The following is a 52,074-nucleotide window of genomic DNA, read 5'->3' as shown; positions in this document are numbered from 1 at the left end:
AATCCAAGGCGCCGGCATTCGCCGGACGAGCGGTTCAGAGGAAGGATTGCGCCTCGCTCCGCCGCGGTTAACACTCCCCCGCATGGATGGGACGTCAGAGACCCACGCGCCGTTTCGCGACGCCCGCTACGCGCCCCGGGCGCTGGAGGTCGAGCGGCGCGGCGACGTCCTGATCCTGCGCAACCCCACCCCCTATTCCCGCACAGTCCAGACCGTGATCGCGCCGCTGATCCGCTGGGCGTCGCAAACCCCGCACCGTGTCTGGCTGGCTGAAAGGCCCAACGAGCCGACGGGCGAGGGCGCGGCGGGGTGGCGGACCGTGACCTACGCCGAGGCCGCCGACCAGGTGACGCGCCTGGCCGGCGGCCTGGCGGGACTGGGCCTCTCACGCGGCAAGCCCCTGCTGATCCTGGCCCGCAACGGCATCGACAACGCCCTGGTCGGCTACGCGGCCATGAGCCTGGGCGCGCCGATCGCGCCGGTCTCCCCGCAGTACGGCCTGAAGGGCGCGGACCTCGCGCGCCTGGCCTTCGCGGTCGAGCGGCTGAAGCCGGCGGCGGTCTATGTCGACGACGCCGAGGCCTTCGCCGACGCCCTGGCCGCGCCGTTCCTGGTCGGCCTGCCGGTGATCGCCAGCCGCAACGCCCGCGACAGCCACGTGGCGCTGGAAGCCCTGCTCGATTCGGAGCCGCAGCCGCCCGTCTGCCGGCCCGACGACGTCGCCAAGCTGCTGCTGACCTCGGGTTCGACGGGCCAGCCCAAGGCGGTGATCTGCACCCACGCCAACATCGCCCTGAACGCCGCCCAGATCGCCGCCTGCTACGAGGATCCCGACCCGCCGGTGCTGGTCAATTCCGCGCCCTGGAGCCACAGCCTCGGCGCCAACGCCATCCTGCACATGGTGCAGCACCGGGGCGGGAGTCTTTACATTGATGGTGGCCAGCCGCTGGCTGGCAGGTTCGACGAGACGGTGCGCAACCTGCGCGAGGTGGCCACGACCTACCACAACATGGTCCCGGCCGGCTGGGGCCTGCTGGTCGGCGAGCTGGAGCGCGACCCGGCCCTGGCGGCCAGGTTCTTCGAGAAGGTGCGGGTGCTGCAATACGGCGGGGCGTCGATGGCTCAGTCGATCCTCGACCGGGTCCAGGCCGTGGCCCTGCGGACGATCGGCCGCCGGGTGACCTTCGCGGCCGGCTACGGCGCCACCGAGACCGGCCCGACCGCCTGCAACATCCACTGGCTGAACGCCCGCGCCGGCATGGTCGGCCTGCCCACGCCGGGCACGGCGATCAAGCTGGTCCCTGTCGTCGACGGCCCACCGGACAAGTTCGAGATCCGCGTGAAGGGCCCGCAGGTCTCGCCCGGCTATCTGGACATGCCGCAGGCCTCGGCGGCGGCCTTCGACGAGGACGGCTTCTACCGCCTGGGCGACGCGGCCAGGCTGGCCGACCGGCTGGATCCTTCGGCCGGCCTGGTGTTCGACGGGCGGCTGGTCGAGAACTTCAAGCTGGCCAACGGCACCTTCGTCGTGGCCGGAGCCCTGAGGGTGGCGGCGGTCTCGGCGATCGCCGGGGCGGTGTCGGACGCGGTGGTCTGCGGCGAGGGGCGCGAGGGCGTGGGGCTGATGCTGTTCCTCGACCCCAAGGCCTGCCTGCGGATCGGCGACCCCGAGGCGGTGAAGGCGACGATCCGGGCCGGACTGGAACGCCTGAACGGCCTGGCCAAGGGCGGCGGCAAGGTGACCCGGGCGCTGATCCTGGACGGGGCGCCGGACGCGGCCTCGGGCGAGCTGACCGACAAGGGCTACATCAACCAGGCCCTGGCGCGCGAGCGGCGGCCGGCCGAACTGGCGCGCCTGTTCGCGGACGAGCCGGACGACGGGGTGATGGTGTTCGGCTGATCCAGACCCTCCCCCTGTGGGGGAGGCGGCCGAAGGCCGGTGGGGGGAGTTTTGCGAGGGGCGGTCATGGACCCGGCTGCTATCCGACCACTCCCCCCTCCGCCGGCTTCGCCGACACCTCCCCCACAGGGGGAGGATCTTTTCTTGGGCGCCCTCGAACCGCAACCAGCGTTGGCGTCGCCAACGAAATGTCAGAAGCTGGTCCGAACGGTACGGAGAAGACCATGAACGGCGCCGACGCCCTGATCACCACCCTGGCCGACAACGGCGTCACCGCCTGCTTCGCCAATCCCGGCACCAGCGAGATGCAGTTCGTCGCCGCCCTGGACCGCGAGCCGCGCATGCGCAGCGTGCTGTGCCTGTTCGAGGGCGTGGCGACGGGAGCGGCCGACGGCTACGGCCGGATGACCGGGGCGCCGGCCTGCACCCTGCTGCACCTGGGGCCCGGCTACGCCAACGGCGCGGCCAACCTGCACAACGCCCGCCGCGCCTTCACGCCGATCGTCAACATCATCGGCGACCACGCCGTCGACCATCGCCAGTACGACGCGCCGCTGAACTCCGACATCGCCGCCCTGGCCGCGCCCAATTCCGTCTGGGTCCGGTCGGCCGACAGCGCCGACACGGTCGGGCCGCTGGCCGCCGAGGCGGTGGCCGCCAGCCTCGGCGCGCCCGGCGGCGGCGCCTGCCTGATCCTGCCCGCCGACAGCGCCTGGAACGAGACCGCCATCCCGGGACCGGTGATCGCGCGGCCCCGCTTCCGCGCCCCCGACCCCGCCGTCGTCGCCGAAGTGGCCAAGGCCCTGAAGGCGGCGGCCAAGCCCGTGCTGCTGCTGGGAAGCGGCGCTTGCGGCGACGCGGCCCTCGCCGCCGCCGGGCGGATCGCGGCGAGCGGCGTGCGGGTGCTGACCGACACCTTCACCGCCCGCCAGGCGCGCGGCGAGGGCCGCTTCCGGCCCGACAAGCTGCCCTATTTCGGCGAGCAGGCCCTGAAGGACCTGGATGGCGTCGACCTGATGGTGCTGGTCGCCACCACGCAGCCCGTGGCCTTCTTCGCCTATCCCGACCGGCCCAGCGTGCTGGTCCCCGACGGCTGCGCGACCCTGGCGCTCGGCGACCGGGGGACCGATGCGGCCGCCGCGCTTGAGGCTTTGGCGGAACGGCTGGACGCCCCGGCGGCCGGGGCGGTCGAGCCCTACGCGCCGCCGCCGGCCCCGACCGGCAAGCTGGACGCCTGGGCCATGGGCGCGGCGATCGCCCGTCACATGCCGGCCGGCGCGATCATCTCCGACGACGCGGTGACCGCCGGCCTGCCGATCTTCACCCAGACCAGGAGCGCCCGCGCCCACGACTGGCTGTCCCTGACCGGCGGGGCGATCGGCCAGGGGATTCCGCTGGCCATCGGCGCGGCCGTGGCCTGTCCCGACCGCAAGGTCCTGGCCCTGTCCGGCGACGGGGCGGGGATGTACACGGTCCAGGGCCTGTGGACGATCGCCCGCGAGAAACTGGACGTGACGGTGGTGGTGTTCGCCAACCACGCCTACCGCATCCTCGGCATCGAGATGGGCCGCACTGGCGGCGGCGAGCCGGGGCCGGCGGCGTCGCGGCTGCTGGATCTGGGCGACCCCCGCATCGACTGGGTCTCGGTGGCGAGCGGGCTGGGCGTCGCGGCCGAGCGCGTTGAGACGGCGGAAGGGTTCGACGCGGCGATGGCGCGGGCGATGCGGGAGCCCGGACCGCGGTTGATCGAGGCGGCGATGCGGTAGGGTGCGGCTGGGGACATGCGGCTGGGGACAGGTACATGTACCTGTCCCCGTCCCCCGTCAGGGGCTCACCCCGGCAACCGCAGCACCGCCCTGAGCCCCCCCATCGGCGACTTCTGCAGCGTCAGCTCGCCCCCCAGGCCCCGCGCCATGTCGCGGGCGATGGCCAGGCCCAGGCCGACGCCCTTCTCGTTCTGGTTCCGCGACTCGTCCAGGCGGTTGAATGGGCGGAAGGCCTCCTCGTGGCGGTCCTCGGGAATGCCGGGGCCGTCGTCATCGACGAAGATCCACACCCCGCCGGCCGGGGCGGCGGTGGACGACACCCGCACGGTCTCGCCATGAGCGGCGGCGTTGTCGATCAGATTGGCCAGGGCGCGCTTGAAGGCGTTGGGCCGCAGGATGGCGGTCAGGTCGTCGCCGATCGACAGCTCGACCCTGGCGCCGGCCCGCTGGGCGCCGTCGCAGACGCCCTCGATCAGCGGCCGCAGCAGCACCTGGCGGCTTTCCTCGCCCCCCTCGCCGCGGGCGAAGGCCAGGTACTCGTCGATCATGTGCTCCATTTCGGACAGGTCGCGGGCCATGGCCTCCAGCTGCGGGCTGGGCTCGGCCAGGGCGATCTCCAGCTTCAGCCGGGTCAGCGGCGTGCGCAGGTCGTGGCTGACGCTGGCCAGCAGGGCGGTGCGCTGCTCGATATGACGCTGGATGCGGGCCTTCATGGCCAGGAAGGCCGTGGCCGCCTGCCGCACCTCGCGCGCGCCGTGCGGCTTGAAGGCGGCCTGGTCGATGCCGCGCCCGAAGGCGTCGGCGGCGTCGGCCAGGCGTTCGATGGCCCGCACCTGGTTGCGGATGAACAGGATCGCCACCGCCGTCAACAGCAGGGTCGCCACCACCATCCACAGGATAAAGATGTGGCCCTGGGTGGCGAAGGCCCGGTCGCGCGGGGCGATGATCCGCAGCACCCCTTCCTTGACCTGCACGCGGATGTCGACGTGGCCGGGATAGCGGGTGGTGTCGAACCAGAACGGGTCGTCCAGCCGGTCGTCCAGGGCGGTGCGCAGCGAGCGGTCCAGCGAGGCGAACAGCGACGGCCGCTGGCCGGTCGGCAGCTTGCGGCCCTTCTGCAGGGCGATCGACAGCGACATCGACTCCTCGGCCCGCTCGGCCATCTTGTCCAGCGCCTGGGGCGAGGGATCGTCCTTGTAGGTCTGCACCGCCCAGGCGACGTCGCCGGCCAGGCCCTCGGACAGGCGGCTGGTGACGGTCTCCCAGTGGGCGTCGAAGAACGCCCAGGTGACGGCGATCTGCATCACCGCCACCGGCAGGACGATGATCAGCAGGCTGCGGCCGAACAGCGAGGTCGGCAGCCACCGCTTGATCTGGCGGGGGATGAACAGGCGGGTGCGCAGGCGGATCACTAAATCCTCCCCCTGTGGGGGAGGTGGCGCGAATGCGCCGGTGGGGGGAGTGCTCCCACCTCTGAACGCATCCCCCCACCGGTCGCTTCGCGACCGCCTCCCCCACAGGGGGAGGATCTTGAAAAGCGAACCGCCATCAGTCCGGCGCCAGCCGGTAGCCGATCCCGCGCACCGTCTGCAGATACCTCGGATTCTTCGGGTCCGGCTCGATCTTGCGGCGCAGGCGGGTGACCTGGACGTCGACGGCGCGGCCGGTGGCGTCGACGGTGTCGCGGGCCAGTTCCAGGCGGTCGACCGGGGCGTGGGCGGCCCGGGCCAGGCGGCGCAGCAGGGCGACCTCGGCCTCGGTCAGGCGGATCGGCTCGCCGTTGCGGGTCAGCTCGCCGCGCTCGGGCTCGAAGGCGCAGTCGCCCAGGCTCAGCGCGCGAGGGCCGGACGGCTTGGGGGCCGACCGGCGCAGGATCGACTCGATGCGCAGCAGCAGCTCGCGCGGCTCGAACGGCTTGGCCAGGTAGTCGTCGGCGCCGTGGGTCAGGCCCTCGATCCGGTCGCGGGTCTGGTCGCGGGCGGTCAGCATCAGGATCGGCGTCTTGCCCGCTTCGCCGCCCTTGGCGCGCAGCCGCTTGGTGAACGAAAAGCCGTCCTCGCCGGGCATCATCACGTCCAGCACCAGCAGGTCGAAGTCCATCGAGCCGGTCAGCCGGTCGGCGTGGGCGGCGTCGGCCGCGGCGCTGACTCGGAAGCCGGCGCGGGTCAGGAATTCCTTGAGCAGGGTGCGGATGCGGTCGTCGTCGTCAACGACCAGCAGGTGGCGGTCCGCGCGTTCCTCTGGGGTCATAGCCCGTCCCGACGATTGAGGCCGACGCCCTGGCGCGGTCCGGCCAGGGCCGCGAGGATCCGGCGCGCCCCCGCCACCCCGTCCAGGCCGCCGGTGCGATAGGCGCGGCCCAGCAGGGCGCGCAGGCGCTCGGCCACCCGGTATTCGAAGGCGACGCCCTCGGGGGTCAGCTCGGCCGGCCGGCGGCGGGCGTCCAGGTCGCCGGCCGCCTTGCGGGCCAGGTTCAGGCGCTGCAGGTCGGCCAGGGTCTTGCTGGCCGCCTGCTTGGACAGGCTGGTCAGCCTGGAAAGGTCCTGCACCCCGATGCCCGGGCGGCGGCGCAGCAGGAAGGCGGCGCGCCAGTGCGAGCGGCCCAGGCCCGGGCCCTCGCCCTCCAGGGCCGCGTCGACCGCCGCCCACAGGCCCGCCTCGGCCAGCAGCAGCAGCTCCAGCCCGCTGTCCAGCTGCTCCTCGCCGAGGATCAGCCGCGGGTCGGTCGAACCGCCGGACATGCCCCCGATCGGGGCGCTGGGAGGTCCCGATGAAAGCGGCCCGGCCATCAGCTTGCGTCCATTTTATTTGACCTTCGCCGGCTCGGAGCGTCTAAGAGCCGGGTTCCAAATAAGGAGGTCTTGGACCGATGTCTCTCGTTCCCTTCGACGATCGCGATGGTTGGATCTGGCTGGACGGCCAGTTCGTCGCCTGGCGCGAGGCGAAGGTGCACGTATTGACCCACGGCCTTCACTACGCCTCGTCGGTGTTCGAGGGCGAGCGGATGTATGGCGGCGAGATCTTCAAGCTGACCGAGCATACCGAGCGCCTGTTCAAATCGGCTGAAATCCTCGATTTCCAGATCCCCTACACGGTGGAGCAGATCGACGAGGCGTGCAAGCAGACCGCCGCCAGGAACGGCCTGACCGACTGCTATGTCCGGCCCATCGCCTGGCGCGGCAGCGAGATGATCGGCGTCTCGGCCCAGCAGGCCAAGATCCACGTGGCCATCGCCGTGTGGGAATGGCCCAGCTATTTCGACCCGGCGACCAAGGCCAAGGGCATCCGCCTGACCTGGGCCAAGTACGACCGCCCGGCCCCGAACACGATCCCGACCGCCGCCAAGGCCGCCGGGCTCTACATGATCTGCACCATCTCCAAGCACGCCGCCGAGAAGGACGGCTATGCCGACGCGATGATGGTCGACTATCGCGGCTATGTCGCCGAGGCGACCGGCGCCAACGTGTTCTTCGTCAAGGACGGCGTGCTGCATACCCCCACGCCCGACTGCATCCTGAACGGCATCACCCGCCAGACGGTGATCCAGATCGCCAAGGAACGCGGAATCCAGGTGGTCGAGCGCCATATCGAGAAGCGCGAGCTGGCCGACTTCACCGAGTGCTTCATCGTCGGCACCGCCGCCGAGGTCACCCCGGTGTCGGAGATCGGCGAGTTCAGGTTCACGCCGGCCGCCCTGTCGCTGTCGCTGATGGACGACTATGCCCGGCTGGTGCGGCGGGAGCTGGTGGCGGCCTGACGGCGCTTCCAGTTTGAAATCAAGGATCCCGGAGCGTTTTGGGCGCTCCGGGATTTTTTGTGTCCGGACGCCCGCGTCAGACCAGCCAGGTGCGGGGCCGGGGATAGGCCTCGCCCTTCAGCAGGTAGACCAGCCCCATGATGCAGCGGACCACGAGGAACACGCCGATCGCGCCCATGATCGTCCCGCCCACGACCAGCATCGGGATGCCGATCAGCAGCACCGCCAGGGCCAGGCCGACCAGGAACAGCGCCAGGCCGATCAGGAACCACCAGATCGACAGCCAGAAGGTGCGGATCGCGAAGGTGTAGTGGCTGGCGTTGATCGGCCCGGCCGTCTCGCGGTTGAGATAGGCGACGATCAGTCCGGCCAGGAAGGTCAGGCCGTTGGTGAAGCCCAGCAGGTACAGGGCGTAGACCACGATCGGCAGGACCTTGTCCTCGTCGGCGCGGTCGGTGGGCGGGGCGGAGGCGGCTGGGGCGGCGTCGCTCATCAGATCATCCAGTTCCTGGGCGTGGGATAGGGCTGGGTCTTCAACAGCCAGGACAGGCCAAGGATGCATCGCACCGCCACCCAGACGCCGACCGCCGGCAGGATCACGAAGCCGACGCCGATCGGCGTCAGCACCAGGCCGATCAGGCTGAACAGCAGCGACAGCCAGAAGGTGCGGATCTGGAAGACGTAGTGGCTCCGCAGCCATTCGGGCGCGGCGTCCTTGCTCACATAGGCCAGGATCACCCCGACCACGGCGGTCGCGCCGGCCGAGAGCAGGGCGGCCAGGTAGAGGGCATAGACCACCACGGGCATGGTCTTGTCGTCCTGCAGGGCGGGCGGGACGGCGGGATCGGGATCGACCTGGGTCATGGGCCGATGGTCGTCAATATCGCCGGCGGATGCAAATGAAGGTCGCGTAAGGTGAGGTTTCTTCTCCTCCCCCGTGAAACGGGGGAGGAACGCTAACCGCTCGGCAGCAGGTCATCCGGCAGGGCGTGCGGATCCAGGCCCTGGCCGCGTCCGACCCACGGCAACACCGCGCCGAGCAGGATCAGCAGGAACACCATGCGGGCGGCGATCTCGATGGAGATCGCCAGCATGCCGGGACTGAAGGCGAACAGCAGCATCGCCACCGCGCCGAAGGCCAGCAGGCCCATCGTCCAGGTCAGACCCTCGCGCAGGGCCATGACGCCGGTCACCTCGAACCGCGGACTTCCCTTCCCGCTCGAGGGCGCCAAATCCGCCGCGACCGCCGCCACGGCGCGGGCGAACAGCGAGAAGCTGGCCAGCCGGTCGTCGAACCGGCCGGGACCGACATAGCTCTGCGCGGTCAGGATCGTCTTGCGGCGGCCGAACGCCAGGGTCAGCACCCGGCGGCGCCCGCCCGCGCGCGGCCTGGCCAGGCGGAAGACCGTGAGGTTGGACAGCGGGAAACGTTGTTCGCGCGGGCCGCGGCGTTCCACCAGCTCCGCGCCGTCCAGCGTCCAGACCGTCTCGGGCTGGAACGGGGAAAGGCGGGCGCGGTGCGAAAGCTCGCTCATGGCCGGCGGCTCACCCCCGGACGGCGGTGATTTCCACCCCCGCCGCGGCGGCGTGCGGGGCCAGGGCCAGGGGCTTTTCGACCCGCACCCGGGCGCGGGTCACGCGGCTGTCGGCGAAGCTGGCCTGGGCCAGGCGCTCGGCGAAGGTCTCGACCAGGTCGATATGGCCCTCGGCGGCGATGGCTTGCGCGGCCTGCAGGATGGTCTCGTAATTGACCGTATCGCCCAGCGCCTCGCAGTGGCTGGCGGCGACGTCCAGCTCGACGTCGATGACCAGGGGCTGCTGGCGGCCATGCTCGTGGTCGTAGACGCCGATCCAGGCGTCGACCTTCAGGCCGCGCACGAACACCTTGGTGACGATCACCCGGGCCGGCGTCGGCTGGGGAACTGTGTTCGGAGCGTTGGTCAGGGGTTGGGCGGCCACGGCGACTCTCAGGAACCGATGATGTCCGGCGTGCGCCAGCCCAGATGCTGACCCGCGTCGACCGCGATCATCTGGCCCGTGACCGCCCTGGCGTCAATGAGGTAGCGCAGGGCCGCGGCGATGTCGTCCGGCGAAACGGCCCGTTCCAGCGGCGTGCCGGCGGCCTCGCGCTCGAACTCGCCGGGCGCCTGGTGCGTCGAGGCCAGGGTCGGGCCGGGCCCGATGGCGTTGACGCGGATGCGCGGCGCCAGCTCCTGGGCCATGGTCTGGGTGACCCACCACAGGCCGGCCTTGGACAGGCTGTAGCTGAAGAATTGCGGGTTGGGCCGCAGCACGCGCTGGTCGACGATGTTGACGATCTGGCCCTGCCGTTCGGCCGGCAGGGCGGCGGCGAAGGCCTGGGCCAGGACGACCGGGGCCCGCAGGTTGGCGTCCAGATGGGCGTCCCAGCTGGCGCGGTCAGCGGTGGCCAGGCGGTCGTGCTCGAAGGTCGAGGCGCTGTTGACCAGCAGGGTTACCGGACCCAGGGCCAGGGCGGCGCGCCCGATCAGGCCGGCGGCCTGGTCCTCGTCCGCCAGCTCGGCGTCGAGGACGGCGGCGCGGCGGCCCAAGGCCGCGATCTCGTCGGCGACGGCCTGGGCGTCGTCCCTGGAGCTTGACCGGCCCGCGCGGTAGTGGACAGCGACGTCGAACCCGGCCCGCGCGGCCTCCAGGGCCAGGGCGCGGCCGAGCCGGCGGCCGGCGCCGGTGACCAGGGCCGCGCCGCGCGCTTCCACGGTCCTAGTCGAAACGGCCGAACTCGAACTTGTTCAGGCCGAGGATGACCACCAGGAAGATGGCGATGACGCCGATCGCGAGCATGAGCGTGGTTCCGGTTTGAGGATGGACGTGCAGCGGCTTTAGCGGGGCGGCGGGCGCGGGGCAAGGCTCGCCCGCTCGCCCGATGGAAAAGTGCTCAACCTCAGGGAGCCTTTCGCGGCGTCCGACGTTGTCTAGCTTCGTGTCGTCAGGGGAGCTTCAGCGTGATCAAGCAGAACAAGGGCAAGGCCCGGGCCGCGGCTTCGGTTTCGATCGTGGCGACGGCGGTGGCGGCGGTCCTGATCCTGGGCGGCTGCGACAAGCTTCCGGGCGGCAAGTCGGCCGACGGGATCGCGGCGACCGCCAAGAACCCGACCGACATGGCCAAGGTCAGCGCCTATACCGAAGGGTTCAACAAGCTGGTCGGAACCTACGGCCTGGTGGAAACCGCCGACGACTACGCCAAGGCCGACATCCCGCGCCAATCGGCCCAGGACCCCATCATCGTCTCGGCCGGCTGGATCGAGCAGGCGCAGGACGCCCTGAAGAGCGCCCGGGCCATGCCTGGCGGTTCCAAGGCGGTCGATCAGGCCGCCGATACCCTGATCGCCGATCTCGACAAGGTGCTGGCCCGCCTGCGCCCGTTGCAGGTCTATTATGACAGCAAGGCCTATCGCGACGACGGCCTGGCGCGCGGCAAGGCCGAAGACCCGCTGATGAAGGCCGAGCTCCAGACCGCCTTGACCGACATGGACGCCTTTTCCGAAGCGCTCAAGGCCGAGCGCGACAAGCACCTGGCCGTGGAGCTGGCGGCGCTCAAGGCGCGCGGCGACCTGCTGGCCTACAACAGCAAGCTGGCCTTGCAGCAGTCGGAGTCCCTGGTCGACCTGTTCCAGTCGCCCGAGGACCTCGGCGATCCGGCGACCCTGGCCAAGGGCGACGCGATCGTCGCCCAGCTGGAGACGACCCTGGCCGACCAGCGCAAGGCCTATGCCGAGGCCAAGGCCAAGACGGGCGGCCAGATCGGTCCGACCCGCCAGATCGCGGCCGACCAGCTGACCTCGATGATCGGCAACTATCGCGACCTCAAGCGCAGCCGCAGCGCCGACGACTTCAACATGATGCAGCGCAACTACAACTCGGCCGTGGAGCTTCTGAACCTGCCCCAGCCCATAACGCGTTAGGCAAGGTGTGAGTGGCTTGGCGCCATCGGGTCGGAAGAGCTTCAGAATTGTTTCTGCCTATTTTCTTCACCCGAGCCGGGCGCCCCTTCGCTCGAGAATGCCTTAGGTTCGGCCCATGCTCTGGCGCCGCCATGTCGAACCCTTCACCCGTCCCCTGGTCTATGCCTGGTTCCGCTGGCGGCGCGGTCTGACCCTGGGCGTGCGCGGGGTGGTCACCGACGGCGAGGGGCGGGTGCTGCTGGTGCAGCACACCTATGTCCATGGCTGGTACCTGCCGGGCGGCGGGGTCGAGCGGCGCGAGACGGCCGAGACGGCCCTGGCGCGGGAAATGCAGGAAGAGGCCGGCGTGCGCGTGCTGGGCCGACCGACCCTGGTCTCGGTGCACAGCAACGAGCCTCGCCATCCGGGCGACCACGTGCTGCTCTATCGCGTCCACGCCTGGGAGCCCTGCGCGGCCAGCGCCCAGGGCGAGATCCACGAGGTCGGCTGGTTCGCGCCCGACGCCCTGCCGGCCGACACCACCCCCAGCACCCGCCAGCGCATCGCCGAGGCGTTGCACGGGGCCGACCGCGACCTGATGTGGTGAGGAGTGAACGATCAGGCCTTCCCCAGTGATCAACGATCATTAAAATGGATGTTTGAACGAGGGCCGTCGTCCCGCCGGACGTGAACGACCCCAAACCGGAGGAGCACGGCATGCGCGACTACCTGAAGTTCTACATCGACGGTCAGTGGGTCGAGCCTAAAGTCTCCCAGACGGTGGACGTGATCAATCCGGCCACCGAGACCGTCGCCGGCCGGGTGACCCTGGGCACGGCCCAGGACGTCGACCTCGCCGTGCGCGCCGCTCGCAAGGCCTTCCCCAGCTTCTCCCGGACCAGCCGCGAGGAGCGCATCGACCTGCTCGAGCGGATCATCGCCGAATACCAGAAGCGCTTCGAGGACATGGCGAAAGCCATCACCGAGGAGATGGGCGCCCCGTCGTGGCTGGCCCAGCGCGCCCAGGCGGCCATGGGCATCGCCCACGTCCAGACCGCGCTTCAGGTGTTGAAGGACTACAAGTTCGAAGAGGATCGCGGCACGACGCGGCTGGTCAAGGAGCCGATCGGGGTCTGCGCCTTCATCACCCCGTGGAACTGGCCGATCAACCAGATCGCCTGCAAGGTCGCGCCCGCCCTGGCCACCGGCTGCACCATGGTGCTCAAGCCCTCGGAAGTGGCTCCGTTCTCGGCCTGGGTCTGGACCGAGATCCTGGCGGCCGCCGGCGTGCCGGCCGGGGTCTACAACCTGGTCAACGGCGACGGCCCGACGGTGGGGGCCGCGCTCTCCTCCCATCCCGAAGTGGACATGGTGTCGTTCACCGGCTCGACCAGGGCCGGCATCGAGGTGGCCCGCAACGCCGCGCCGACCGTCAAGCGCGTGCACCAGGAGCTGGGCGGCAAGAGCCCCAACATCATCCTCGACGACGCCGACTTCCAGAAGGCGGTCGGCGGCGGCGTGGCCTCGGTGATGATGAACTCGGGCCAGTCGTGCAACGCCCCGACCCGCATGCTGGTGCCGCAAAAGCGCATGGACGAGGTGATCGCCATCGCCAAGGCCGCCGCCGAGGCTCACACGGTGGGCGACCCGAACGGCAATTCCAAGCTGGGCCCGGTGGTGTCCGAAGTGCAGTGGAACAAGATCCAGGGCCTGATCCAGAAGGGCGTCGACGAGGGCGCGACCCTGGTGGCTGGCGGTCCGGGCAAGCCGGAGGGGCTGGAGACCGGCTACTACGTCAAGCCGACGGTGTTCGCCAATGTCACCCCGACCATGACCATCGCCAAGGAGGAGATCTTCGGCCCGGTGCTGGCCATCCTCGGCTATGACGGCGTCGACCAGGCGGTCGAGATCGGCAACGACACCGAATACGGCCTGGCGGCCTATGTGTCGGGCAATGACCAGGCCGAAGTCCGCGCCGTGGCGTCCAAGTTGCGGGCGGGCCAGGTGATCCTGAACGGCGCCGGCCCCGACCTGATGGCCCCGTTCGGCGGCTACAAGATGAGCGGCAACGGCCGCGAATGGGGCGACCACGCGTTCGGCGAATTCCTCGAGACCAAGGCCGTGCTGGGCTATTCGGCCAAGCAGGCGGCGGAGTAGGACGCCGCATCGTGATCCCGGGCCGGGGACGCGCACTTGTGCGTGTCCCCAAGCCTGGCGTGGCGCTTCGTGGATGGGGACACTTCGTGGATGGGGACACGCACAAGTGCATGTCCCCGGCCGCTACTCCGGCACCGCCTCCACATAGGCTGGCCAGGCCAGCGCGCCGCGATCCAGCACGATGGTCTTGTCCGAATAGCCGCCGCCCATCAACCCCGCCGGCTTGGCGGGAATGGCCGAGGCGCCGCGCGGCCAGCCGTCGCGGATCTCGACCACGGCCACCTCGACCTTGCCGGCCCGGCGGGCTGTGAAGCTGAGGGTGACGCCGTTGGGGTCGGGGGCGTGATAGGACAGGCTGGTCCATTGGCCGGCCTGGGTCGGCAGGGCGATCGGGCGGCCGTTCAGGCGCGGCTGGCTCAGGGCGATGCTGGGCCGCAGGCGCAGGGTCAGGACCTCGGCCCCGGCCGTGGGCACGGCGCGGACCAGCAGGCGGTCGCCGGACCGGTCGATCGACAGCACCGGCCGCTCCACCGGCAGCACGGCGGTCGGGGCCATCCATACCGGCTCGCGGTAGAGCGGCGGATAGGCCTGGCGCACCGGTTTGGCGTCGTTGTCCGACAGCACCACCCGCGACCACGGGTCCAGGCGCGGCTGGGGCGCGACCCGCCAGGCCGTGCCGGTCGACAGGTCGGCCAGGTGGCTGGCCTCGGCCAGCTGCGGCCGGGTCGGCCCGCCGTCGCCCAGGCCCGCATAGGCCAGCAGCCCGACCCCGGCCGCCACGGCGACGCCGGCGAAGACTGGAGCCCAGCGATAGGCGGCGAAGTCGAAGGCCAGGGGCAGCAGGGCCGGGGCGGCCAGGATCGCGAACGCCGCCAGCACCGCCGGCTCCTCCAGGCCCACCCCCGCGAAGGTCCAGGCCCCCCAGGCGCCCAGCTGGGCGACGACGGCGACGGCCACGACGCAGACCGCCAGGGTCAGGAGCCAGGCGACGCGGCGGTCGCGGGTCCCGCCCACGGCCATGACCAGGGCGGCCGCCAGGCTGGCGGCCAGCAGCGGCCAGGCCAGCATCACCGAGCCGCCGGGCAGCAGGGCCTGGACCGCGACCGCCAGGCCCAGCACCACCAGCAGCGCGCCCAGCCAGGCGCCGAACACGCCCACCCTCTTGCCCAGGCCCAGCCAGGCCAGGACGACCACGGCGACCCCCAGGCCCAGGCCGACCTGGTCGAACCCGCCGACCAGGCTGCAGGCGCCGCCGGCCGCCAGGCCCGCCAGGCTGATCCAGACCCGGCCCCAGACGCCGCCGGCGCCGCGCGCCTGCAGGATCAGCACGGTCAGGCACACGCCGATCAGCAGCACCCCGGCGCCGGGCAGCAGCAGGTTGAACTGGCCCAGCATCGCGTAGTAGCGCTGCTGGTCGGCGATCCCGATCAGGCGGCCGGCCAGGTGCAGGGCCAGGACCGCGCCGGCGGCCAGCAGCAGGAAGCCGGCGATGCCGCGCAGGATCTCGACGAAGGTCACGGCCTTGCCGCGCAGGGCGCGCCAGCCGGTGAACAGGATCAGCACCCCCGCCAAGCCCAGGATCGCCCAGCCCACATTGACCGGATAGGCCACCAGCCCGCGGGCCAGGACGTCGGAATAGATCAGGTCCGGCGACCTGGCCGGCAGGGCCGCGCCCATGGCCAGGGCCCGGACGGCGGGCAGGGCCTGGTCGCCCAGGTTCTGCAGGCTGCCCTGGTTCAGGTGCTCGGGGGTGGCCAGGGGCGTGTGATAGGCCAGCTGGTCGTCGATGAAGGCGAAGTTCAGGCCCGGCAGGCCCTTGCGCAGGGCGTGGGTGAAGTCGGTGTCGTTGGGCATTCGCGCATAGACGGCGGCGGCCAGCGAGTTGGCGGTCGGCTGGCGGGCGGCGCCGGCATAGAGGCGGATCAGGTCGCCGCTGTCGGGGCCGGTCTGGAACATGGCCGCGCGGCCGGCGTCGCCCCGGGCTTCCAGATTGACGACCACGCCCACATGCTCGCGCAGCGGATCGCGGCCGAAGAAGGCCTCGGCCCCCAGCAGGCCGGGCTCCTCGCCGTCGGTGAACAGGAAGATCACGTCGCGGGCCGGGGTCGGGCCGGCCTTCAGGGCGCGGGCGATCTCCAGGGCCGCGGCGACCCCGGCGGAGTCGTCGGCCGCGCCGGGCGAGTTGTGGACGGTGTCGTAGTGGCTCATCACCAGCACGGCCGGCGCGTCGCGGTCGGCGCCGGGCAGGGTGGCGACGATGTTCTGCACCGCGCCGACGGCGACCGAGCGTGGCGACCAGCTGGCCGCCTCGCGCACGCCCTCGCCGGGGCGCACCAGCACCTCCAGCCCCAGGCCGTTGATCCGGCCCAGCAGGTGGTCGCGCACCTGGACGATCTCGTTCGAGCCGATCGGATGGGGCTTGCGGCCGATGGCGCGGACGTCGGCCATGGCGCGACCGGCCGAGAACTGGTCGGCCGGGGCGTTGGCCGGCAGGGGCGGCGGCGTTCGCAAGGCCAGGTTGGCGATGGCCAGGCCCAGCAACAGACAGACCCAGACGCCGAGCAGCCGGACGGTCTTCATGCGATGCGCCTCCCGCAGCGAATCTCCAAGCCGCAGGGTGAGGCGCTTCGGGATTCGAGGAAAGCTTGGTTAAGGGCGGAAGCGGCCAAACGAAAAGGGCGACCCGGTCGCCCGGATCGCCCTCCCGTCTGGACGGCGACGGCCGTGAGGCCGCCGCCGGTCTGGTCTTGGCCTAGTACTTGGCCCGCAGGGTCAGGCCATAGGTGCGCGGCGCGCCCAGGAACGCGTTGTAGGTGATGGTGTCCCCCGCCGGGAGGTAGACCTTGTTGGCGGGGCCCAGGCCCGACGAGCCTTGCAGGGTGCCGTTGAAGGCCACCTGGGCGTACTTCTCGTTGAACAGGTTCTGGCCCCACAGCTCGACGGTCCACTTGTCGTCGGCCGCGCCCAGACCGAGGCGGGCGTTGACCACGGTGTAGGCCTTCTGGACCTTGGGCGGGAACAGGTCGGAACCGGTGTTGTACTTCGAGGAATACTTCGTGCCGATGTTGAAGCGGGCCTTCAGGTCGCCGCCGACCGGGCGCTCATAGCTGAGCGAACCCGAAGCGGACCATTTGGGAGCCAGCGACATCTGGCTGCCCGGCAGCAGGGCCAGGGCGTTGGTCGGGTCGTTGGCCACCGGCTGGTCGCCGTACTTGGTGTCGGCGTAGCTGAGGCCGCTCTGCACCGACAGGCCGTGGACCGGGGTGAACCACAGGAAGTCGACGTCGACGCCCTTGGAGGTCACTTCCTCGACCGAGCGCACCGCGAACGAGGTGCCCAGGAAGGTGTTCAGCTGGAAGTCGCTGAACTTCTGGTAGAAGCCGGTGACGTTGAACAGGATCGTGCGGTTGAACAGGGTGTTCTTCAGGCCGATTTCGTAGCTGTCGACGAATTCGGCCGGGAACGAGGTGTCCAGGATCGGCACGACGCCCAGCGCGCCCGAGGGCAGGCCGTTGGCCGACTGGGTGCGGTCCAGGTTGAAGCCGCCGCCCTTGTAGCCGCGGGCGTACGAGGCGTAGCTGAACACTTCCGGCGAGAAGCGGTACGACGCCTTGACGGTGCCGCTCCATTCCTTGTCCGAGCGCTTCTGGTTGGTGCCGCGGCCGTTGAACAGCGGGTTGGCCCAGGGCAGGCAGAGGTTGCCGATCACCGTGCCGGCGTTGGCCGCGCCGACGATGCCGGCGATGCGGGCCTGGCCGGCCGGCGAAAGGGCGGTGCCGCAGGCCACGCCGCCGTCGCTGGTGGTCTGGTAGGTGTCCAGGTCCTTCTTGTCGATCGAGTAGCGCAGGCCGGCGGTGATGTCGAAGGCGTCGGTCACGTGCCAGGTGTTGTTGGTGAAGCCGGCGACGGTGGTGGCGCGCTGCTTGTAGGTGTCGCGCAGGCCCTGGCCGCCGACGAAGCTGGTGTTGGGCGCGCGGTTCAGCAGCAGGGCGACGAAGTTGGCGATGCCGGCCGGATTGGCGGCGGAGCGCGACAGCAGGCGGCCCAGATACTGCTCGTAGTTGTTGCCGTAGAGGAAGTTGGCCTTGTTATCGAGCCGCTCGTCGGCCAGGAACGCGCCGACCAGCCAGTCGAACTTGTCGGTCTGGCCCGCCAGGCGCAGTTCCTGGCTGAAGGTGGTGAATTCGGAATAGTTGGTGCCGTCCTTGTTGCGGTAGGCCAGGTCGGCGGTGCTGAAGTCCGAGTCCTGGCCGTTGTCGGTGCGCCAGTTGCGGATGGCCGAGATCGAGGTGATCTGACCGAAGTCGGTGTCGATCACGCCTTGCAGCGACACGCCCTTGTCCTCGATCGACGACGGCGCGCCGCGGTTGGAATAGGCGACGCGGGCATAGGGATCGGCGGGGCTGGCCAGGGCCGGCCCGCCGTTCAGCAGGGCCAGGATGCCGGCGGTCGGGCCGGTGCGGATCTGCACGGCGCCGCAGCAGTTCTCGTCGCGCTTGCTGTAGTCGCCGATCAGCCGGAAGGTGGCCTTGTCGTCCGGCACGAACAGCAGTTGGGCGCGAACGGTGTAGAAGCCCTGGTCGGCGTCTTCGTCGCGGTCGCTGGGGCCCTTGCCGGTGATCACGTCGTTGTAGCCGTCGCGCTCGCGGGCGGCGACGTACAGGCGGGCGGCCAGGGTCTCGGTGCCGAACAGCGGACCGGTCACCGAGGCGGCCAGGCCGTGGGCGTTGAAGTTGCCGATCGTCGCCTCGGCCTCGGCGCCGAAGCCGAACTCAGGTTCCTTGGTGACGATGTTGATGACGCCGGCCGAGGTGCTCTTGCCGAACAGGGTGCCTTGCGGGCCCTTCAGGACCTCGATGCGCTCCATCTGGCCCAGGTCGCCGAACCCGACGCCGTTGCGCGGGCGGTAGACGCCGTCGATCACCACGCCGACCGAGCTTTCCAGGCCGGGGTTGTCGCCGACCGTGCCGACGCCGCGGATGCGGGCGGTGGTCGAGGCTTCCGACGAGGTCGAGGTCACGGTCAGGCCGGGGGTCAGGATCGTCAGGTCCTTGATGTCCTTGACGCCGGTGTCCTGCAGCAGCTTGGCGCCGACGGCGGTGACCACCACGGGCACGTCCTGCAGGTTCTGCTCGCGCTTCTGGGCGGTGACGACGATGCTGTCGACGGTGGGGATTTCGGTGTCCTGGGCGGCGGTTTGGGCCTGAGCCGCCAGAGGGGTCAGACCGGCGAGCACGACGGCGGACGCCGTGCCGCAAAGCACCTGAGTAAAGCGCATTTCCTACCTCGGTTCGTTTTATGGCCTGAGCGCTTGCACCGCCCCGGCCTTTTGATTTGGTCGTGACCCGAACGATTGTTCGAATTGACACGCAAGGGTTACGGTTCCGCTGGTGTCTCGGCAAGGAAAAACCTTATGGATTAAAGGTTCGAGAACGGCTGTTGCGCGGAAGCGACAGCGTTCCGCGAGCATCCCCAACCTTCCGCCAGCCTTCAAATGAGGTCGGAGCGCTTGCGTCGGACGGCCGGGCGGCTCATGTCCGCGCCATGCCCGTCTCCGCCGCCTATCGCCCCGATCCGGTCTTCATGCGCTTGGGGGCGGAGTTCGCCGACCCGGTGGCCCCCGCCGACTTCCCCGAAACGATCCTGCGGTTCCGCAATGACCGCGCGGCGGCCAGCGTGGGGCTGGAGGGCCTGACCGACGTCGAATGGCTGGCTCACTTCGCCCGTTTTGCCCCGCTGCCGGACAACCAGCCCGGACCGCTGGCCATGCGCTATCACGGCCATCAGTTCCGCAGCTACAACCCCGACCTGGGCGACGGGCGCGGCTTCCTGTTCGCCCAGCTGCGCGAACAGGGAAGCGGCAGGCTGCTGGACCTGGCCACCAAGGGCTCGGGCCAGACGCCGTGGTCGCGGGCCGGCGACGGGCGGCTGACCCTGAAGGGCGGGGTGCGCGAGATCCTGGCGGCCGCGATGCTGGAGGCCCTGGGCGTTCCGACCTCCCGCGCCTTCTCCCTGGTCGAGACGGGCGAGGCCCTGGTGCGCGGCGACGAGCCCAGCCCCACCCGCTCGGCCGTGCTGACCCGCCTGTCGCACAGCCACATCCGGTTCGGGACCTTCCAGCGCCAGGCCTTCCTGGAGCGGCCCGACAACATCGTCGCCCTGGTCGACCACGCGGTGGAGACCTATTTCCCCGCCGTCGCCGACCAGCCGGATCGGCCCAGGGTGCTGCTGGAGCAGGCGGTCGCCGCCAGCGCCCGGCTGCTGGCCCGCTGGATGGCCGCCGGCTTCGTGCACGGGGTGCTCAACACCGACAACATGGTGGTGACGGGCGAGAGCTTCGACTACGGGCCCTGGCGGTTCCTGCCCCATAACGACCCGAACTTCACAGCCGCCTATTTCGACCATTCGGGCCTCTACAGCTTCGGCCGCCAGCCCGAGACGGTGTTCTGGAACCTGCAGCAGCTGGCCGGCTGCCTGGCCCTGGTCACCGACGACGCCGGCCTGATCGCGGCGCTGAACACCTTCTCGGACCTCTATCGCGACGCCCTGCGCGCGGCGATGCTGGACCGCCTGGGCCTGAAGAGCCGCTCGGCCGAGGCGGACATCGCCCTGGTGCAGGCCGCCTTCGTGGCGCTGGCCGCCGGCGGCGACCCGTTGCGTTGGGAGCCTTTCTTCTTCGACTGGTTCGGCGGCGAGGCGTCGGAGGCCCGCGCCTTGGCCGGTCCACGCGCCGAGCTCTACGGCCAGGAAGCCTTCCTCGACTTCCGCCGCCTGCTGTCGGGATTCGAACCCGATCGCCCCGATCGCCTGGAAAGCCCCGTTTTCAAGGTCCTGGAGCCGGAGGAGATGCTGATCGACGAGGTCGAGGCCCTGTGGGCGCCGATCGCGCAGGCCGACGACTGGTCGCCGCTCGAAGAAAAACTGGTCCGGATTGAAGCCGCTCGTGTCGCCTATGCGTTGGGAGACTGACATACGGGTGAGACATATCTGCCGCATGCTGAGCTTTTCCGACGTGGACCCAAGGTTCGCAGGAACAAACGTCAAGCTTCAGCCTTATCTGGGTTGAAACTCGCCTTCCGAACGAACTGGCCTGTGGAGATTTTCGCATGCGTTTCTTCCAACCCGTGATGCTGGTCTGCGCTGTCGCCATGTCGTTCATCGGCGCCCTGGGCTTGCCGGGCTGCGCCCGCGCCATCGGCGAATGCCTGAGCGACAAGCACGAGATGGCCTGATCCTCCCCCTCTGGGGGAGGTGGCCCGTAGGGCCGGAGGGGGAGCCGCCGCGCTGGCCCCCTCAGTCGCTTACGCGACAGCTCCCCCAGAGGGGGAGCATCAAACCGCCCACGGCGCCTTGGCCATCCGCTTGGCCAGGAAGGCGATCAGCACCTCCACGCGCGCCGGCCGGATCGTGCTGGGCGGGGTGACCAGGTGCATGGCGATCGGCGGCGGCGCCCAGTCGGGCAGCGCCTCCTCCAGCAGGCCGCTTTTGACGTCCTCCCAGCACAGGAAGTCCGGCTGCATGGCCAGGCCCAGGCCGGCCAGCAGCGAGGGTCGCAGGATGTCGGCGTTGTTGACCCGCAGGGGCGAGGGCACGCTGACCGCATACTGTCCGTGCTCGGCGTGCTCGAACCGCCAGGCGTCGCGGGACCGGCCGCCGGTGTAGAACAGGCCGCGATGGGCGGTCAGGTCCTTGGGATGGCCGGGCCGGCCATGCTTGTCGAAATAGGCCGGTGAGCCGACCAGCATCACCCGCACCGGGCACAGGCGCCGGGCCAGCAGGCTGGAATCCTCTAGGGCCGAGATCCGCAGGGCCAGGTCAAAGCCCTCCTCGACGATGTCGACCAGCTGGTCCGACAGCGACAGCTCGACCGCCACCTCCGGATAGAGGGCGAAGAAGTCCGGCAGGGCCGGTCCCAGGTGGGCGATCCCGAACGACATCGGCGCGGCCATCCGCACCAGGCCGCGCGGCGTGGCCGACTGGGCCGAAGCCTCGGCCTCCAGCGCCTCGCCTTCCTGCAGGATATGAGCGGCGCGATGCAGCGAGGCGCGGCCGGCCTCGGTCAGGGACAGCCGCCGCGAGGTCCGGTGGAACAGCGACGCGCCCAGCCGGGTCTCCAGCCGCGAGACGGCCTTGGAGACGGTGGCCTTGGACAGGACCAACTGCTCGGCCGCCCCGACGAATGAGCCGGTCTCGGCCACCTTGGCGAACACCGCCCAGGCCTCGAAGTCGGGGAGCTTCATGGGTGTTGTCTCATCCTCTGCCTCAGCCTCCGCTCTTCCCGGCGAATGCCGGGATCCAGATGGAATGGCCGTGGGGCTGACGCCAAAAGCTCGGAGCCACTCCAATCATCCTCACCGCCACAGGATCTGGGTCCCGGCATTCGCCGGGATGAGCGGAAATTATTAGCGCGATTTTAGAAACGGTCTGTTTCGATCATTTCCATTTCGGAGCGCGGCGCAAGAGGCCATCTTCTCCTCAACAGAGACGGCCGCCCCGGCCTTCTCCTTCAAGATGCTCTCAGGAGACCGAGATGATCGACGTTCGAACCTTCGACAGCCTGGGCGGCGCCAACCATGGTTGGCTGGACGCCAAGCACCACTTCTCGTTCGCCGACTACCACGACCCGGGCCGCGTCCACCACGGCGCCCTGCGAGTGTGGAACGACGACACCATCGCGGCCGGCACGGGCTTCCCGCCCCATCCGCACGCCGACATGGAGATCATCACCTATGTCCGCGAAGGCGCGATCACCCACCAGGACAGCCTGGGCAACAAGGGCCGCACCGAGGCGGGCGACGTCCAGGTGATGAGCGCCGGCACCGGCATCCGCCACTCCGAGTACAATCTCGAGGACACCGCGACCAAGATCTTCCAGATCTGGATCGTCCCCAACAGGCGCGGCGAAGGCCCGGCCTGGGGCGCCAAGCCCTTCCCCAAGGGCGACCGCAGCGGCAAGTTCGTGGCCCTGGCCAGCGGCTTCGACGGCGACACCGACGCCCTGCCGATCCGCACCGACGCCCGGGTGCTGGGCGCGACGCTGAAGGCCGGTGAAACCACCGAGTACGCCATCGGCGCCGACCGCAAGGGCTACCTGGTGCCCTCGACCGGCAAGGTCGAGGTCAACGGCGTGGCTTTGAACGCCCGCGATGGCGCGGCCATCCAAGACGAGGCCGTCATCCGCGTGAAAGCGTTGGAGGACGCCGAGCTGGTGCTCGTCGACGCCGCCTAATCGATACCTGGACCGGGGACAGGCGCATGCGCCTGTCCCCAACCGCAACCCTTTCCCAGACCCATCAAGGAGGCCGTCATGGCCAAGGTTCTCGTGCTCTACCATTCCGCCTACGGCCACATCGAGACGATGGCCAACGCCGTCGCCGAGGGCGCCCGCGCCGCCGGCGCCACGGTCGACGTCAAGCGCGTCCCCGAAACCGTTCCCGAAGCGATCGCCAAGGCCTCCCACTTCAAGCTGGACCAGGCCGCCCCGATCGCGACGATCGGCGATCTGGAAAACTACGACGCCATCATCGTCGGCGCCGGCACCCGCTTTGGCCGCATGAACGCGCAGATGGCCAGCTTCCTCGATCAGGCCGGCGGCCTGTGGGCCCGCGGCGCCCTGAACGGCAAGGTGGGCGGCGCCTTCACCTCGTCGGCCACCCAGCACGGCGGCAACGAGACCACCCTGTTCTCGATCATCACCAACCTGCTGCACTTCGGCATGGTCATCGTCGGCCTGCCCTACAGCCACCAGGGCCAGATGACCATCGAGGAGATCACCGGCGGCGCGCCCTATGGCGCCACCACCGTCGCCGGCGCGGACGGTTCGCGCCAGCCCAGCGAACTGGAGCTGGCCGGCGCCCGCCACCAGGGCGAACTGGTGGCCAAGACCGCCGCCAAGCTGTTCGGCTAGGCGGACGCCCCCGCGGGGCGGTTCCGCCCCTCCCCGGAACCGCGCCGCCGAAGGCCGGCTGGCTCCTCCCCGCGGAGCCAGCCGGCCTTCTTCCGTTTTCGAAGCGCCGCCGCCACGCCCCTCGAATGATGTTCGAAAGCGCTACCTGAGCCGTTGTTTTTCTGCCTTCATGCGGGAGGCGACTCCGGCGCCGTTGATACGGCCGTGGCGGCGCGGGGAACGTGGACATGTCGCTGCTCGACTGGCTGCTCAATCCGACGGGGCTGACGCCTCACGGCTTCTGCCTGAGCTGGTCCCCGGGACTGGTGGCCCTGCACGCCGGATCCGACATGGTCATCGGCCTGGCCTATCTGTCGATTCCGCTGGCGATCGCCGCCTTCCTTAGGATGCGCCCGGACATCAGGTACGGCTGGGTGGCGTACCTGTTCGTGGCCTTCATCCTGGCCTGCGGCACGACCCACCTGATGGCCATCCTCACCCTGTGGGTTCCCGCCTACGGGATCGAGGGCCTGATCAAGCTGGTCACCGCCATCCTGTCGATCGCCACGGCGGCCCTGCTGTGGCCGCTGCTGCCCAAGCTCGCCGCCCTGCCATCCGCCGCCGAGTTGGAACGCCGGGTCGAGGAACGCACCGCCGAGCTGGGGCGGGTGGTCGAGGAGCAGAAGGCCACCCTGGCCCAGCGCGACCTGCTGCTGCGCGAGGTCTATCACCGGGTGAAGAACAACCTGCAGATGGTCGACGGCCTGCTGGTCATGCAGTCGCGCCAAATGACCGATCCCGACGCCCGCAAGGCGCTGCGCGGGCTGCGCGACCGGATCTTCGCCCTGGGCCTGGTGCACCAGCAGCTGATGAGCTCCAGCGACCTGAAGACCTTCGACGTCGCCCCCTTCCTGGGCGAGCTGTCCAGCAACATCGTCGACGGCGGGGCCGGCGGCGGCGTTGCCTTGTCGGTCGAGGCCATCCCGCTGGACGTGGGCCTGGACTTCGCCATTCCGCTGGGGCTGCTGGTCAACGAGCTGGTCACCAATTCGCTCAAGCACGCCTTTCCCGACGGCGGCGGCGAGATCGCGGTCAAGCTCAGCCGCGCCGGCGACGGCGAGCTGCTGCTGGTCGTGGCCGACAACGGCAAGGGCTATGAGGGCGAACCGCCCCGGCCGGATGGCTCGAACGTCGCGCTGGGCTCGTCGATCATCAAGGGGCTGGTCGCGCAGCTGCAGGGAACGATCATGGTCGAGAGCAAGCTGGGCCTCACCCGCAGCGAGATCCGCGTCGCCGCGCCCCTGGCCGGCCCGGTGGCCGCATGAACGCCTTGACGCTCAACAAGTCCACGGTGCTGGTCGTCGACGACGAGTTCCTGATCGCCGAGGGCCTGCGCCTGCAGGTCGAGGACATGGACCTGGCCGTCTGCGGCACGGCCACCAGCGCCGACGAGGCCCTGGCCCTGGCCATGATGCACCGGCCCGAGGTGGTGCTGATGGACATGCGGCTGCGCGGCGAGAAGGACGGCGTCGATGCGGCCATGGCCATCCACGCCGAGGTCGGCTCGAAGGTGATCTTCATCACCGGCTCGCGCGAACAGTCGACCATAGCCCGCATCTACGAGGACCACCCCGCCGGCGTGCTGTTCAAGCCAGTGTCGGACCACCAGCTGCGCATGGCGATCGCGAGCGCGCTGGAGACGTAGGATCTCAGGCGGCGTCCAGGCCGTGAGTCCGGGACGGCGGCTCGGGCCGTCCTCGGCCCAAGTTCCCATTGTCGCGCCGCTCGGGCCAAGGCCGGACAGCCTTCGACGACTGTTTGAGCGCGAATACACCTTAAAGATGAATAATAGCGGATATGACCTAAAGAGTGCATTTATGCACCGCCTTGCGGGTGTTTCTGGCTCACACAAGCATAAGTGGCGTACCTCAAACAACACACCGGAAAGCCGCGAAGGAGCCAAGCCTCCGGGGCGGCAAATCCACCAAATCATCAGGGAGAGTAAGCGATGGCATATGATGCCGCTGACGCCGCTGCCGTGGGCATTTCCCAGGTCTACTGGGACAAGGGCCTGAAGTATTTCACCGCGGGCGACGACGCGACCACGGCGATCCAGAACCTGTATCTGGACTGGAGGCCGCCGTTCGACCTGGGCTCGCTGGCCACTATCGTCGGCGCCCTGTACGCCGACAGCTACTGGGCCGCCCTGCCCGGCGACGGCCAGCGGATGTCGGTCACCCAACTGGCCAACGACCTGAGCGCCGCGATCGGGGTCAATCTGTCGGACGCGACCAATGCGGCCCAGTTCGCCTTCTCGCGCTGGTACGGCCTGTTCGTTCGCGGCAACATGGCCAACAGCGGCGAGATCCCCAAGCAGGGTGCGTTGACCGCCAGTCCCGACGTGCTGGTCAATGGCTCCTCGCCGATGATCCCCCGCCTGATCATCACGAACTGGAACCAGGACACCTGGGGTCCGAAGCCGACGCTGAAGAACTACGCCTACGGCCGGTCCCAGAGCCTGAACATCGGCGTGCCGATCACCCAGCCGACGGTGCGGATGTACTACACCGACGCCGGCTTCGTGCCGCCGCCCAGCAGCTGGATCCAGGTCTTCACCTTTGACGACCAGCTGGAAAGCTCGCCGCTCGTCGACATCAACGGCGGCCAGACCCTGGTCCCGGGAACCCGGTCGGCCAGCAGTCTGGCGTTCGGCGTCAACTTCCCCGGCACGGGCCACTACTGCATGATCACGGCCGCGGCGTCGGAGTATTTCTCCAACAAACCCGACGGCGGGCAGGGCAACTGGGACTCGGCGACCTGGCTGCAGTGCAATGGCGCGGCCGGCTGGCACAATCTCGACGTCTCCACCACCGGCGAGGCGTTCCTGAAGTTCTACAATCAGGACGACAGCGCCGAACGCTTCGTCTTCGAGGCCCACTGCCATCAGGTGGGCAACGGCGCCAAGGTGTCGCTGGCGGTCGACGGGCTGCTGAAAGCGACCGAGGCGGCGATCACCAACGACTACCAGGTGGTCAGCGCCGAGATCGTGGCGCCCCCGCATCACGTCGGCGAACTGGCGGTGCGGTTCGGCAAGTTGCCGCCGGGCTCGTCCGTGACCTTCTACAAGTACTGGGTGCTGCCGGTCGGCCACCCCTATCACCCCCACGCCGCCCGGCTGGTGGGCGACTTCGACGCCCTCGTCTCGGGCCAGCCGGTCCGCGTTCCGATGGGCGACTACACCTTCATCGGCCCCGAACACTAAGGCGGGGCGACGACGGCGAAAGCCTGGCAGGCGCGGCATGTCCGCGCCTGTTGCTTTTTGGGCGGGACGCCGGTTCAGCCCGTCCGGGTCATCTTGAAGATGCCCTGGGCGTTGGCGCTGTCGAAGCGCAGGTCCAGGCGCTGCACGCCGGCCTCGTCCGCATAGTGATCGCGCGAGATGAACTCGTGGAACGAGCCCGGCACGGTCAGGGTCACCTCGCCCGCGCCGTCGGCGGTGTCGACGATGAAGGTCCGCTCCACCGGCTGGGCCTTGAAGGCGGTCTGGCGCACGCGGCCGGAGGCGGAGACCTCGACGGCGTCCTTGACCGGCCGGCCCAGGGCCTTCTGGGCGTCGGCCACCGCCTCGACGTCGGGCACCCGGTCGGTGGCGTGGTTGAAGGCCTGGCCCTCGGTGGCGATCCAGGCGGCCTCGGCCGACTCGGCCAGCAGGGCCCGGTAGTGCTCCAGCCGCAAGGCGCCGTGGGTGCGCGCGAAGGCGGCGACCAGCTGGGGCAGGGCGGCGCGGGCCGCGTCCAGGTCGCAGGACCCCTCGGTGGCGAAGGCGGCCAGGGCCCGCTGGGCCTCCACGCCCAGCACGTCGGCCGTGGAGTCGAACACCGCGTGGGCGATCACCTGGAAGGCCGGCGAGAAGCGTTCGACATGCAGCTCGCTGACGAAGAACTGCGGGATCGCCTCGGGATGGTCCAGATGGGCGTAGGCCCGGCCGGTCATCTTCAGCCGGTCCAGCGGATAGAGGTCGGCGACGGCGTAGCCCAGGGGCTCCAGGATCCGCGCGAAGGCCAGGCAGCCGGCGGGCAGGGCGCCGGTCGGGCCCTCGCCGAAATCGATCGTGCGCAGGGCGCCGTGGTCGAACAGCACCTTGCGGCCCGCCGCGCGTCGCTCGGACACATAGGCCGCGCCCAAGGGCACGCGACCCATGATGTCGTGGAACAGCACCGCGTTCAGCGCCATGGCGAACACCGCGCGCGACACCGGGCCGTCCGTCTCGGCCGCCAGGGGCGGGGCGATGTCCAGCACGTCGAGGATCGCGGCGGCGGCCTTCTGGCCGACGGCCGAGGCGACGAGGGTGGAGAGATGGGGCATGGGGCGGTCCGGTTCTAAATCCAAAGGTCAAAAACGTTGTCATCCCGGAAGCCCCGCAGGGGCTGTCCGGGACCCAGGGGACTGGGCGAAGGCCCTTGCGGTTCACCTGGGTCCCGGACAAGCGCTGCGCGCTTTCCGGGATGACAACTCTGGGGAAGCAGTCGGCATTAGCGGCCCTAGACGTCGAACGTGACCCCCTGCGCCAGCGGCAGGGTGGTCCCGTAGTTCACGGTGTTGGTGGCGCGGCGCATATAGGCCCTCCAGCTGTCGGAGCCGGCTTCGCGGCCGCCGCCGGTCTCCTTCTCGCCGCCGAACGCCCCGCCGATCTCCGCGCCTGAGGGGCCGATATTGACGTTGGCGATGCCGCAGTCGCTGCCCTGGGCCGACAGGAACAGCTCGGCCTCGCGAAGGTTCAGCGTGAAGATCGACGACGACAGGCCTTGGGCAACGTCGTTCTGGGCGGCGATGGCGTCGGCCAGTTCGGTGTAGCGCATCACATAGAGGATGGGGGCGAAGGTCTCGGCCTTCACGATCTCGGCCTGGTGGTCGATCTCGACCAGGGCCGGGGCGACATAGAAGGCGTCCGGCCCGGCGATATCGACGCGCTCGCCGCCGACCACCCGGCCGCCGGCCGCGCGGGCTTGGTCGAGCGCCGACTGCATGGCGTCGAACGCGGCCTTGTCGATCAGCGGGCCGACCAGAACGCCCGCCGCGCGCGGGTCGCCGACCGGCACCGAGGGATAGGCGATCTTCAGCCGGCCGACGAAGAGGTCATAGACGCTGTCGTGCACGAACAGCCGGCGCAGGGTGGTGCAGCGCTGGCCGGCCGTGCCCATGGCCGCGAAGGCCACGCCGCGCAGGGTCAGGTCCAGGTCGGCCGACGGCGCGACGATGGCGGCGTTGTTGCCGCCCAGCTCCAGCAGGGCGCGGGCGAAGCGGGCGGCCAGCCTCGGCCCCACCGTCCGGCCCATGGCCGTCGAGCCGGTGGCCGAGACCAGCGGGACCTTCGGATGGTCGACCAGGGCCTCGCCTACTTCGCGGCCGCCGATCAGCAGGGTGGACAGGCCGGAAGGCGCGTCCGGGCCGAACTTGGCGGCGGCGCGCGCGAACAGGGCCTGGGTGGCCAGGGCGACCAGCGGGGTCTTCTCGGACGGCTTCCACACCACGCTGTCGCCGCAGACCAGGGCCAGGGCCGCGTTCCACGACCAGACGGCGACCGGGAAGTTGAAGGCGCTGATCACCCCGACCACGCCCAGCGGGCGCCAGGTCTCCATCATTCGGTGATCAGGACGTTCGCTCGCTATCGTCAGGCCGAACAGCTGGCGCGACAGGCCCACGGCGTAGTCGCAGATGTCGATCATCTCCTGCACCTCGCCCAGGCCCTCGGAGACCACCTTGCCGGCCTCCAGGGTGACCAGGGCGGCCAGGTCGGTCTTGGCGGCGCGCAGCTCCTCGCCCAGCAGGCGGACCAGCTCGCCGCGCCGCGGGGCGGGGACCTGGCGCCAGGCGAGATAGGCCTGGTGGGCGGCGTCGATGGCGGCCGCGGCCTGGACGGGGGTGTGCTCGGGGAGGCTGGCCAGGATCTCGCCGGTGACCGGCGAGCGCGCGGCCAGGGTCCCGTCGTCGAGGGCGGTGGCGACGCCCAGGCGTTGCAGGATCGCGCGGGCTTCGGCGACGGCGGAGGGGACGGTGGTCATGGGGCAGTCCTAGCAATCTGATCTTATTTTCGGTCCGCTCATCCCGGCGAATGCCGGGACCCAGATCCTGTGGCGCTGTGTCGGGCTGGATCAGCTCTGAGTTCGAGGAGCCCGCCTCAAAGCCATTCCATCTGGGTCCCGGCATTCGCCGGGATGAGCGGTGTTAGGAGGAAAGCTCATGACTTTAAACCCGGCCCCAACCGCACGCTGGCAGACCCCGTCCCGAACACCGCCGCCACCGCCGCGCTGTAGTCCTGGACGAGGCGCGGCGTGAAGCGGTCGTAGGCGTCCTGGAACGCCCGGCCCAGGCCGTGCTCGCCGCTGAAGCTGGCGCCGAAGCCGTCGATGGCCAGGGTCAGCACCGCCTCGCGCAGGGCCGCGCGGCGGGCCTTGTCGGCGGGCCCGACCAGGTTGAAGTGCACCCCGCCGTCGGCCACGTGGCCGAAGTCGCACAGGGCGTAGTCGGGAAAGTCGGCCTCCAGCATCAGCACGGCCTCGCGGCGGAAGCGGGCCAGGTCGCGGCGGCGGAAGCTGAGGTCGAAGCCGACGACCGGCCCGCTGGCCCGCAGGCCTTCCGACAGCGCATGGCGCAGGGCCCACATCTTCTCGACCGGGCCGAACAGGGCGTCGACCAGCGGCCCGTCGTCCTGTTCCAGCAGGTCGCCGGCGACCTGCTGCAGCACCTCGTCCAGCGACGCCTCGCCCTCGCGCGGGGCCCAGGTCCGGGTCAGCTCGACCAGCACGGCGTAGTCGGGAACGCCGCCGGCGAACGGGTTGCTCAGCGACGGCACGTGGTCGATGGCCCGGACCATGGCCGCCTTCGACAGGCCCTCGAACGCGGTCAGGGTCGAGCCCGCCTGGACCTCGAAGGCCTGCAGCAGCGGCAGGACCGCCTCGATGTCGCGCGGGACCAGCAGGGCGGCGGCGGTCTGGCGGGGGCGGTGGTGAACCTCGACGGTGACCCCCGTGATGATCCCGAACGCGCCGCAACCGCCGACGAACAGCTGGCGCAGGGCGACGGCGGCGTTGTCCTTGCGCAGGCCGTGCGAGAGCTGGAGCGTCGTGCCGGCCGCGTCGGCCAGCACCACTTCCAGGCCCAGGACGTGACGGCGCATGTCGCCATAGCGCAGGAACCGCGCCCCGCCGGTGTTGGTGGCGGCCATGCCGCCCAGGGTGGGGTCGGCGCCCAGGTCGATGGGCAGGAACAGGCCGTGCGGCTCCAGCGCCGCGTTCAGCGCCGACAGCCGCACGCCGGCTCCGACCGTGGCCGTGCGGTCGGCGACGTCGATCTCCAGCGGCGCGGCCAGGCGGTCCAGCGACAGCACCAGGTGCGTCCCGCTGGCGTCCGGGGTCGAGCCCTCGGCCAGGCCGGTATTGGCGCCCTGCGGGACGAACTTCAGGCCGTGGCGCACGCAGTAGCCGACCACCGCCGAGACCTGCGCCGTGGTGGCCGGGCGGACGACCGCCGCCGCCGTCCCGCCGGCGTAGCGGGCCGGGGTCTCGTAGGCGGCGCGGTCGGCCGGATCGAGGATCAGGCCGCCGGGACCGACCAGGCCGGCCAGGGCGTCTTGGTGAACTTGGTCCAGCACGAAAGCGCAAACTCCAGGGGCGGCCATCATCTCCGCCATTCCGTCGAATCCTAGTGGCGGGATCGTCGGTTTGACGGCAGGATCTCGGCGAAATGCAGTCTTCCCCCAGCATAATGACGATCGACGCCATCGACGAGAAGCTGATCGCCGCCCTGCGGGAGAACGGCCGGGCCTCGACCGCCGAGCTCGCGCGGCGGGTCGGGCGCTCGCGCACCACGGTGCAGAGCCGGATCGAGCGGCTGGAACGCAGCGGGGTGATCGCCGGCTACACGGCCCGCCTGGCGCCCGACCACGCCCATGGCGCGGTGCGGGTGCACGTGATGATCAAGATCGGTCCCAAGGAGGCGCGGGCCGTCGAGGCGGCCCTGCGCGCCATCCCGCAGGTGCGGCTGCTGCACTCGGTCAGCGGCGACTACGACATGATCGCCATCGCCGCCACCGCCACGGTCGCGCAGATGGACGAGGTGCTCGACCGGATCGGCCACGTGGCCGGGGTCGAGCGCACGACCTCGTCGATCATCCTGTCGACCAAGTTCGACCGCTGAGCGGAGGAGGCTTGCGCGAACTGATCTATTCGGACCGCAGCCGCGCGCGGACGTCCTGGTAGGCCGCGACGATCAGGGCGTTCAGCGCGGCGGCGTCCATCGGCCGGCCCCAGCGGATCTTCACGTGCCGCATGCGCTTGCCCGCGCCTTCCAGCAGGCCCGCCGGATCGTCCAGCGCCGCGCCGTGGAAGAAGCCGACGTTCACGTGGGCGCTGAACGCATCGACATAGGCGAACGCCGCGTCGCCCACGCACGCGGTGGGATGTCCGTCGTGCAGCAGTTCGCGCACGTCGGGCCCACACGCGCGCAGGCTTTCGAACCACGGTTGGGCCAGGCGCCGCAGGTCGGGCCCGGGCGTGGTGAACCAGGCGTCGACCCCGGGGTCTCTCCGCACGGCGCCGGCAAGTCGGAAGAGGTCCGTCATCGGGCCAGAATGCCAGCGCCGCCGGGGCTTGTCGAAGCCCCGGCGACGGCTCCGCTCGCCAAGCCGTCTCCGGCCCGACGAGCCAGGGCTATCGCATATGGCCAAAAGCGACTGTCATCCCGGACGAGCGCGCAGCGCGAAGATCCGGGACCGACGCGTGAACTCAGAGCTTCCGGCGGTCCCGGATCGGCGCTCGGCTTCGCCGGGCTTGTCCGGGATGACAGGTTTTTTCAGAGTAAATCCATATGCGATAGGCCCTGCCCGACGAGCGGAGATCCTCGTCGTCGTCAGGCCGGAACGACGGTCCGACGGACGATCCGTGCGGCCTCGACCATGTTGGCCAGGGCGGCCTGGGTCTCGGGCCATTTGCGGGTCTTCAGGCCGCAGTCGGGATTGACCCACAGCTGACCCGCCGACAGCCGCGCCTGGGCGGCCTTCAGCAGGTCGGTCATCTCCTCGACGGCGGGCACGCGCGGCGAATGGATGTCGTAGACGCCGGGACCGATCTCGGCCGGATAGGCGTAGGCCTCGAACGCGTCCAGCAGCTCCATCTTCGAGCGGGCGGTCTCGATGGAGATGACGTCGGCGTCCATCGCCCCGATGGCGGCGATGATGTCGTTGAACTCCGAATAGCACATGTGGGTGTGGATCTGGGTGTGGTCGGCCACGCCCGACGCCGCCAGGCGGAAGCTTTCGACCGCCCAGTCCAGATAGGCCGCCCAGTCGCCCCGGCGCAGCGGCAGGCCTTCGCGCAGGGCCGCCTCGTCGATCTGGATCACCTTGGCGCCGGCCGCCTCCAGGTCGGTCACCTCGTCGCGGATGGCCAGGGCGATCTGGCGGCAGGCCAGGGACCGGGGCAGGTCGTCGCGCACGAACGACCAGTTCAGGATGGTCACCGGCCCGGTCAGCATGCCCTTCATCGGCCGGTCGGTCAGGGACTGGGCGTAGGCCCACCAGTCCACGGTCATCGGGGCCGGACGCGAGACGTCGCCGAACAGGATCGGCGGCCGCACGCAGCGCGAGCCGTACGACTGCACCCAGCCGTGCTTGGTGAAGGCGAAGCCCGACAGCTGCTCGCCGAAATACTGCACCATGTCGTTGCGCTCGAACTCGCCGTGGACCAGCACGTCCAGCCCGATCTCCGCCTGCCAGGCCACGGTGCGGGCCGTCTCGGCGCGCAGAAAGGCGGCGTAGTCGGCGTCGCTCAGCTGGCCCTTGCCGTGGGCCGACCGCGCCTGGCGCACCGCCTCGGTCTGCGGGAACGAGCCGATGGTGGTGGTGGGGAAGGCCGGCAGGTCCAGGCGGGCGATCTGGACCGCTTGCCGACGGCCGAACGGCGAGCGGCGCCGGGCCATGTCCGGCGTGGTGGCGGCCAGGCGCGCGGCCACCGCCGCGTCGTGGATCCTGGGCGAGGCGCGCCGCGCCCGCGCCGCCGCCTGGCTGGCCGCCAGCTGGGGCGCGACGGCGTCGCGGCCCTGGTTCAGCGCCGTGGCCAGCACCACCAGCTCCTCGATCTTCTGGACGCCGAACGCCAGCCACTGGCGGACCTCCGGGTCGATCGCCGTCTCCAGGTCCAGGTCGATCGGCGCGTGCAGCAGCGAACAGGACGGCGCCAGGATCACCCGGTCGCCGCCGCGTCGCGAGACGATCGGGTCCAGGCGGTCGAGCAGGGCGGGCAGGTCGGCCCGCCAGACGTTGCGGCCGTCGATCACCCCCAGCGACAGCACCAGGCTTTCGGGCGCGAGGGCCAGGACCGCGTCCAGTTCCTCGGGCGCGCGCGCCAGGTCGACGTGGACGCCGTCGACCGGCAGGTTCACCGCCGTGGCCAGGTTGTCGCCATAGGCCCCGAAATAGCTGGTCAGCATCAGGCGCAGGCCGGGCGCGGCATGGGTCAGGGCGCCATAGGCGCGTCGCAGCTCGCCGCGCTCGAAGTCGGTCAGGTCCAGCGCCAGGCAGGGCTCGTCGATCTGCACCCAGTCGGCGCCCGCCTGCTGGAGCCGGGCCAGGATCTCGGCATAGACCGGCACCAGGGCGGGCAGCAGCGACAGCGGCGAAAAGCCCTCGTCCTTGGTCTTGGCCAGCTTGAGGAAGGTGACCGGGCCCAGCAGCACCGGGCGGGTGTGGACGCCCAGCGCCCGGGCCTCCAGGAACTCGTCGACCGGCTTGGTGGAGGTCAGGGCGAAGGCCTGGTCGCGCGACACCTCCGGGGCCAGGTAGTGATAGTTGGTGTCGAACCACTTGGTCATCTCCAGGGCCGGCAGGCCGGAACCCTGGTGATGCCCGTGGCCGTGGGCGCAGGCCGCCTCGGCCGCGCCGCCTTGCGCGCCGCGCGCCATGGCGAAATAGCCGGCGGTGTCGATCGGGCCGCCGCTCCAGCCGTAGATCGCCGGGATGGCCCCCACCATGACGCTGGTGTCGAGCACGTGGTCGTAGAGCGAAAAGTCGTTGCTGGGCACGTGGACCACGCCTAGGGCGGCCTGGCGGGTCCAGGCCGCGGCGCGCAGGGCGGCGGCCGTGGCGAGCAGCGCCTGGGCGTCGGTCTTGCCGGCCCAGTGGTTCTCGAGCGCGAACTTCAGTTCGCGGCGCGGGCCGATGCGGGGAAAGCCCAGGGTGGCGACGGTGACGGTCATTTCGAAAAGCCTCTGCCGGTGTGATGGCGGAGGCGGGTCGGGACGCGCGCGAGGGGGCGCGCACGGGCCATGGAGGTCCGGTCACGCCTTTGCATGCGACCAGACCGGACACCCCGCCGGAGGACGTTATCTGTCGGGGCAGGTCTCCTGGCTCACGGGTCAGCGCCCCTGTCCTGGCCTTCCCGACACGCCACCGATCCAGCTCGGCGCGTCAGTGACACGTATCGGACAGCGGCTCGCCGCTCACAGTTGCGGGGGCAGCGCCGGATTCGGGCTTTTGAGACCCTCACCGACTTCCCTCTTAGCTCCGGACGCGCGAACGCCCGCAGACCACGACCCGCCTAGAAGGCGCGCGTTCCGGCCTGGCGTCAAGAGGGACATAAAGATATCTTTATGTGATTTCGAGGAGTCGGCGCCGCCCTAACAAAATGTCGCACCCGTCCATCCTTAAACCTGCGGGAAACGATGCTTCGCCTAAGGCTTCCTTTTGGTGTGGGGGGCTTCCTCGCGAGGGCGGGGAAGGGGAGGGCGTCTTGCGGAAACCAACGGATCTCGGCGTCGCCGCCCAAGGCGCGCGCAAGCCCTGGCTGGGTTACGGCGATCTGCGCCTGGAAGCGGCGATCTTCCTGCTGGTCGCCGTGTCGTTCGCCGCGGTGCTGGGCAAGAGCGCCATCACCAGCCAGACCATGGTCCTGTCCTCGCAGTCGGGCCGGTTCGCGACCTACAGCTATTCCGACGCCGAGCACGGCGGGGGCAGCGTCGTCTCCCCCGATCCGCGCAAGCCCCTGTCCTGGTCCTGCGACATCCGCCAAGGCGTGACCTATCCCTATTGCGGCTACGGCCTGCAGCTGGACGTGGGGCGCCAGACCGACGGCCTGGACTTCTCGCGCTTCCAGACCATCGTCCTGCGGTTTTCCTATCAGGGGCCGGGCGACCGCCTGAGGCTGGTCTTGAAGACCTCGCCCGAGCCGGCCGTGCGGGCGAAACTGAAGGGCGAGCCGATGCCCCTGGCGATGGACATCCCCGTCGTCCAGGGCCGCAACGAAGTGCGCCTGCCGCTGAGCCAGCTGGCGCCGGAAGAGTGGTGGGTGGCTAGCCGCGGCCTTTCGGCGGCCGAGGCGGCGCCGAACCTCAAGGCGGTCCGTTCCGTGGCCGTCTCCACCAGCGACGCCAAGGTCGGCCATCTGGCGATCTCGGTCGACGACCTGACCTTCGAGGGATCGTACCTTTCGACCGAACAGTTCTACCTGGTCATCCTCGGCGCCTGGCTGGTGTTGTCGGCGGGGTTCCTGGTCTGGCGCTTCCTGCACCTGCGCGGGAACTACGAGGCGCGGCGGCGGCGCCAGGCGGAGGAGGCGCGGCGACTGGCCGACGCCCACGCCGCGGTCCAGGCCGCCAGCAGCGCCAAGTCGCGGTTCCTCGGCAATATGAGCCACGAGCTGCGCACGCCGCTCAACGCCATCATCGGCTATGCCTACTGGCTGGAGCGCACCGCGCTGGACGCCAAGCAGCGCGCCGCGGTCAAGACGGTGCAGGCCAGCGGCGAGCACCTGCTGGCCGTGATCAGCGACATCCTGGACGTGGCCAAGATCGAGGCCGGCAAGTTCGAGCTGCTGGCCGCGCCGTTCGACCTGCACGACTGCGTGGCGGGCGTGGGCGAGATGTTCCGCCTGCCCGCCCAGGACAAGGGCCTGGACTTCGCTACCCGCCTCGACCCCGACGTGCCGCGCCGCGTCGAGGCGGACGAGAAGCGGGTTCGGCAGGTCCTGATCAACCTGGTGGGCAATGCGATCAAGTTCACGGCCAGCGGTCGGGTCGGCCTGCGGGTCAGCCTGGTCGATCGCGTGGGCGAGACAGCGCGACTGCGCTTCGTCGTCGATGACACCGGCATCGGCATCCCGCTCGACCAGGTCGAGAGCATCTTCCGGCCGTTCGAGCAGGCCGGCGACGCGAACGGCCGCAACGAGGGCACGGGCCTGGGCCTGAGCATCAGCCAGCAGATCGTCGCCCTGATGCGGGGCGAGATCTCGGTCGACAGCACGCCGGGCCAGGGCAGCCGCTTCACGGTGGAGATCGCGGTTCGCGTGGTCGACGCCGGGGCGGCGGCGGACGCGCCAAGAACGCCGCGGCTGCGGCCCCTGGCGGCGTCGTAGAAGGGCTCGACTTCTCCAGCGAACGGTCTCGAGGGACGTCCGTCATGACGAACGCCGGTCGGCGACCTTGACTCGCTATCTACCTGTGTGTCACACAGTGTATGTCACACACCAGGTGGCGCACACCATGCGACGTACACCATGCCCACCGACGCCGACCTTTTTGAAACCCTGCGCCAGGAGCTTCGGCGCGGCACGCTGATCCTGGCCGTGCTGGCCCAGCTGAAGGTCGAGCGCTACGGCTACAGCCTGCGCCAGGCCCTGGCCGAGGTGGGGCTGGAGATCGACGAAGGCGCCCTCTATCCGATGCTGCGCCGGCTGGAGAGTCAGGGGCTGCTGACCAGCGAGTGGCGCGAGGAAGACAAGCGCAAGAAGCGCTTCTACCGCCTGTCGCCGCAGGGCGAGGCCGTGCTGGCCCGCCTGTCCGCCGAGTGGCGGGCGATGAACGACACCCTGCAAAACCTGATCTGACCAAGGAGGCCAGGACCATGGACCTGCTCGACCGCTACCTGGCCGCCGTCGCGGCCCTGCTGCCCAAGGCCCAGCGCGAGGACATCGTCGCCGAACTGCGCGACATCCTGCTGACCCAGATGGAGGAGAAGGAGGCTCAGGCGGGCCGGCCGCTGGACGCCAGGGAGCGCGAGGCGGTGCTCAAGGCCTTCGGCCATCCCATCGCCGTGGCTGGCCGGTTCGGGACCCCCCGGTCGCTGATCGGCCCCGAGCTCTATCCGTTCTATGTCTTCGGGGTGAAGGTTCTGCTGGTGGTGGCGGCGATCGTTTCGGCGATCCCGATCGTCATCGCGACGATCACTGATCCCGGCGGCTCCGCCGGCGCCCTGTCGCGGTTCCTGTCAAGCTTCCTGACCGCCGGCTTCACGATGATCGGGATCGCCACGGTGCTTGGGGTCGGGATCGAGCGCGGCTGGATCCCGCTGGGCGGCGCCGCCGACTGGAAGGTCGCCGACTTGCCGCGCCTGGACACCTTGGCCCCGCGCAAGAAGGGCTTTCTGCACAAGAGCCCGCTGCAAAGACGCTTCGAGGCCCTGCTGGAGATGATCCTGACGGCGCTGTTCGTCCTGTGGTGGACGGGGCTGGTCCCGGCGCCGTGGCTCCATCGCGTGGCGGACAGCGACATGGTCCTGCGGCCGGCCTCGATCTGGACGGCGCTGTACTGGCCGCTCCTGGCCTGGGCGGGGGTGCAGATGGTGTCGAGCCTCGTCGGGCTGCTTCGCCCCGGCTGGGTGCGGGCGCGGGCGGTGCTGGAGATCGTCTGTGGCCTGGCCGGCCTGGCGCTGGCTGTGGTCCTGTGGCGGGCCGGGCGGCTGGTCGTGGTGGAGCTCGACGCGGCGAGCGGTCCGAACGCCGACGGCGTCGCCGGCCTGCAGACCGCGCTGGACCTCAGCTTCCACCTCACCGCGGCCGTGATGGTCGTCGTGCTGACGATCAAGATCGCGGTCGAACTCTGGCGCCTGTTCAGGGGCGCCGGGCCGGCGCTCGCCTAGGGTCGTCAAGGGGTCGTACTTCGGCGCGCCACGTCCAGCGGAGCGCTCGCGTTGGGGACGGAAGGCGCGCCCCGAACCAGGGTTCAGCTACTTCGCGACGGTGTTGACCACGGCCCCGGCGCTGGCCCCCACCACGGCCCCGACGGGACCCGCCACCACCGCGCCGGCCAGCGCGCCGCTGGCCGCCCGCTGCTCCATGTTGTGTCCGCAGGCCGAGAGGCTTAACGCCGTCGCAACCCACAGCGGAACCCAGCGCAGAGCAGTCATTATGTCCTCCAGGACAATTACACCTATGCGCTAGAGTAACGGCGTTGCGGGCCCGGGGTTCCGTTGAGAGCGGCCCGACGCAAGTCTATCCCGGACGGTGAATATTCGTCGCGGACCAGGTTTTCGGGACTGTCGCGTTTTTTGCTTAGAATCAAACAATTAACCACTCCATCTGTCGCGCGGGCGGCCAAAATTCAGGCTGCGGCGCCGCGTGCGCTTGCGACTCGTGGCGGGATGCGTCATAAGGCGGTCATAAGCAGGACTTCGGCCACGATCGTGAACCGGCCGAACCTCCGCTTTCAGAGCTGCCCGACAGTGTTTTTTCCGGGTCTTTGAAGGCGTTTTTGTCGGGGGGCGGACCGCCCTCGCCGCGCAGGACACGAGTTTTGAATATCAAGTCGCAGACGTGCGCAGACGCGCGCGCGCTGATCGGCGCCGTATTGGTTGGGTCGGCCACGGGTCTGGCCCTCGGCGGCGTTTACCTTGCGGGGGGCATGGCCCAGGCCGCTAGTCAGCATGCTCGCGTCTCTCGCCTGGCCGACGGCGCCGAGGGGAACTTCTCCGACGCGGCGCTGTATCAGGCCGCGTCGCGGATGGACGCCGGCGCCCTCGCCATCGCCCGTCGTCACGATCCCTACACCGTCGCCGGCGGCGCCCAGCGCGATCGGCAGTCCGCCCTGCTGGTCGAGCGCCTCGAGCAGCGCCAGCAGCCCGAGTCCGAGCGCCAGCCCCTGTTGCTGCGCGCCAGCTTCGGCGGCCCGTTCAACCCGGCCGTCGCGCCGTTCCGCCTGACCAACGCCCTGGAAAGCTCGCGTGAACTCGAGTGCCTTTCCGAGGCGGTCTATTACGAGGCCCGCGGCGAGACCCCGAGCGGCCAGGCGGCCGTGGCTCAAGTGGTTCTAAACCGCGTACGCCACCCTTCGTTCCCCAAATCGATCTGCGGCGTGGTGTTCCAGGGGGCCTACACCCACACCGGCTGCCAGTTCAGCTTCGCCTGCGACGGCTCGATGCGCCGCTCGCGCGAGCCCGGCGCCTGGAGGCGTGCCCAGAAGGTCGCCACCCGCGCGCTGTCGGGCGCGGTGATGACCGAGGTCGGGGCCGCCACCCACTTCCACACCACCGGCGTCGCGCCGGGCTGGGGACCGCGCCTGCTGCGCGTCGCCCAGGTGGGCATGCACGTGTTCTACCGCTTCGGCGGTCGCTCGGGCGCGCCCGACGCCTTCAGCCGCACGCCGCGCCCGTCGACGGACGACGAGCTGCCCGTCATCACCCTGGCCAGCCTGCCGCCGCCCGCCGACGGCAAGTCCGCGCCGATCCAGCTGGCCAGCGCCGTGGTGATCTCGCCCGACAAGCCGGCCACCGTCGCCGGCGGCATGGGCGGCCCGCTGGGTCCGGTCTCCGAGCCGGCCTCCGCCCCCGCCATGCACCCGACCAAGACTTCGTCCCCGTCGGGCGACGCGGTCAAGGCTGCTGGAGGATCGGTCGCGAGCGGAGCTGCTTCCTGACCGCGCCGGGCAGGTGGCTGCTGGCGAAGCGCAGCTGCCGGGCCCGCTTGCCGACGAAATAATGCAGCGCCTTCCCGTGGACGGCGCGCCAGATCACCTCGGCGGCGTCTTCCACCGGATAGACCGGCAGGCCGTCGCCGCGCAGGGTGTCGGCCATGGTCTGGTTGCTGCCCGGCGCGCCGGTGTCGAGGATCGGCGTCTCGACGAACCACGGCATCACGCAGGCGACGCTGACGCCATGCGGCTTCCACTCGACGTCCAGGGCTTCCGACAGGCCGCGCACCGCGAACTTGGTGGCCGAATAGACCGCCAGGCCGGGCGAGCCGTAGAGGCCCGCGCACGACGAGATGTTGATCAGCCGTGAGCCGGGCGTCGCCTTCAGCCAGGGCAGGGCGGCGCGGGCCCCGCTGATCACGCCCTTGATGTTGATGTCCAGCTGCAGGTCGATGTCGGCGTCCTGATGGCTGTCGAACGGCCCGAACCGGGCCACCCCGGCATTGTTGAGCAGCACGTCCAGGCGGCCGTCGGTCAGACCGGCGAACTCGGCCAGGGCGGCGGTCCAGGCGGGGCGGTCGCGCACGTCCAGCGTGAAGGTCGCGCCGTTGTCGGGGCCGATCGCGGCCAGGGCGGCCTTCAGCCCGGTGGTGTCGATGTCGGAGAGGCCCACGAACCAGCCCTCGGCGGCGAAGCGCCTGGCGCTGGCCAGGCCGATGCCGCTGGCGGCCCCGGTGATGAAGACGGCCTTGCGGCCGTCGGCGGTGCTCATGGCGCGCCTCCCCCCTGCTCGCTCAGTGTTTGTTATCAGCGATCAGACGCCGGGGAGGGCGGCGGGGTCAAGCGGGTGGCGCGCGAAGTCCCCTCAGCCCCCTCGGTCGCTTCGCGACAGCTCCCCCAGAGGGGGAGCATCGATCCTCCCCTCTGGGGGGAGGTGGCCCGAAGGGCCGGAGGGGGCTCCGCGCGCTCGACCTCTAGTCCGTCTGGTCGTCGATCTCGGCGCCGGGGCCGTTCTTGATGATCGACTCGATCGCGTTCTTCGCCGAGGCCTTCGAGGCGTAGCCCTCGGTCCAGAAGATGGTCTCGCTGTTGTAGACGAAATAGGCGACGAACTCGCCCGCCTTGTTCTTCTTGATCTGGAACTTGTGGGCCATGGGGGACTCCCTTGAGACTCTTTGTTGTGTCGACGAGCCGACGCCGCAGCCTCGCCTCGGTGAAGCTGAGCGTCAATCGTGCAAGACTTCACAATGCATCTGGAAGACACATCTTTTTACAAACCTTCACGGACCGGCGCCCCATGACCCCCGACCAACGCCTCGACCAACTGTCGCGCGATTTGCTGGCCACGCCCTACGTGGAGCTGACGGCGGTGCAGAGGAGCGTCATCGACCTGATCGCCGCCGAGGCTCCGACCGGGCTCAACAAGGCGCTGCTGGTGGATGACCGAAGCTTCTGGGACCGGCTGGCCGACCGGGTCGCGGCGATCGGCGGCTCCTGGGCCTTCATCGGCGGCTTCTGCGCCTGCCTGGCGCTGTGGATCGCGCTGAACGTGGGCTTGAGGCCCTTCCACCTGTCGTTCGACCCCTACCCGTTCATCTTCCTGAACCTGATCCTGTCGACCGTGGCCGCCGTCCAGGCGCCGGTGATCATGATGAGCCAGAACCGCCAGGCCATCAAGGATCGGCTGAACGCCGAGCACGACTACGTCGTCAACCTGCGGGCCGAGCTGGAGATCATGCGCCTGCACGATAAGTTGGACGCCCTGCGCGAGACCGAGATGGTCGAGATCCTGCGCTGCAACACCGAGACGCTGGAGATCCTCAAGGCCCAGGTGGCCAAGATGACGGGGGAGCAGGGCTGAGGTCAGCGCGCGGTTGGGGACAGGCGCATGCGCCTGTCCCTGTCCCCACTGAATCTCAGGTTGTCGAAGTTTGATCGTTTGTTGCGAGCTATGGCGCCGATGCAACATTCGGTTGCGAGGCGCGGGCCGCGCGCCGCAGCGCCTGGGGCGGTTGCCCGAACGCCCGCAGGAAGGCGCGGCGCATGCGCTCCGGGTCGCCGAAGCCGGTCTCCAGGGCCACGTCCTCGACCTGCAGCGGCTGGCTGTCGAGCAGGGCGCGGGCGGCCTCGACGCGCAGGCGCTCGATCGCCTTGGCCGGGGTGGCGCCCGTCTCGACGGCGAACAGCCGGGCGAAGTTGCGCGGACTCATCGCCGCCCGTTCGGCCAGCTGGTCCACGGTCAGGGGCAGGGCCAGGTTCTCGCGCGCCCAGGCCAGCAGGTCGTCGAACCGCCCGCCCCGCATCTCCAGCAGGGCCGAGAACTGCGACTGGCCGCCAGGACGGCGGTGGTAGACGACCAGTTGCTGGGCGGTGCGGCGGGCGACCTCCTCGCCCAGGTCGGCGCCGATCATCGCCAGGGCCATGTCGATGCCGGCGGTGATGCCGGCCGAGCTCCATAGCGGGCCGTCCTGGACGAAGATCCTGTCCGGCTCCAGCCGCACGGCCGGATAGCGGCGCTGGAAGTCCTGCGAGCGCCGCCAGTGGGTGGTCGCCCGGCGGCCGTCCAGCAGGCCGGCGGCGGCCAGGACATAGGCTCCGGAACAGACGCTGGCGGTGCGCCGGGCCGTGCGGAAGGTCGCGCGGGCGAAGTCGAGGGTCGCCGCGCAGATCGCCGGCGACCGCGTGCCCTCGCCGCCCGAGACGATCAGGGTGTCCAGCGGCGCGGCCGCGTCGAAGGCCTGGGCGGTCATGGCCACGCCCGATGAGCTGGCCACCGCGCCGGGGGCGCGGGCCAGGACGTGCAGGCGGTAGGCGCCGGGGACCAGCCGTCCGGCGATCTCGAAGGCCGCGATCGGTCCCGCCGCGTCCAGCAGCTGGAACTGCGGAAAGATCAGGAAGCCGATGTCGCGGGTCATGCGGACGGTCCTTTTTGGCGGCGGAGATGTTGGCGGATTTCGAGGGAACTATGTCATTTCGGTCGGACGCTAGGCGGGCGATGCTGCGGCGTCAACCGGAGGTCTCCCGATGCCTAAACCGCCGCCGTTCCACATCGTGTTCGCCCTGTTTCCCGATGTCACCCATCTGGACTTCACCGGGCCGCACCAGATTCTCAGCCGCCTGCCCGGCGCCCAGGTGGTGATCGCCAGCGAGGCGGGCGGCGAGATCGAGGCCGAGGGCCTGGTGTTCGCCCGCGTGGCGCGCCTGGCCGACATCGCGCGCTGCGACCTGCTGTGCGTGCCCGGCGGCTTCGGCGTCACCCAGGCGATGGCGGACGCGGCCTATCTGGCCCAGATCCGCCGGCTGGCGGCGGGGGCGCGATACGTGACCTCGGTCTGCACCGGCTCGCTGCTGCTGGGCGCGGCCGGGCTGCTGAAGGGCAAGCGGGCGGCCTGCCACTGGGCCTGGCGCGACCAGCTGGCCCTGTTCGGCGCCACGCCCGATCCGGCGCGGGTGGCGCGCGACGGTAACGTCTTCACCGGCGGCGGGGTGACGGCGGGCATCGACTTCGCCCTGACCGTCGTGGCCGAGATCGCCGGCGACGCGACCGCCCAGGCCATCCAGCTGGCCGTGGAGTACGCCCCCGACCCGCCGTTCCACGCCGGTCGTCCCGAAACCGCCCCGCCGGAGGTGCTGGCGCGCGTCCAGGCGATCTACGGCCGCGGCATGGACGGGCGCTGGGCGGCGGCCCGCAAGGCGGGCGAGGCGCTGCTGGCCCAGGCGTAGGGCGGATCGACCTTCAAGGCGGTGCGGGGTCCTCGTCCTTCGACAAGCTCAGGATGAGGACCATCTGCAGGCCTGGCGAGTAGAAAGCCTCATCCTGAGCTTGTCGAAGGACGAGGATTTCGGCCCCCGGAGCTGAATGTGGGACCGTTGCGGGGGAAACCCTATGCGGTCATGCTTCGCCCATGGGGCAAGCGAGCGAAGAACCTCGCAGATCGCCTGCCTCTAGCGGGGCTTCGCGTCCACCTGATTAGGGTCGCCCGACTTGATCCGAACGCCAACCTGCCTCAAAACGCTTGTGTGTCGGAGACCTCGCGCATGCGTTGGATGAAGTCGTTTCTCGTCGTGTTGACCGCGATCGCCGGCCTGGCGACCGTCTCGTCGGCCTCGGCCCAGGACGTGCCGTTCACCTACGGCGTCTGGCGCAATCCCAAGAACAGCGTCCATGTCGAGATCAAGCCCTGCGGCGGCGGGCGGGCCTGCGGCTTCGTGGTCTGGGCCAATGACGACGCCAAGGCCGACGCCAAGAAGGGCGGCACCCCCGAGCTGGTCGGCCTGCAGCTGCTGCGCGATTTCCAGCTGCAGAAGAACGGCAGCTGGAAGGGCAAGGTGTTCGTGCCCGACCTCAACATGAACTTCAACGGCACGGCCGACTTCCCCGACGCCACCACCATGAAGGCCAAGGGCTGCCTGATCGGCGGCTTCCTGTGCAAGTCGCAGACCTGGCGGCGCGTGGACGTGGCGGCGCGCGGGATGCCGTCGAGCTGAGGTTCGTTCTGGTTCCTGTTGTCATCCCGGAAAGCGCGCAGCGCTTGTCCGGGATCCAGAACAACCGCACCGCATTCGCCCAGTCCCCTGGGTCCCGGACAGCCTCTGCGAGGCTTCCGGGATGACAACGAATTTGGATTCGAGCGCAGGCTGTCGGTTCAGATGATCTCGCTTGAACTGACAAGCCCTACGCCGGGTCCAGCTCCGGATAGCGCCGGAAGATCCCCTCGGTGCTGAACGGGATCCGCCGCTCCGAAGCGAGGTAGGCCGCGACGTTCGGCCGTTCCGCCACCGCGTCGCGCACGGCGATCACCCGACCCAGCTTCGGCTCCAACCGCTTCATGGCGTTCGGAAAGGCGTAGCGCAGGCCCTCCACCGCCTGGAACAGCGACAGGTCGGCATAGGTCAGGGCCTGGCCGGTCAGCCAGCCGCTTCCCCCCTTGGCTTTTGGCGGCGCCCGCTCGAGCACGGTCTCGAACCAGCCGAGGAACTTCTTCATCCGCTGGGTGCGGAACTCCTGGGCCCGCCGGGCGGCCTCGGCCTTCTGGTCCTCGTAATAGAGGCCCAGGCCCACCGGATGGTGGACGTCATGGGCCTCGGCCACCAGGTCGGCGATGGTCAGCTGCAGCTGGTTGACCCACAGCCGCCCGCCCTCGTCGCGCGGCGCCAGGCCGTGGCGCAGGCCCAGGTGCAGCAGGATGTTGGCCGTCTGGCCGATCACCAGGTCGCCGTCGACCAGATAGGGCGGGGCGAACGGCGGGCGGTCCTGGCCGGCCATGTCGGCCATCAGGGCCTGCTCGCCGCCGCCGTCTTCCTCCTCGCCACGGGCCACGTCGACATAGGCCGCGCCGGCCTCCTCCAGCGCCAGGCGCACGAACTCGCCGCGTCCCTGGATCTTGGGCCAGTAATGCAGGTGGTAGGTCATGCGGGGAGAAACAGGTGGCGGGCGGAAAGGATGCGATCGGTCAGCCGACCTTTAAAGGTCAAACACACCAACCGTTGTCATCCCGGAAAGCGCGCAGCGCTTGTCCGGGACCCAGGTGAACTGCACCGCATCAGCCCAGTCCTCTGGGTCCCGGACAGCCTCTGCGAGGCTTCCGGGATGGCAACGAGCTTTGCGTGCGCCCGTCACCCCACCCGCACGCTGGTCATCGAGATCGCCGCGAACACATCGTCCGTAAAGAACGATACCGGCTCGCCGGCCTCCTGCGCGCCCAGCACGTAAAGCAGGGGCAGGTAGTGCTCGGCGCTGTTGATCGCGGCGTCGGCGTCGGGGCCCAGGCTGCGCCAGTCGATCAGCGGATCGTGATCCCCGGCCGCGATCAGGGCCTTGGCCGTGTCGTTGAAGCGCGGGGCCCAGTCGGGAACCTCGCCGGTGCGGAAGTTCACGGCCCGCAGGTTGTGGACGATGTCGCCGCTGCCGATGATCAGCACGCCCTCGTCGCGCAGGGCGGCCAGCCGCCGGCCCGCCTCGTAGTGCCAGCGGTCGGGGCGGCCGCGGTCCAGGCTCAGCTGCACCACCGGCACGTCGGCGTCCGGATACATCGGCCGCAGCACGCCCCAGGCCCCGTGGTCCAGGCCCCGCGTCGGGTGCTGCACGACGAGGTCGGGCGACAGCAGCTCGGCCACGCGCGCCGCCAGGGCCGGATCGCCCGGCGCCCCGTAGCGCACGTCGAACAGCGCCTGGGGGAAGCCGCCGAAGTCGTGGATGGTCTCGGGACGGTCCGACGCGCTGACCGCGCTGGCCCCGCGCGTCTCCCAGTGGGCGCTGACCATCAGCACGGCCTTCGGACGCGGCAGCTCGGCCCCCAGCGCCGCCCAGGCGCGGCTCCAGGCGTTGTCCTCGATGGCGTTCATCGGCGAGCCGTGGCCGAGGAACAAGACGGGCAGGCGGGCGGTCATGGGTCTTGGTCCGATTAGATACTGTGGAAGTTACAGATAAGTCTCCATCAGCGGGATGCAATATCCGGCGTCGCGGCTGTCGCCATTCGGCGACAGTCCGGCGCTCGCGTCGTTCGGTCGCGTCGATGCGCGCCCCGCGTGCTTTCCCGTCGGGCCGGGCTTTGTTAAGGCGGAAGGATCGTGAACGCTTCCGCCCTTCCTCCCCCGTCGCCGCAAGCCGCCGAGGCCGCGCCGGTCACCGCCGCGCCAGTCGAGCCGCGTCCGGGCCGGACGGCTACGCGCGGCGGCGCGCTCGATCTGCTGCGGCTGCTCGCCTCGCTGCTGATCGTCGTCTACCATTTCGGGGCCGAGGGCCCGATGCGCATCGAGCGCTTCGGCCAGGTGTTCTCGCGCGGCTTTCTGGCCACGGACTTCTTCCTGATGCTGTCCGGCTACGTGCTGGGCCGGGCCTATGGCGCCTCGACCCTGACCGGGCGGATCAGCCACGGCCGCTTCTGGATGCGCCGGGTGGGACGGGTGTGGCCGGGGCACCTGATCGTGCTGGCCATGATGGCCGTCCTGGTGCTGGTGCTGAACACCCTGGGCACCGACGCCCACAAGCCGTCGCGCTTCGCCTGGGACCAGCTGCCGGTCCAGGCCCTGCTGGTCCACGCCTGGGGCTTCAACAGCGACGGCTGGAACCTGCCCAGCTGGTCGCTGTCGGCCCTGATCGTCTGCTACGCGGTGTTCCCCTGGCTGTGGCGGGCGGTCGACAAGGTTCGCCATCCGTGGATCTTGCCGCTGATCGGCGTCCTGGCCTTCGCGGTCTGCGAGGTGATCGCGCGGACGGTGTTCGACCACGCCCTGTCGGACCTGCAGTTCCGCTTCGGCGTCGTGCGGGCCCTGCCGCTGTTCATCCTGGGCGTCTGCCTGGCGCGGGCGGTCGAGATGGACTGGCCGTCGGAGCGGTCCGCCAAGATCCTGCTGGTCGTGGGTTGCCTGGTGCTGGCGGCCATGCAGCCGCTGGACCGCTACGCCCTGCCCGACGAGCTGATCTTCGACCTGCCCTGCCTCGCCGCCATCGCCGCCATCGTGCTGGGCGCGGGCCGGCTGCCGGTGCGCCATCCCCAGGCCTGGATCGAGGAGGGGGCCAAGCTGTCGTTCGCCCTGTTCATCACCCACATCTTCGTGGGCGTGATCTATTGGAGCGCGGTGCACAAGCTGATCGAGACCGTGCCGATCGGCATCGGCTGGCAGTGGCTGATGTGGCTGACCTCGTTCCCGATCGCCATGGGCGCGGCGTTCCTGTTCCACACCTATGTCGACCAGCCGCTGCAGGACCGCCTGGCGCCGTGGCTGCGCGGGAAGCGGTAGAGGGCGCGGCCGGGGACATGCGCTTGCGCGTGTCCCCAGGGTCTCCAAGGTTCGCTCATGAAGTGGGGACACGCACAAGTGCATGTCCCCGATCCTAAACGTCCCCGATCCTAACCCTGCGCCTTGCGCTCGGCGCGCTGCTTTTCCAGCACGCTGGCCAGGCCCTGCAGGATGGGGCCTTGGAGCGTGGGGTTGTCGGGCGCGCGGTGCAGCAGCTTGATCGAAGCCACGTGCACCTTGATCCCGGCCAGGGCCGAGGGCGTCAGGCCGTCGGCTTCGTCAAGCAGGTCGCACAACGAGCGGGCGGCGACCTGGACGGCCTTGCCGAGCTCGGCGCCGCTGAGGCTGACAATGTCGCCGGACCGGGCGTAGAGCGCCTCGATCCGGGCGGCGTCGTCGAGGTCCGCGGCCAGCAGGGCGTCCAGCGCGGCGATGTAGTCGTCGATGCCGCTCAACGACGGCTCGCGCAGGGTCTCCAGGGTGGCGTCGGCGCGCTTGAGGGCCTCGGCCACGTACATGCCGCCCTTCTGGGTCATCAGCTGACCCAGGCGGGGCTTCATGCGGCTCTTCTTGACCTCGCTCATGCGATCGACCTCATCGGCTTGATGAGGGCGTCCAGCTCATCCTGGGACATGTTGTGGCCCCCGGCCTCGCCCAGCTCAATGGACTTATCGTCGCGGCGCCGGCCGTCCGGGAACTCCACCGGCGGACCCTGGTTGCGCCAGCGGCGGTCGGGACCGGCATAGGTCTCGCATTCGATGAACAGCCGATCGCCTCTGGCCACCCAAAGAATGCGCTCGAGCATCACCGCCGGCGAGATCGGCTTGGTGACGATGAAGTTGGCCCCGCAGTCGCGGGCTTTCTCGACCAGGCTGCGGCGGGTGTGGGAGGTGACGATGATCACCGGCGTCATGCGGTTGGCCTCGTCGGCCTCGCGGCGCAGCCAGCGGGTCAGGTCGTAGCCGTCCAGTTCCGGCAGGGCGCCGTTGGCCAGGACCAGGTCATAGGCGTGGTATTTCAACTCGTCCTGGGCCTCGGGGCCGCTGGCCTTGCGCACGATGTTGCGCAGCCCGAAGCTGGTCAGCACGCCCGCCAGGATGTCCAGCGACTGGGGATTGTCGTCGACGATCAACGCCCGCGCCTTGTCGAGATTGATATACTGACTTGGCTGCAAGACCCGACACGCTCCGGCCGCCCGGCGTCGCGCCGGGACCCGTACCCTATGACTGATCAGCGTTAAGAAAGCGCTGCCGTTACAGGGACGGGACGTCTTGCCGCATCGCCCAAGCTAGGCGTGGAACAGCCCTCACACCGCGTCCAGGCCGATGTCCAGGACCAGGGCCGAGTGGGTCAGGGCGCCGACGCTGATCACGTCGACGCCGGTCTCGGCGATGGCCCGCACCGTGGTCAGGTTGACGCCGCCGGAAGCTTCCAGCACCGCCCGGCCCTTGGCCAGGGCGACGGCGGTCTTCAGATCGTCGAGGCTGAAATTGTCGAGCATGACCACGTCGGGGCCGTGCTTCAGGGCGTCCTCCAGCTGGTCCAGCCCGTCGACTTCCACCTCCACCTTGACCAGGTGGCCGGCGAAGGCGCGGGCCCGGCGCACGGCCTCGCCCACCCCGCCGCAGGCGGCGACGTGGTTGTCCTTGATCAGGATCGCGTCGTCCAGGCCGAAGCGGTGGTTGATCCCGCCGCCGCAGCGCACGGCGTACTTTTCCAGGGCCCGCAGGCCGGGGGTGGTCTTGCGGGTGTCGACGATGGTGGCGCCCGTGCCCTCGACCAGGCGGACATAGGCCCTCGTCAAGGTGGCGATTCCCGACAGCTTGCCCAGCAGGTTCAGGCCCGTGCGCTCGGCGGCCAGCACGGCGCGGGCGTCGCCCTCTGCCCGGGCCAGGATCGCGCCGGGCGCGGCGTCGGCGCCGTCCGGCGTGACGACCTCGAACCTGGCGGCGGGGTCCAGGGCGGCCAGGGCCAGGCGGGCGCAGGACAGGCCCGCGACCCGGCCGTCCTGCCGCGCGGCCCAGACCACCGACAGGCGGGCGTCCGGATCGATGCAGGCCTGGGCGGTGATGTCGCCGGCCCGGCCCAGGTCCTCGGCCAGGGCCATGTCGATGATCGGGCGGACCAGGAGGTCGGGGAGGGGGGTAATCAAAACAACTCCGTCAGCGGAATGCTGATCTGCGGGGCGAACGGGGGCGAGACGACTGCGCCTTCGCCTTCGAGGATGGTGGTCGAGGCCCAGGTTCCGTCGGGTTGCGGGTCGCGCAGGACGCTCACCTTCCGGCTTTCAGGCTCGACCACCCAGTATTCCGGGACGCCGGCTCGCGCGTAGAGGCGGCTCTTTACGGTCAGGTCGTTTCCGCGCGCCGAGATCGAGACCTCGACCACGAGCACGGCTTGTTCGGCCTGGGCATATTTGCCGTTCTCACCGGCCCGCACGACAAACACATCGGGTTGCGGCGCGTTACGCCGGCCGATCTGTAGGGTAGCGTTGGTGATCACCCTCAGCGCCGGTTGCGGCGCGAGCGCGCGCAGCGCGGTCTTGATCGCGAACACCACGTCGGCGTTGACGCCGCCATGATCCATCGAAGCCGGCGCCATGTGGATGATCTTCCCCTCGATCAGTTCGACATGGCCTTGAACACCGTCGAAGACGCCGGCCTGATCCATCCGCTCGAACTGGTCGAAGTCGAACAGGAACTCGCTGTCGCCACGTTCCTCGAAACCCGCGTTCGTCGCCGTCATGGCCGAGCCTCCGTTCCCGTTATGTGCCTCTATTCCGCCGCGTAGCGCAAGCCGGTGTTGGAGGCGTCCAGGGTGACGAAAGTTCGCTCCGGCAAGGCCGTGGCGGGGAAGTCGGCGCGGAAATGACCGCCTCGGCTTTCCTCGCGGGCCAGGGCGGCGCGGGCGATCAGCTGGGCGGCGACCAGGGTGGGCGCGGCGCCGTGGACCGCCTCCAGGGCGTCGAGGCCGGCGATCAGGCGCGAGAGGCCGTCGGCGTCGCGGATCACCCCGGCGTCGCGGCTCATCGCCTGGCGCAAGGTCTGGAGAGCGGTCTCCGGCAGGTCGGGCGTCGGCGCGGCGGGCAGGGGCGCGCCGCCGTGCGTCATCTCGCGGGCGATCCGGCCGGCTCTCGCGCCGAACACCGCCGCTTCCAGCAGGCTGTTGGAGGCCAGGCGGTTGGCGCCGTGCACCCCCGTGCTGGCGCATTCGCCGGCGGCCAGCAGGCCCGGCAGGCTGGTGCGGCCGTCCAGGTCGGTGGCCACCCCGCCCATGTGGTAGTGCACGGCCGGGGTCACCGGGATCGGTTGGACGCGCGGGTCGATCCCCGCGCTCATGCAGGCGGCGAACACGGCCGGGAACTCGTGCGGGAAGTGCTCGCCCACCGCCGCCGTGGCGTCCAGGAACGCGCCTCGGCCCGCCGCGCGCTCGGCGTGGATGGCCCGGGCCACCACGTCGCGCGGGGCCAGCTCCTTGGCCGGATGGTAGTCGGCCATGAACGCCCGGCCATCCGTATCGCGCAGGACCGCCCCTTCGCCGCGCAGGGCCTCGGTGGCCAGCGGGGCGGGGTCGCGGCCGATGTCGATGGCCGTGGGATGGAACTGCACGAACTCCGGATCGGCGATCTCGGCCCCGGCCAGGGCGGCCAGGCCCAGGCCCTCGCCGCGCACCTCGGCCGGGGTGGTGGTGACGGCGTAGAGGCCGCCCACCCCGCCGGTGGCCAGGATCACGGCCGGCGCGACGATCTCGACCAGGGCGCCGTCGATCTCGGCGATCAGGCCGACGACGCGGCCGGTCGCGTCCTGGAGCAGCCGCCGGGCCCGGGCGTTCTCGCGGATCTCGATCGAGGGCGCGGCGCGGACGGCGGCGATGACCGCGGCCATGATCGCCGCCCCGGCCCCGTCGCCGCCGACCCGGGCGACCCGGGCCTTGGCGTGGGCGGCCTCGAGGCTGAGCACGAACTGGCCATCAGGCTTGCGGTCGAACGGCGCGCCCAGGGCGGCCAGGGCGCGGACGGCGGCGGGGCCCTCGGTGGTCAGCAGTTCGACGGCGGCCGGATCGCAGAGTCCGGCGCCGGCCGCGATGGTGTCGGCGGCGTGCAGGGCCGGGGCGTCCTCGTCCGACAGGGCCGCGGCCATGCCGCCCTGGGCCCAGGCGCTGGAGCAGCCGGTGGCCAGCGGCGTCGGCGACAGCACCAGCGCCTTGCGCGGGACGCAAGCCAGGGCGGCGGTCAGGCCCGCCAGGCCCGCCCCGAGGATCACGGGGCCGTCGAA

49 protein-coding genes and 1 riboswitch (1 of these 50 cut by a window edge) are annotated in these 52,074 nt (G+C 70.2%); of the genes, 22 read left to right on the top strand and 27 right to left on the bottom strand.

Annotated features, from left to right (window positions below; genetic code table 11):
• Window positions 1-82: 82 nt before the first annotated feature.
• A complete protein-coding gene (locus ACSQ2G_RS22410) occupies window positions 83-1,900 on the top strand; it encodes a feruloyl-CoA synthase (protein WP_436034586.1) in 1,818 nt (605 codons plus the stop codon).
• A 224-nt stretch (window positions 1,901-2,124) separates the two neighbouring features.
• Window positions 2,125-3,666, top strand: coding sequence for an acetolactate synthase large subunit (locus ACSQ2G_RS22405; protein WP_436034585.1), 1,542 nt, complete (start codon window positions 2,125-2,127; stop codon window positions 3,664-3,666).
• Window positions 3,667-3,731: 65 nt separating this feature from the next.
• Here the strand turns inward: ACSQ2G_RS22405 and ACSQ2G_RS22400 are convergent, their stop codons facing one another.
• The 3 genes from ACSQ2G_RS22400 to ACSQ2G_RS22390 form a co-directional block, all read right to left on the bottom strand.
• Complete coding sequence (locus tag ACSQ2G_RS22400) at window positions 3,732-5,069, bottom strand: sensor histidine kinase (protein WP_436034591.1); 1,338 nt, start codon at window positions 5,067-5,069, stop codon at window positions 3,732-3,734.
• Between the two features lie 145 nt (window positions 5,070-5,214).
• Window positions 5,215-5,916, bottom strand: a complete 702-nt coding sequence (locus ACSQ2G_RS22395; protein ID WP_436034584.1) for a response regulator — start codon at window positions 5,914-5,916, stop codon at window positions 5,215-5,217.
• Window positions 5,913-6,407, bottom strand: a complete 495-nt coding sequence (locus ACSQ2G_RS22390; protein ID WP_436034583.1) for a MarR family winged helix-turn-helix transcriptional regulator — start codon at window positions 6,405-6,407, stop codon at window positions 5,913-5,915. The genes ACSQ2G_RS22395 and ACSQ2G_RS22390 overlap by 4 nt, the downstream gene beginning before the upstream one ends.
• 128 nt (window positions 6,408-6,535) lie before the next feature.
• On the opposite strand from ACSQ2G_RS22390, the gene ACSQ2G_RS22385 reads away from it, so the two are divergent.
• Window positions 6,536-7,423: a branched-chain amino acid aminotransferase gene (locus tag ACSQ2G_RS22385; protein ID WP_436034582.1), complete on the top strand. Its 888-nt coding sequence runs from the start codon at window positions 6,536-6,538 to the stop codon at window positions 7,421-7,423.
• 76 nt (window positions 7,424-7,499) lie between these two features.
• Here the strand turns inward: ACSQ2G_RS22385 and ACSQ2G_RS22380 are convergent, their stop codons facing one another.
• From ACSQ2G_RS22380 to ACSQ2G_RS22360, 5 genes are all read right to left on the bottom strand, one after another.
• Window positions 7,500-7,916, bottom strand: coding sequence for a DUF4870 family protein (locus tag ACSQ2G_RS22380; protein WP_436034581.1), 417 nt, complete (start codon window positions 7,914-7,916; stop codon window positions 7,500-7,502).
• Window positions 7,916-8,287, bottom strand: coding sequence for a DUF4870 family protein (locus ACSQ2G_RS22375; protein WP_436034580.1), 372 nt, complete (start codon window positions 8,285-8,287; stop codon window positions 7,916-7,918). The genes ACSQ2G_RS22380 and ACSQ2G_RS22375 overlap by 1 nt, the downstream gene beginning before the upstream one ends.
• Window positions 8,288-8,379: 92 nt before the next feature.
• On the bottom strand, window positions 8,380-8,958 hold the full coding sequence (locus ACSQ2G_RS22370; protein WP_436034579.1) for a hypothetical protein: 579 nt from the start codon (window positions 8,956-8,958) through the stop codon (window positions 8,380-8,382).
• Between the two features lie 10 nt (window positions 8,959-8,968).
• Window positions 8,969-9,367, bottom strand: coding sequence for a dihydroneopterin aldolase (gene folB, locus ACSQ2G_RS22365; RefSeq protein ID WP_155856561.1), 399 nt, complete (start codon window positions 9,365-9,367; stop codon window positions 8,969-8,971).
• Window positions 9,368-9,390: 23 nt separating this feature from the next.
• A complete protein-coding gene (locus ACSQ2G_RS22360; RefSeq protein WP_436034578.1) occupies window positions 9,391-10,158 on the bottom strand; it encodes an SDR family oxidoreductase in 768 nt (255 codons plus the stop codon).
• Between the two features lie 246 nt (window positions 10,159-10,404).
• On the opposite strand from ACSQ2G_RS22360, the gene ACSQ2G_RS22355 reads away from it, so the two are divergent.
• The 3 genes from ACSQ2G_RS22355 (at window position 10,405) to ACSQ2G_RS22345 (ending at window position 13,500) form a co-directional block, all read left to right on the top strand.
• Window positions 10,405-11,364, top strand: a complete 960-nt coding sequence (locus tag ACSQ2G_RS22355) for a DUF3829 domain-containing protein (RefSeq protein ID WP_436034577.1) — start codon at window positions 10,405-10,407, stop codon at window positions 11,362-11,364.
• 115 nt (window positions 11,365-11,479) lie between these two features.
• Complete coding sequence (locus tag ACSQ2G_RS22350; protein ID WP_436034576.1) at window positions 11,480-11,950, top strand: NUDIX domain-containing protein; 471 nt, start codon at window positions 11,480-11,482, stop codon at window positions 11,948-11,950.
• A 110-nt stretch (window positions 11,951-12,060) separates the two neighbouring features.
• Window positions 12,061-13,500: an aldehyde dehydrogenase family protein gene (locus tag ACSQ2G_RS22345; RefSeq protein WP_436034575.1), complete on the top strand. Its 1,440-nt coding sequence runs from the start codon at window positions 12,061-12,063 to the stop codon at window positions 13,498-13,500.
• A gap of 123 nt (window positions 13,501-13,623) precedes the next feature.
• On the opposite strand, the gene ACSQ2G_RS22340 is transcribed toward ACSQ2G_RS22345, so the two are convergent.
• Both ACSQ2G_RS22340 and ACSQ2G_RS22335 read right to left on the bottom strand, forming a co-directional pair.
• Entirely contained in the window at window positions 13,624-16,080 is a 2,457-nt protein-coding gene (locus ACSQ2G_RS22340; protein WP_436034574.1) for a M28 family metallopeptidase, read from the bottom strand.
• A 172-nt stretch (window positions 16,081-16,252) separates the two neighbouring features.
• On the bottom strand, window positions 16,253-18,778 hold the full coding sequence (locus ACSQ2G_RS22335; protein WP_436034573.1) for a TonB-dependent receptor: 2,526 nt from the start codon (window positions 18,776-18,778) through the stop codon (window positions 16,253-16,255).
• A 266-nt stretch (window positions 18,779-19,044) separates the two neighbouring features.
• On the opposite strand from ACSQ2G_RS22335, the gene ACSQ2G_RS22330 reads away from it, so the two are divergent.
• Window positions 19,045-20,469: a protein adenylyltransferase SelO gene (locus tag ACSQ2G_RS22330; protein WP_436034572.1), complete on the top strand. Its 1,425-nt coding sequence runs from the start codon at window positions 19,045-19,047 to the stop codon at window positions 20,467-20,469.
• A 137-nt stretch (window positions 20,470-20,606) separates the two neighbouring features.
• Entirely contained in the window at window positions 20,607-20,732 is a 126-nt protein-coding gene (locus tag ACSQ2G_RS22325; protein ID WP_007667460.1) for a hypothetical protein, read from the top strand.
• A gap of 99 nt (window positions 20,733-20,831) precedes the next feature.
• Here the strand turns inward: ACSQ2G_RS22325 and ACSQ2G_RS22320 are convergent, their stop codons facing one another.
• Window positions 20,832-21,740: a LysR substrate-binding domain-containing protein gene (locus tag ACSQ2G_RS22320; RefSeq protein ID WP_436034571.1), complete on the bottom strand. Its 909-nt coding sequence runs from the start codon at window positions 21,738-21,740 to the stop codon at window positions 20,832-20,834.
• Between the two features lie 290 nt (window positions 21,741-22,030).
• On the opposite strand from ACSQ2G_RS22320, the gene ACSQ2G_RS22315 reads away from it, so the two are divergent.
• From ACSQ2G_RS22315 to ACSQ2G_RS22295, 5 genes are all read left to right on the top strand, one after another.
• A complete protein-coding gene (locus ACSQ2G_RS22315) occupies window positions 22,031-22,729 on the top strand; it encodes a pirin family protein (protein ID WP_436034570.1) in 699 nt (232 codons plus the stop codon).
• A 78-nt stretch (window positions 22,730-22,807) separates the two neighbouring features.
• Window positions 22,808-23,407, top strand: a complete 600-nt coding sequence (gene wrbA, locus ACSQ2G_RS22310) for an NAD(P)H:quinone oxidoreductase (RefSeq protein WP_436034569.1) — start codon at window positions 22,808-22,810, stop codon at window positions 23,405-23,407.
• Window positions 23,408-23,634: 227 nt separating this feature from the next.
• Complete coding sequence (locus tag ACSQ2G_RS22305) at window positions 23,635-24,711, top strand: sensor histidine kinase (protein ID WP_436034568.1); 1,077 nt, start codon at window positions 23,635-23,637, stop codon at window positions 24,709-24,711.
• On the top strand, window positions 24,708-25,091 hold the full coding sequence (locus tag ACSQ2G_RS22300) for a response regulator (protein ID WP_436034567.1): 384 nt from the start codon (window positions 24,708-24,710) through the stop codon (window positions 25,089-25,091). The genes ACSQ2G_RS22305 and ACSQ2G_RS22300 overlap by 4 nt, the downstream gene beginning before the upstream one ends.
• Before the next feature lie 303 nt (window positions 25,092-25,394).
• Window positions 25,395-26,648, top strand: coding sequence for a hypothetical protein (locus tag ACSQ2G_RS22295; RefSeq protein ID WP_436034566.1), 1,254 nt, complete (start codon window positions 25,395-25,397; stop codon window positions 26,646-26,648).
• Window positions 26,649-26,722: 74 nt separating this feature from the next.
• Here ACSQ2G_RS22295 and ACSQ2G_RS22290 read toward each other — a convergent pair whose 3' ends face one another.
• From ACSQ2G_RS22290 to ACSQ2G_RS22280, 3 genes are all read right to left on the bottom strand, one after another.
• Window positions 26,723-27,751: a 2-oxoadipate dioxygenase/decarboxylase family protein gene (locus ACSQ2G_RS22290; protein WP_436034565.1), complete on the bottom strand. Its 1,029-nt coding sequence runs from the start codon at window positions 27,749-27,751 to the stop codon at window positions 26,723-26,725.
• A gap of 176 nt (window positions 27,752-27,927) precedes the next feature.
• A complete protein-coding gene (gene amaB / locus ACSQ2G_RS22285) occupies window positions 27,928-29,448 on the bottom strand; it encodes an L-piperidine-6-carboxylate dehydrogenase (RefSeq protein WP_436034564.1) in 1,521 nt (506 codons plus the stop codon).
• A 176-nt stretch (window positions 29,449-29,624) separates the two neighbouring features.
• Window positions 29,625-31,037, bottom strand: a complete 1,413-nt coding sequence (locus ACSQ2G_RS22280; RefSeq protein WP_436034563.1) for an FAD-binding oxidoreductase — start codon at window positions 31,035-31,037, stop codon at window positions 29,625-29,627.
• Between the two features lie 92 nt (window positions 31,038-31,129).
• Here ACSQ2G_RS22280 and ACSQ2G_RS22275 point away from each other — a divergent pair, with 92 nt between their 5' ends.
• Complete coding sequence (locus ACSQ2G_RS22275; protein ID WP_436034562.1) at window positions 31,130-31,582, top strand: Lrp/AsnC family transcriptional regulator; 453 nt, start codon at window positions 31,130-31,132, stop codon at window positions 31,580-31,582.
• A gap of 25 nt (window positions 31,583-31,607) precedes the next feature.
• Here ACSQ2G_RS22275 and ACSQ2G_RS22270 read toward each other — a convergent pair whose 3' ends face one another.
• Both ACSQ2G_RS22270 and metE read right to left on the bottom strand, forming a co-directional pair.
• A complete protein-coding gene (locus ACSQ2G_RS22270; protein ID WP_436034561.1) occupies window positions 31,608-32,006 on the bottom strand; it encodes a DUF1801 domain-containing protein in 399 nt (132 codons plus the stop codon).
• Between the two features lie 287 nt (window positions 32,007-32,293).
• Window positions 32,294-34,636 carry a 5-methyltetrahydropteroyltriglutamate--homocysteine S-methyltransferase gene (gene metE, locus ACSQ2G_RS22265; protein ID WP_436034560.1) on the bottom strand — a complete coding sequence of 781 codons (2,343 nt, stop codon included), beginning with the start codon at window positions 34,634-34,636 and terminating at the stop codon, window positions 32,294-32,296.
• 120 nt (window positions 34,637-34,756) lie between these two features.
• Window positions 34,757-34,986: riboswitch (cobalamin riboswitch) on the bottom strand.
• Between the two features lie 183 nt (window positions 34,987-35,169).
• On the opposite strand from metE, the gene ACSQ2G_RS22260 reads away from it, so the two are divergent.
• From ACSQ2G_RS22260 to ACSQ2G_RS22250, 3 genes are all read left to right on the top strand, one after another.
• A complete protein-coding gene (locus tag ACSQ2G_RS22260; protein WP_436034559.1) occupies window positions 35,170-36,789 on the top strand; it encodes a sensor histidine kinase in 1,620 nt (539 codons plus the stop codon).
• Window positions 36,790-36,930: 141 nt separating this feature from the next.
• Window positions 36,931-37,260, top strand: a complete 330-nt coding sequence (locus ACSQ2G_RS22255; protein WP_028037533.1) for a PadR family transcriptional regulator — start codon at window positions 36,931-36,933, stop codon at window positions 37,258-37,260.
• A 17-nt stretch (window positions 37,261-37,277) separates the two neighbouring features.
• Window positions 37,278-38,291 (top strand): HAAS signaling domain-containing protein, encoded by a 1,014-nt coding sequence (locus tag ACSQ2G_RS22250; RefSeq protein ID WP_436034558.1) that lies wholly within the window; start codon window positions 37,278-37,280, stop codon window positions 38,289-38,291.
• An 87-nt stretch (window positions 38,292-38,378) separates the two neighbouring features.
• Here the strand turns inward: ACSQ2G_RS22250 and ACSQ2G_RS22245 are convergent, their stop codons facing one another.
• On the bottom strand, window positions 38,379-38,558 hold the full coding sequence (locus ACSQ2G_RS22245) for a hypothetical protein (protein WP_082583486.1): 180 nt from the start codon (window positions 38,556-38,558) through the stop codon (window positions 38,379-38,381).
• 386 nt (window positions 38,559-38,944) lie between these two features.
• On the opposite strand from ACSQ2G_RS22245, the gene ACSQ2G_RS22240 reads away from it, so the two are divergent.
• Complete coding sequence (locus ACSQ2G_RS22240; protein ID WP_436034557.1) at window positions 38,945-40,063, top strand: cell wall hydrolase; 1,119 nt, start codon at window positions 38,945-38,947, stop codon at window positions 40,061-40,063.
• On the opposite strand, the gene ACSQ2G_RS22235 is transcribed toward ACSQ2G_RS22240, so the two are convergent.
• Window positions 40,020-40,829 carry an SDR family oxidoreductase gene (locus ACSQ2G_RS22235; RefSeq protein WP_436034556.1) on the bottom strand — a complete coding sequence of 270 codons (810 nt, stop codon included), beginning with the start codon at window positions 40,827-40,829 and terminating at the stop codon, window positions 40,020-40,022. The genes ACSQ2G_RS22240 and ACSQ2G_RS22235 overlap by 44 nt on opposite strands.
• A 202-nt stretch (window positions 40,830-41,031) precedes the next feature.
• Window positions 41,032-41,211, bottom strand: a complete 180-nt coding sequence (locus ACSQ2G_RS22230; protein ID WP_310085503.1) for a YegP family protein — start codon at window positions 41,209-41,211, stop codon at window positions 41,032-41,034.
• A 143-nt stretch (window positions 41,212-41,354) separates the two neighbouring features.
• On the opposite strand from ACSQ2G_RS22230, the gene ACSQ2G_RS22225 reads away from it, so the two are divergent.
• The gene (locus tag ACSQ2G_RS22225) at window positions 41,355-41,918 is read left to right on the top strand and encodes a DUF1003 domain-containing protein (protein ID WP_436034555.1); all 564 of its coding nucleotides are present in this window, start codon (window positions 41,355-41,357) and stop codon (window positions 41,916-41,918) included.
• An 88-nt stretch (window positions 41,919-42,006) separates the two neighbouring features.
• On the opposite strand, the gene ACSQ2G_RS22220 is transcribed toward ACSQ2G_RS22225, so the two are convergent.
• Window positions 42,007-42,972: a GlxA family transcriptional regulator gene (locus tag ACSQ2G_RS22220; protein ID WP_436034554.1), complete on the bottom strand. Its 966-nt coding sequence runs from the start codon at window positions 42,970-42,972 to the stop codon at window positions 42,007-42,009.
• A 109-nt stretch (window positions 42,973-43,081) separates the two neighbouring features.
• Between ACSQ2G_RS22220 and ACSQ2G_RS22215 the strand changes: the two genes are divergently transcribed.
• Window positions 43,082-43,780 (top strand): DJ-1/PfpI family protein, encoded by a 699-nt coding sequence (locus ACSQ2G_RS22215; protein ID WP_436034553.1) that lies wholly within the window; start codon window positions 43,082-43,084, stop codon window positions 43,778-43,780.
• 315 nt (window positions 43,781-44,095) lie between these two features.
• A complete protein-coding gene (locus tag ACSQ2G_RS22210; RefSeq protein WP_436034552.1) occupies window positions 44,096-44,545 on the top strand; it encodes a DUF2147 domain-containing protein in 450 nt (149 codons plus the stop codon).
• Window positions 44,546-44,732: 187 nt separating this feature from the next.
• Here ACSQ2G_RS22210 and ACSQ2G_RS22205 read toward each other — a convergent pair whose 3' ends face one another.
• Window positions 44,733-45,470 (bottom strand): glutathione S-transferase, encoded by a 738-nt coding sequence (locus ACSQ2G_RS22205; protein WP_436034551.1) that lies wholly within the window; start codon window positions 45,468-45,470, stop codon window positions 44,733-44,735.
• A gap of 203 nt (window positions 45,471-45,673) precedes the next feature.
• On the bottom strand, window positions 45,674-46,447 hold the full coding sequence (gene ygiD / locus ACSQ2G_RS22200) for a 4,5-DOPA dioxygenase extradiol (protein ID WP_436034550.1): 774 nt from the start codon (window positions 46,445-46,447) through the stop codon (window positions 45,674-45,676).
• A gap of 297 nt (window positions 46,448-46,744) precedes the next feature.
• Here ygiD and ACSQ2G_RS22195 point away from each other — a divergent pair, with 297 nt between their 5' ends.
• Complete coding sequence (locus ACSQ2G_RS22195; RefSeq protein ID WP_436034590.1) at window positions 46,745-47,800, top strand: acyltransferase family protein; 1,056 nt, start codon at window positions 46,745-46,747, stop codon at window positions 47,798-47,800.
• A 110-nt stretch (window positions 47,801-47,910) separates the two neighbouring features.
• On the opposite strand, the gene ACSQ2G_RS22190 is transcribed toward ACSQ2G_RS22195, so the two are convergent.
• From ACSQ2G_RS22190 to ACSQ2G_RS22170, 5 genes are all read right to left on the bottom strand, one after another.
• Complete coding sequence (locus tag ACSQ2G_RS22190) at window positions 47,911-48,384, bottom strand: hypothetical protein (protein WP_436034549.1); 474 nt, start codon at window positions 48,382-48,384, stop codon at window positions 47,911-47,913.
• Window positions 48,381-48,974 carry a response regulator gene (locus ACSQ2G_RS22185; protein ID WP_436034548.1) on the bottom strand — a complete coding sequence of 198 codons (594 nt, stop codon included), beginning with the start codon at window positions 48,972-48,974 and terminating at the stop codon, window positions 48,381-48,383. The genes ACSQ2G_RS22190 and ACSQ2G_RS22185 overlap by 4 nt, the downstream gene beginning before the upstream one ends.
• A 132-nt stretch (window positions 48,975-49,106) precedes the next feature.
• The gene (nadC, locus tag ACSQ2G_RS22180) at window positions 49,107-49,907 is read right to left on the bottom strand and encodes a carboxylating nicotinate-nucleotide diphosphorylase (RefSeq protein ID WP_436034589.1); all 801 of its coding nucleotides are present in this window, start codon (window positions 49,905-49,907) and stop codon (window positions 49,107-49,109) included.
• A gap of 41 nt (window positions 49,908-49,948) precedes the next feature.
• Window positions 49,949-50,545, bottom strand: coding sequence for a Uma2 family endonuclease (locus ACSQ2G_RS22175; RefSeq protein WP_436034547.1), 597 nt, complete (start codon window positions 50,543-50,545; stop codon window positions 49,949-49,951).
• A gap of 29 nt (window positions 50,546-50,574) precedes the next feature.
• Window positions 50,575-52,074 carry the 3' portion of an L-aspartate oxidase gene (locus ACSQ2G_RS22170; RefSeq protein WP_436034546.1) on the bottom strand. Its footprint extends 18 nt past the window's final position, so the window shows 1,500 of its 1,518 coding nt (coding positions 19-1,518); its start codon lies beyond the right edge, outside the window; its stop codon occupies window positions 50,575-50,577.

The organism is Caulobacter sp. LjRoot300 (assembly GCF_964253875.1).
Taxonomy (GTDB): domain Bacteria; phylum Pseudomonadota; class Alphaproteobacteria; order Caulobacterales; family Caulobacteraceae; genus Caulobacter.
Note: the sequence above shows the minus strand (reverse complement) of the source record. Positions and strands in the feature narration are given on the sequence as shown.

What these genes read in the sequence shown, in the direction of transcription:
- ACSQ2G_RS22275 (WP_436034562.1), top strand. Translation starts at nt 31,130, where the DNA reads ATGCAGTCTTCCCCCAGCATAATGACGATCGACGCCATCGACGAGAAG.
- ACSQ2G_RS22385 (WP_436034582.1), top strand. Translation starts at nt 6,536, where the DNA reads ATGTCTCTCGTTCCCTTCGACGATCGCGATGGTTGGATCTGGCTGGAC.
- ACSQ2G_RS22320 (WP_436034571.1), bottom strand. Translation starts at nt 21,740, where the DNA reads ATGAAGCTCCCCGACTTCGAGGCCTGGGCGGTGTTCGCCAAGGTGGCC.
- ACSQ2G_RS22335 (WP_436034573.1), bottom strand. Translation starts at nt 18,778, where the DNA reads ATGCGCTTTACTCAGGTGCTTTGCGGCACGGCGTCCGCCGTCGTGCTC.
- wrbA (WP_436034569.1), top strand. Translation starts at nt 22,808, where the DNA reads ATGGCCAAGGTTCTCGTGCTCTACCATTCCGCCTACGGCCACATCGAG.
- nadC (WP_436034589.1), bottom strand. Translation starts at nt 49,907, where the DNA reads ATGGCCCTGGCCGAGGACCTGGGCCGGGCCGGCGACATCACCGCCCAG.
- ACSQ2G_RS22330 (WP_436034572.1), top strand. Translation starts at nt 19,045, where the DNA reads ATGCCCGTCTCCGCCGCCTATCGCCCCGATCCGGTCTTCATGCGCTTG.
- ACSQ2G_RS22190 (WP_436034549.1), bottom strand. Translation starts at nt 48,384, where the DNA reads ATGAGCGAGGTCAAGAAGAGCCGCATGAAGCCCCGCCTGGGTCAGCTG.
- ACSQ2G_RS22245 (WP_082583486.1), bottom strand. Translation starts at nt 38,558, where the DNA reads ATGACTGCTCTGCGCTGGGTTCCGCTGTGGGTTGCGACGGCGTTAAGC.
- ACSQ2G_RS22230 (WP_310085503.1), bottom strand. Translation starts at nt 41,211, where the DNA reads ATGGCCCACAAGTTCCAGATCAAGAAGAACAAGGCGGGCGAGTTCGTC.
- ACSQ2G_RS22340 (WP_436034574.1), bottom strand. Translation starts at nt 16,080, where the DNA reads ATGAAGACCGTCCGGCTGCTCGGCGTCTGGGTCTGTCTGTTGCTGGGC.
- amaB (WP_436034564.1), bottom strand. Translation starts at nt 29,448, where the DNA reads ATGACCACCGTCCCCTCCGCCGTCGCCGAAGCCCGCGCGATCCTGCAA.
- ACSQ2G_RS22390 (WP_436034583.1), bottom strand. Translation starts at nt 6,407, where the DNA reads ATGTCCGGCGGTTCGACCGACCCGCGGCTGATCCTCGGCGAGGAGCAG.
- ygiD (WP_436034550.1), bottom strand. Translation starts at nt 46,447, where the DNA reads ATGACCGCCCGCCTGCCCGTCTTGTTCCTCGGCCACGGCTCGCCGATG.
- ACSQ2G_RS22325 (WP_007667460.1), top strand. Translation starts at nt 20,607, where the DNA reads ATGCGTTTCTTCCAACCCGTGATGCTGGTCTGCGCTGTCGCCATGTCG.
- ACSQ2G_RS22375 (WP_436034580.1), bottom strand. Translation starts at nt 8,287, where the DNA reads ATGACCCAGGTCGATCCCGATCCCGCCGTCCCGCCCGCCCTGCAGGAC.
- ACSQ2G_RS22235 (WP_436034556.1), bottom strand. Translation starts at nt 40,829, where the DNA reads ATGAGCACCGCCGACGGCCGCAAGGCCGTCTTCATCACCGGGGCCGCC.
- ACSQ2G_RS22175 (WP_436034547.1), bottom strand. Translation starts at nt 50,545, where the DNA reads ATGACGGCGACGAACGCGGGTTTCGAGGAACGTGGCGACAGCGAGTTC.
- ACSQ2G_RS22380 (WP_436034581.1), bottom strand. Translation starts at nt 7,916, where the DNA reads ATGAGCGACGCCGCCCCAGCCGCCTCCGCCCCGCCCACCGACCGCGCC.
- ACSQ2G_RS22350 (WP_436034576.1), top strand. Translation starts at nt 11,480, where the DNA reads ATGCTCTGGCGCCGCCATGTCGAACCCTTCACCCGTCCCCTGGTCTAT.
- ACSQ2G_RS22305 (WP_436034568.1), top strand. Translation starts at nt 23,635, where the DNA reads ATGTCGCTGCTCGACTGGCTGCTCAATCCGACGGGGCTGACGCCTCAC.
- metE (WP_436034560.1), bottom strand. Translation starts at nt 34,636, where the DNA reads ATGACCGTCACCGTCGCCACCCTGGGCTTTCCCCGCATCGGCCCGCGC.
- ACSQ2G_RS22405 (WP_436034585.1), top strand. Translation starts at nt 2,125, where the DNA reads ATGAACGGCGCCGACGCCCTGATCACCACCCTGGCCGACAACGGCGTC.
- ACSQ2G_RS22210 (WP_436034552.1), top strand. Translation starts at nt 44,096, where the DNA reads ATGCGTTGGATGAAGTCGTTTCTCGTCGTGTTGACCGCGATCGCCGGC.
- ACSQ2G_RS22215 (WP_436034553.1), top strand. Translation starts at nt 43,082, where the DNA reads ATGCCTAAACCGCCGCCGTTCCACATCGTGTTCGCCCTGTTTCCCGAT.
- ACSQ2G_RS22410 (WP_436034586.1), top strand. Translation starts at nt 83, where the DNA reads ATGGATGGGACGTCAGAGACCCACGCGCCGTTTCGCGACGCCCGCTAC.
- ACSQ2G_RS22225 (WP_436034555.1), top strand. Translation starts at nt 41,355, where the DNA reads ATGACCCCCGACCAACGCCTCGACCAACTGTCGCGCGATTTGCTGGCC.
- ACSQ2G_RS22250 (WP_436034558.1), top strand. Translation starts at nt 37,278, where the DNA reads ATGGACCTGCTCGACCGCTACCTGGCCGCCGTCGCGGCCCTGCTGCCC.
- ACSQ2G_RS22345 (WP_436034575.1), top strand. Translation starts at nt 12,061, where the DNA reads ATGCGCGACTACCTGAAGTTCTACATCGACGGTCAGTGGGTCGAGCCT.
- ACSQ2G_RS22290 (WP_436034565.1), bottom strand. Translation starts at nt 27,751, where the DNA reads ATGCCCCATCTCTCCACCCTCGTCGCCTCGGCCGTCGGCCAGAAGGCC.
- ACSQ2G_RS22295 (WP_436034566.1), top strand. Translation starts at nt 25,395, where the DNA reads ATGGCATATGATGCCGCTGACGCCGCTGCCGTGGGCATTTCCCAGGTC.
- ACSQ2G_RS22315 (WP_436034570.1), top strand. Translation starts at nt 22,031, where the DNA reads ATGATCGACGTTCGAACCTTCGACAGCCTGGGCGGCGCCAACCATGGT.
- ACSQ2G_RS22370 (WP_436034579.1), bottom strand. Translation starts at nt 8,958, where the DNA reads ATGAGCGAGCTTTCGCACCGCGCCCGCCTTTCCCCGTTCCAGCCCGAG.
- ACSQ2G_RS22300 (WP_436034567.1), top strand. Translation starts at nt 24,708, where the DNA reads ATGAACGCCTTGACGCTCAACAAGTCCACGGTGCTGGTCGTCGACGAC.
- ACSQ2G_RS22205 (WP_436034551.1), bottom strand. Translation starts at nt 45,470, where the DNA reads ATGACCTACCACCTGCATTACTGGCCCAAGATCCAGGGACGCGGCGAG.
- ACSQ2G_RS22255 (WP_028037533.1), top strand. Translation starts at nt 36,931, where the DNA reads ATGCCCACCGACGCCGACCTTTTTGAAACCCTGCGCCAGGAGCTTCGG.
- ACSQ2G_RS22220 (WP_436034554.1), bottom strand. Translation starts at nt 42,972, where the DNA reads ATGACCCGCGACATCGGCTTCCTGATCTTTCCGCAGTTCCAGCTGCTG.
- ACSQ2G_RS22395 (WP_436034584.1), bottom strand. Translation starts at nt 5,916, where the DNA reads ATGACCCCAGAGGAACGCGCGGACCGCCACCTGCTGGTCGTTGACGAC.
- ACSQ2G_RS22270 (WP_436034561.1), bottom strand. Translation starts at nt 32,006, where the DNA reads ATGACGGACCTCTTCCGACTTGCCGGCGCCGTGCGGAGAGACCCCGGG.